This window comes from Rhizobium sp. CF080 (assembly GCF_000282095.2).
Classification (GTDB): Bacteria; Pseudomonadota; Alphaproteobacteria; order Rhizobiales; family Rhizobiaceae; genus Neorhizobium.
Window position 1 is genome coordinate 1,374,549 of sequence record NZ_AKKC02000004.1, and the last position, 57,671, is coordinate 1,432,219.

Annotated in this window: 48 protein-coding genes (2 of these 48 cut by a window edge); 42 read left to right on the top strand and 6 right to left on the bottom strand. The window is 61.7% G+C overall.

Translation table 11 applies throughout. The annotated features are described in order from the left end of the window. The 6 genes in view from PMI07_RS13360 to PMI07_RS13385 are tightly spaced (at most 38 nt apart) and all read left to right on the top strand, a layout consistent with a single transcriptional unit that may run on beyond the window. Window positions 1-1,699, top strand: partial view of a gamma-glutamyltransferase family protein gene (locus PMI07_RS13360; protein WP_024163790.1) — the 3' portion only. 134 nt of this gene lie to the left of the window's left edge; only the last 1,699 of its 1,833 coding nucleotides appear in the window; its start codon lies off the left edge, out of view; it ends in the stop codon at window positions 1,697-1,699. 38 nt (window positions 1,700-1,737) lie between these two features. Continuing rightward, window positions 1,738-3,258 (top strand): ABC transporter substrate-binding protein, encoded by a 1,521-nt coding sequence (locus tag PMI07_RS13365; RefSeq protein WP_007775323.1) that lies wholly within the window; start codon window positions 1,738-1,740, stop codon window positions 3,256-3,258. Window positions 3,259-3,276: 18 nt separating this feature from the next. Then, complete coding sequence (locus PMI07_RS13370) at window positions 3,277-4,317, top strand: ABC transporter ATP-binding protein (RefSeq protein WP_007775319.1); 1,041 nt, start codon at window positions 3,277-3,279, stop codon at window positions 4,315-4,317. Next, window positions 4,314-5,432, top strand: a complete 1,119-nt coding sequence (locus tag PMI07_RS13375; protein WP_007775317.1) for a dipeptide ABC transporter ATP-binding protein — start codon at window positions 4,314-4,316, stop codon at window positions 5,430-5,432. The genes PMI07_RS13370 and PMI07_RS13375 overlap by 4 nt, the downstream gene beginning before the upstream one ends. A gap of 3 nt (window positions 5,433-5,435) precedes the next feature. Then, entirely contained in the window at window positions 5,436-6,377 is a 942-nt protein-coding gene (locus PMI07_RS13380) for an ABC transporter permease (RefSeq protein WP_007775316.1), read from the top strand. 11 nt (window positions 6,378-6,388) lie between these two features. Further along, window positions 6,389-7,261 carry an ABC transporter permease gene (locus PMI07_RS13385; RefSeq protein ID WP_037086785.1) on the top strand — a complete coding sequence of 291 codons (873 nt, stop codon included), beginning with the start codon at window positions 6,389-6,391 and terminating at the stop codon, window positions 7,259-7,261. A 125-nt stretch (window positions 7,262-7,386) separates the two neighbouring features. Here PMI07_RS13385 and PMI07_RS13390 read toward each other — a convergent pair whose 3' ends face one another. Then, a complete protein-coding gene (locus PMI07_RS13390) occupies window positions 7,387-8,295 on the bottom strand; it encodes an AraC family transcriptional regulator (RefSeq protein ID WP_007775310.1) in 909 nt (302 codons plus the stop codon). Window positions 8,296-8,459: 164 nt separating this feature from the next. Here PMI07_RS13390 and PMI07_RS34870 point away from each other — a divergent pair, with 164 nt between their 5' ends. The 8 genes from PMI07_RS34870 to kduI all read left to right on the top strand — a co-directional run bounded on the left by PMI07_RS34870 (window position 8,460) and on the right by kduI (window position 16,364). Next, the gene (locus PMI07_RS34870; RefSeq protein ID WP_007775307.1) at window positions 8,460-8,612 is read left to right on the top strand and encodes a hypothetical protein; all 153 of its coding nucleotides are present in this window, start codon (window positions 8,460-8,462) and stop codon (window positions 8,610-8,612) included. After that, on the top strand, window positions 8,609-9,493 hold the full coding sequence (locus PMI07_RS13395; RefSeq protein ID WP_007775297.1) for a sugar ABC transporter permease: 885 nt from the start codon (window positions 8,609-8,611) through the stop codon (window positions 9,491-9,493). Before PMI07_RS34870 ends, PMI07_RS13395 begins: the two co-directional genes overlap by 4 nt. 71 nt (window positions 9,494-9,564) lie before the next feature. Beyond that, window positions 9,565-10,404 (top strand): carbohydrate ABC transporter permease, encoded by an 840-nt coding sequence (locus tag PMI07_RS13400; RefSeq protein ID WP_155956510.1) that lies wholly within the window; start codon window positions 9,565-9,567, stop codon window positions 10,402-10,404. 4 nt (window positions 10,405-10,408) lie between these two features. Beyond that, the gene (locus PMI07_RS13405; RefSeq protein ID WP_007775290.1) at window positions 10,409-11,521 is read left to right on the top strand and encodes an ABC transporter ATP-binding protein; all 1,113 of its coding nucleotides are present in this window, start codon (window positions 10,409-10,411) and stop codon (window positions 11,519-11,521) included. Window positions 11,522-11,554: 33 nt separating this feature from the next. After that, window positions 11,555-12,811 (top strand): ABC transporter substrate-binding protein, encoded by a 1,257-nt coding sequence (locus PMI07_RS13410; protein WP_007775286.1) that lies wholly within the window; start codon window positions 11,555-11,557, stop codon window positions 12,809-12,811. Between the two features lies 1 nt (window position 12,812). Beyond that, the gene (locus PMI07_RS13415) at window positions 12,813-14,327 is read left to right on the top strand and encodes a glycoside hydrolase family 28 protein (RefSeq protein WP_024163791.1); all 1,515 of its coding nucleotides are present in this window, start codon (window positions 12,813-12,815) and stop codon (window positions 14,325-14,327) included. A gap of 6 nt (window positions 14,328-14,333) precedes the next feature. Continuing rightward, window positions 14,334-15,479: a glycoside hydrolase family 88 protein gene (locus PMI07_RS13420; RefSeq protein WP_024163792.1), complete on the top strand. Its 1,146-nt coding sequence runs from the start codon at window positions 14,334-14,336 to the stop codon at window positions 15,477-15,479. A 36-nt stretch (window positions 15,480-15,515) separates the two neighbouring features. Beyond that, window positions 15,516-16,364 carry a 5-dehydro-4-deoxy-D-glucuronate isomerase gene (gene kduI / locus PMI07_RS13425; RefSeq protein WP_007763603.1) on the top strand — a complete coding sequence of 283 codons (849 nt, stop codon included), beginning with the start codon at window positions 15,516-15,518 and terminating at the stop codon, window positions 16,362-16,364. Between the two features lie 64 nt (window positions 16,365-16,428). On the opposite strand, the gene PMI07_RS13430 is transcribed toward kduI, so the two are convergent. After that, window positions 16,429-17,478, bottom strand: coding sequence for a LacI family DNA-binding transcriptional regulator (locus tag PMI07_RS13430; RefSeq protein WP_007763605.1), 1,050 nt, complete (start codon window positions 17,476-17,478; stop codon window positions 16,429-16,431). Window positions 17,479-17,649: 171 nt separating this feature from the next. On the opposite strand from PMI07_RS13430, the gene PMI07_RS13435 reads away from it, so the two are divergent. The 13 genes from PMI07_RS13435 (at window position 17,650) to PMI07_RS13495 (ending at window position 35,764) form a co-directional block, all read left to right on the top strand. Then, the gene (locus PMI07_RS13435) at window positions 17,650-19,575 is read left to right on the top strand and encodes an ABC transporter substrate-binding protein (RefSeq protein WP_007763607.1); all 1,926 of its coding nucleotides are present in this window, start codon (window positions 17,650-17,652) and stop codon (window positions 19,573-19,575) included. An 88-nt stretch (window positions 19,576-19,663) separates the two neighbouring features. Continuing rightward, window positions 19,664-21,772, top strand: a complete 2,109-nt coding sequence (locus PMI07_RS13440) for an alpha-amylase family protein (RefSeq protein WP_007763610.1) — start codon at window positions 19,664-19,666, stop codon at window positions 21,770-21,772. A gap of 107 nt (window positions 21,773-21,879) precedes the next feature. Then, entirely contained in the window at window positions 21,880-22,866 is a 987-nt protein-coding gene (locus tag PMI07_RS13445) for an ABC transporter permease (protein WP_007763616.1), read from the top strand. Between the two features lie 10 nt (window positions 22,867-22,876). Continuing rightward, entirely contained in the window at window positions 22,877-24,067 is a 1,191-nt protein-coding gene (locus PMI07_RS13450) for an ABC transporter permease (RefSeq protein WP_007763622.1), read from the top strand. Between the two features lie 10 nt (window positions 24,068-24,077). Then, the gene (locus tag PMI07_RS13455; protein WP_024163793.1) at window positions 24,078-25,784 is read left to right on the top strand and encodes an ABC transporter ATP-binding protein; all 1,707 of its coding nucleotides are present in this window, start codon (window positions 24,078-24,080) and stop codon (window positions 25,782-25,784) included. Window positions 25,785-25,795: 11 nt separating this feature from the next. Beyond that, window positions 25,796-26,587 (top strand): 2-oxo-tetronate isomerase, encoded by a 792-nt coding sequence (gene otnI, locus PMI07_RS13460; protein ID WP_007757724.1) that lies wholly within the window; start codon window positions 25,796-25,798, stop codon window positions 26,585-26,587. Between the two features lie 109 nt (window positions 26,588-26,696). Further along, window positions 26,697-28,805, top strand: a complete 2,109-nt coding sequence (locus PMI07_RS13465; protein ID WP_007757722.1) for a beta-galactosidase — start codon at window positions 26,697-26,699, stop codon at window positions 28,803-28,805. Between the two features lie 130 nt (window positions 28,806-28,935). Further along, complete coding sequence (locus tag PMI07_RS13470; protein WP_007757720.1) at window positions 28,936-30,231, top strand: FAD-dependent oxidoreductase; 1,296 nt, start codon at window positions 28,936-28,938, stop codon at window positions 30,229-30,231. 78 nt (window positions 30,232-30,309) lie between these two features. Continuing rightward, window positions 30,310-31,227, top strand: coding sequence for a DMT family transporter (locus tag PMI07_RS13475; protein ID WP_007757718.1), 918 nt, complete (start codon window positions 30,310-30,312; stop codon window positions 31,225-31,227). A gap of 317 nt (window positions 31,228-31,544) precedes the next feature. Beyond that, complete coding sequence (locus tag PMI07_RS13480) at window positions 31,545-32,261, top strand: GntR family transcriptional regulator (protein ID WP_007757716.1); 717 nt, start codon at window positions 31,545-31,547, stop codon at window positions 32,259-32,261. A 38-nt stretch (window positions 32,262-32,299) separates the two neighbouring features. Then, window positions 32,300-33,550 carry an FAD-dependent oxidoreductase gene (locus PMI07_RS13485; RefSeq protein ID WP_024163794.1) on the top strand — a complete coding sequence of 417 codons (1,251 nt, stop codon included), beginning with the start codon at window positions 32,300-32,302 and terminating at the stop codon, window positions 33,548-33,550. Between the two features lie 104 nt (window positions 33,551-33,654). Next, window positions 33,655-34,797: a Xaa-Pro peptidase family protein gene (locus tag PMI07_RS13490; protein ID WP_007767373.1), complete on the top strand. Its 1,143-nt coding sequence runs from the start codon at window positions 33,655-33,657 to the stop codon at window positions 34,795-34,797. A 55-nt stretch (window positions 34,798-34,852) separates the two neighbouring features. Further along, complete coding sequence (locus PMI07_RS13495; protein WP_007767375.1) at window positions 34,853-35,764, top strand: dihydrodipicolinate synthase family protein; 912 nt, start codon at window positions 34,853-34,855, stop codon at window positions 35,762-35,764. Between the two features lie 207 nt (window positions 35,765-35,971). Here the strand turns inward: PMI07_RS13495 and PMI07_RS13500 are convergent, their stop codons facing one another. Continuing rightward, window positions 35,972-37,330 carry an MFS transporter gene (locus PMI07_RS13500; RefSeq protein ID WP_007767380.1) on the bottom strand — a complete coding sequence of 453 codons (1,359 nt, stop codon included), beginning with the start codon at window positions 37,328-37,330 and terminating at the stop codon, window positions 35,972-35,974. Between the two features lie 330 nt (window positions 37,331-37,660). On the opposite strand from PMI07_RS13500, the gene cyoA reads away from it, so the two are divergent. From cyoA to PMI07_RS13530, 6 genes are all read left to right on the top strand, one after another. Continuing rightward, on the top strand, window positions 37,661-38,896 hold the full coding sequence (gene cyoA, locus PMI07_RS13505; RefSeq protein WP_007767382.1) for a ubiquinol oxidase subunit II: 1,236 nt from the start codon (window positions 37,661-37,663) through the stop codon (window positions 38,894-38,896). 20 nt (window positions 38,897-38,916) lie between these two features. After that, complete coding sequence (cyoB, locus tag PMI07_RS13510) at window positions 38,917-40,920, top strand: cytochrome o ubiquinol oxidase subunit I (RefSeq protein WP_024163795.1); 2,004 nt, start codon at window positions 38,917-38,919, stop codon at window positions 40,918-40,920. Between the two features lie 4 nt (window positions 40,921-40,924). Further along, window positions 40,925-41,569 carry a cytochrome o ubiquinol oxidase subunit III gene (cyoC, locus tag PMI07_RS13515; RefSeq protein ID WP_007766014.1) on the top strand — a complete coding sequence of 215 codons (645 nt, stop codon included), beginning with the start codon at window positions 40,925-40,927 and terminating at the stop codon, window positions 41,567-41,569. Further along, complete coding sequence (gene cyoD, locus PMI07_RS13520; RefSeq protein WP_007766011.1) at window positions 41,566-41,973, top strand: cytochrome o ubiquinol oxidase subunit IV; 408 nt, start codon at window positions 41,566-41,568, stop codon at window positions 41,971-41,973. The genes cyoC and cyoD overlap by 4 nt, the downstream gene beginning before the upstream one ends. A gap of 114 nt (window positions 41,974-42,087) precedes the next feature. Beyond that, window positions 42,088-42,759, top strand: coding sequence for an SURF1 family protein (locus tag PMI07_RS13525; RefSeq protein WP_081760796.1), 672 nt, complete (start codon window positions 42,088-42,090; stop codon window positions 42,757-42,759). A 127-nt stretch (window positions 42,760-42,886) separates the two neighbouring features. After that, window positions 42,887-43,342 (top strand): hypothetical protein, encoded by a 456-nt coding sequence (locus PMI07_RS13530; RefSeq protein ID WP_007766006.1) that lies wholly within the window; start codon window positions 42,887-42,889, stop codon window positions 43,340-43,342. A 66-nt stretch (window positions 43,343-43,408) separates the two neighbouring features. Here the strand turns inward: PMI07_RS13530 and katG are convergent, their stop codons facing one another. After that, window positions 43,409-45,592: a catalase/peroxidase HPI gene (katG, locus tag PMI07_RS13535; RefSeq protein WP_007766004.1), complete on the bottom strand. Its 2,184-nt coding sequence runs from the start codon at window positions 45,590-45,592 to the stop codon at window positions 43,409-43,411. Between the two features lie 209 nt (window positions 45,593-45,801). Here katG and PMI07_RS13540 point away from each other — a divergent pair, with 209 nt between their 5' ends. Beyond that, the gene (locus PMI07_RS13540; RefSeq protein WP_007766001.1) at window positions 45,802-46,725 is read left to right on the top strand and encodes a hydrogen peroxide-inducible genes activator; all 924 of its coding nucleotides are present in this window, start codon (window positions 45,802-45,804) and stop codon (window positions 46,723-46,725) included. An 86-nt stretch (window positions 46,726-46,811) separates the two neighbouring features. Here the strand turns inward: PMI07_RS13540 and PMI07_RS13545 are convergent, their stop codons facing one another. Next, window positions 46,812-47,711: a LysR substrate-binding domain-containing protein gene (locus PMI07_RS13545; protein WP_007765998.1), complete on the bottom strand. Its 900-nt coding sequence runs from the start codon at window positions 47,709-47,711 to the stop codon at window positions 46,812-46,814. Window positions 47,712-47,818: 107 nt separating this feature from the next. Between PMI07_RS13545 and PMI07_RS13550 the strand changes: the two genes are divergently transcribed. Genes PMI07_RS13550 through PMI07_RS13570 form a run of 5 tightly spaced genes read left to right on the top strand, consistent with a single transcriptional unit; the run spans window position 47,819 to window position 53,619 of the window. Continuing rightward, window positions 47,819-49,000, top strand: a complete 1,182-nt coding sequence (locus tag PMI07_RS13550) for a PLP-dependent transferase (RefSeq protein WP_007765996.1) — start codon at window positions 47,819-47,821, stop codon at window positions 48,998-49,000. 41 nt (window positions 49,001-49,041) lie between these two features. Beyond that, the gene (locus PMI07_RS13555) at window positions 49,042-50,067 is read left to right on the top strand and encodes an amino acid ABC transporter substrate-binding protein (RefSeq protein WP_007765994.1); all 1,026 of its coding nucleotides are present in this window, start codon (window positions 49,042-49,044) and stop codon (window positions 50,065-50,067) included. Between the two features lie 21 nt (window positions 50,068-50,088). Then, complete coding sequence (locus tag PMI07_RS13560; protein ID WP_007765992.1) at window positions 50,089-51,255, top strand: ABC transporter permease subunit; 1,167 nt, start codon at window positions 50,089-50,091, stop codon at window positions 51,253-51,255. Then, window positions 51,252-52,358 carry an amino acid ABC transporter permease gene (locus tag PMI07_RS13565; RefSeq protein WP_007765990.1) on the top strand — a complete coding sequence of 369 codons (1,107 nt, stop codon included), beginning with the start codon at window positions 51,252-51,254 and terminating at the stop codon, window positions 52,356-52,358. Before PMI07_RS13560 ends, PMI07_RS13565 begins: the two co-directional genes overlap by 4 nt. A 16-nt stretch (window positions 52,359-52,374) precedes the next feature. After that, window positions 52,375-53,619, top strand: coding sequence for an amidohydrolase (locus PMI07_RS13570; RefSeq protein ID WP_007765988.1), 1,245 nt, complete (start codon window positions 52,375-52,377; stop codon window positions 53,617-53,619). A gap of 30 nt (window positions 53,620-53,649) precedes the next feature. On the opposite strand, the gene PMI07_RS13575 is transcribed toward PMI07_RS13570, so the two are convergent. Then, on the bottom strand, window positions 53,650-53,904 hold the full coding sequence (locus PMI07_RS13575) for a hypothetical protein (RefSeq protein WP_007765985.1): 255 nt from the start codon (window positions 53,902-53,904) through the stop codon (window positions 53,650-53,652). Window positions 53,905-54,317: 413 nt separating this feature from the next. Between PMI07_RS13575 and PMI07_RS13580 the strand changes: the two genes are divergently transcribed. The 3 genes from PMI07_RS13580 to PMI07_RS13590 all read left to right on the top strand — a co-directional run. Next, window positions 54,318-55,880, top strand: a complete 1,563-nt coding sequence (locus PMI07_RS13580; RefSeq protein ID WP_051484182.1) for an ABC transporter substrate-binding protein — start codon at window positions 54,318-54,320, stop codon at window positions 55,878-55,880. 79 nt (window positions 55,881-55,959) lie between these two features. Continuing rightward, window positions 55,960-56,913, top strand: coding sequence for an ABC transporter permease (locus PMI07_RS13585; protein WP_007765975.1), 954 nt, complete (start codon window positions 55,960-55,962; stop codon window positions 56,911-56,913). 2 nt (window positions 56,914-56,915) lie between these two features. After that, window positions 56,916-57,671, top strand: partial view of an ABC transporter permease gene (locus PMI07_RS13590; protein ID WP_007765974.1) — the 5' portion only. Its footprint extends 135 nt past the window's final position; only the first 756 of its 891 coding nucleotides appear in the window; the start codon lies at window positions 56,916-56,918; the stop codon falls past the right edge of the window.

The window sequence follows — 57,671 nt, forward strand, 5'->3', positions numbered from 1 at the left end:
TTTCGTCCTCCAGGTCGTCGAGCCGCATCTGAACGGCCCCGCCGGTGAAGTGCCGATCATCGTCACCCCGGCCGGCGCCGAGACGCCGACCGTGATTTCCGGCCAGGGCCCCTCGCCCGCCAAGGCGACGGTCAAGTATTTCAAGGATCTCGGCCTCGACATCATTCCGGGTACCGGCCTGCTGCCGGCATGCATTCCCGGCGCCTTCGGTGCCTGGCTGACACTGCTGCGCGACTACGGCACGGCCGAACTCGAAGACGTGCTGGCGCCGGCGATCTATTATGCCCGCACCGGCCACCCGCTGGTGCCGCGCATCGCCAACACCATCGCTTCCATGCGCGAGCTTTTCGAGACCCACTGGCCGAGTTCGGCGGAAGTCTACCTGCCCGGCGGCGTAGCACCCCAATCCGGCAAGCTGTTCCGCAATCCGCAGATCGCCGATGTCTATCAGCGCATCATCGACCAGACCAAGTCCGCCAGGAACCGTGAAGCGCGCATCGATGCGGCGCTCGATTTCTGGTATCGCGGCCCGATCGCCGAGCGGATCGAAGAGTTTTGCGCGACTGAAAATGTCTGGGACGTTTCGGGCCGCCACCACAAGGGCCTGATCACCGCGCAGGACATGGCCGACTACAAGCCGCTGATCGAAAAGCCGGTCTCGGTCACCTACGGCGACTACGAGGTGTTCAAATGCGGACCGTGGTCGCAGGGCCCGGTGCTCCTGCAGATGCTGCAGATCCTGAAGGGCACCGATATCGCCGATCTCGATCCGATGAGCCCGGATTTCGTCCATCTCATCGTCGAGACGACCAAGCTTGCCATGGCCGATCGCGACAGCTGGTATGGTGACAATCCGGACGTGCCGATGAAGACCCTCCTGTCTTCCGGTTACGCGGATATCCGTCGTGCGCTGATCGGCAGCACGGCCTCGATGGAAATCCGCCCCGGATCGCCCGACGGGCGCAATCCCAATGTGCCGCCGCTTCGCGCCGTTGGCACCATCCCTCAGCCGGGCCTCGGCGGCGGCGAACCGACGGTGGCGCGCGAACCGAAACTGCCGAACGACCGTGAGGGCGAACCGACGCTCACCCGCGAAGGCGCCCAGCGCGGCGACACCGTGCAGGTCAGCGCCGTCGACAAATGGGGCAACATGGTTTCGGCGACGCCTTCCGGCGGCTGGTTCCAGTCGAGCCCGGTCATTCCGGGCCTCGGCTTCAGCCTGACGACCCGCGGCCAGATGTTCTGGCTTGAGGAGGGGTTCAACTCGACGATGATGCCGTCGGTGCGCCCGCGCACGACGCTGACACCGTCGACGGCCTTCCGCAACGGCAAGCCCTACATGGCCTTTGGCACGCCCGGCGGCGACCAGCAGGACCAGTGGCAGCTGATCATGTTCCTGCGCCACGTCCACAAAGGCATGAACCTTCAGGAGGCGATCGACGCGCCCTCCTTCCATACCGACCACCTGCCGAGCTCCTTCTGGCCGCGCGAGATCAGCTTCGGCGCGGTCACGCTCGAAGCGCGCTTTCCGGAAGCCGTGCGCGAGGAACTGGCGGCGCGGGGGCACAAGATCACGATCAGCGACGCCTGGTCGGAAGGCCGGCTTGCCGCGGTCGCACGCGAGATGGACGGCAACACGCAACTGATCAAGGCCGGTTCCAATCCCCGCGGTGTGCAGGGATACGCGGTCGCGCGCTGATCTTCGAATTCGAGTTTAAAACAAGAGAGGGAATGTTGATGAAACCACTTTATCTCGCACTCGCAGCCGGTCTGGCTCTGAGCGGCATGACGGCACTGGCCACCCCTGCCGCTGCCCAGTCCGTCCTCAAGATCGGCCTGCAGGACGATCCCGATACGCTCGACCCGGTTTCCAACTGGAGCTTCGTCGGCCGCCACGTTCTCCAGTCGCTCTGCGACAAGATCGTCGACATCGACACCGAGGGCAAGATCATCCCCATGCTGGCCACCAGCTGGGAATGGAATGCGGACAGCACCGCGCTGACGCTCAAGCTGCGCAACGACGTGGTCTTCCACGACGGCACCAAGATGGATGCCGCGGCGATCAAGTACAATCTTGACCGCGAACTGACCATGAAGATCTCCCGCCGCAAGGCCGAAATCAGCGCCGTCAGCAGCGTCGACGTGGTCGATCCCTATACCGTCAAGATCAACCTCAAGGAACCGTCGGTTCCGCTTCTGGCCGCTCTCAGCGATCGCGCCGGCATGATCATCAGCCCGAAGGCCGGTGAAGCGCTCGGCGAAAAGTTCACCGACGCCCCGGTCTGCTCCGGCCCCTACAAGTTCGTGGAACGCGTCACCCAGGACCGCATCGTGCTGGCCAAGTTCGACAAGTACTACAATGCCGACCAGTACCATTTCGACCAGCTCGTCTATCGCGGCATGCCGGACTCCAACGTCCGCCTGCTCAACCTGCGTTCAGGCCAGCTCGACCTGATCGAACGTCTCGCGGCAACCGACGTCGAAGCCGTCAAGGCAGACAAGGCTCTGGCCGTCGCTCCGGTCGTCGGTCTCGGCTATTATGGCATTACCTTCGACATCACCGGCGAAGGCGCCGACCTCGATGCCGGCAAGAAGGCCGCCATCCGCGAAGCCTTCAGCCTGGCGATCGACCGCGACGCGATCAACAATGTCGTCTTCGAAGGCCAGTTCACCACCGGCAACCAGCCCTTCCCGCCAGCCAGCCCTTATTACGACAAGAACTTCCCGGTTCCTGCCCGTAACCTGGACGCCGCCAAGAAGAAGATGGCCGAAGCCGGCGTGAAGTCGGTCGATCTGGAACTCCTGGTTCCGACCGACGCCGAACGCCAGCAGGTCGCTCAGCTCATCCAGGCCATGGTCGCCGAAATCGGTATCAAGGTTTCCATCAAGCCGACCGAATTGATGACGCTGCTCGACATCGCTCGTCAGGGCAAGTTCGAGTCCCATCTCGTCGGCTGGAGCGGCCGCGTCGACCCGGATCTCAACATCACGCCGATGCTTGCCTGCGGTGCTGCCGGCAACGACGCGCATTACTGCAACAAGGATCTGGACACGATCCTGACCAAGGCACGCGCAATCGGCGATATGGCTGCCCGCAAGGTCGAGTACAGCAAGGCGATCGCCATCCTTCTCAAGGACCTGCCGCTCGTCTATCTCTACCACTCGCAGTGGATCTTCGCGCACAATTCCAACATCACCGGCCTGAAGCCTGCTCCGGACGGCATCATCCGTCTGACCGGCGTCAGCCGTAAGAAATAAGTTGGCAATCGAGCTTCGATGAGCACGTCTCAAGATATCCTCAGCAACCCGTCAGCCCGATCCGTTCGGGCTGACGATGCCGTTACGCCCGTATTGGAAGTCACGGACCTGCGTGTCGCCTTCGAAGGCGACGCGCGGACCGTCACCGCTGTCGACGGCGTCAGTTTCACCGTCAGGAAAGGCCGCACCCTTGCGATCGTCGGCGAGTCCGGTTCCGGCAAGAGCGTCACCTCGCTTGCGGTCATGCGGCTTCTGCCCGAACACTCGGCGCGTATTTCCGGCAAGGTCAATTTCGACGGGCGCCAGCTGCTCGACGAGACCAAGAGCGCGATGCGGTCCTTGCGCGGCAACCGGCTGGCGATGATCTTCCAGGAGCCGATGACCTCGCTCAACCCGTCCTACACGGTCGGCGAGCAGATCAACGAAGTCATCCTGCGCCACCGCCCGATCTCCAAGAAGGAGGCGACCGAACGCGCCATCGCCATGCTGCGGCTGGTGCGCATTCCCTCGCCCGAGACCCGTTATCACCAATATCCGCACAATCTTTCCGGCGGCATGCGCCAGCGCGTGATGATCGCGATGGCGCTCGCCTGCGATCCGGAACTGCTGATCGCCGACGAGCCGACCACGGCGCTGGATGTCACCATCCAGGCGCAGGTGCTCGAACTGATGCGCGAGCTGCAGCAAAAGACCGGAACCGCGATCGTCCTCATCACCCATGATCTCGGCGTCGTCGCCGAAGCCTGCGACGACGTGATCGTCATGTATGCGGGCCAGGTGGTCGAGCAGTGTTCGGTCGAACAGCTCTTCACCTTCCCAGAACACCCCTACACGATCGGCCTGCTCGGCTCGCTGCCGCGTCTCGACGAAAAGCGCGAGAGCCTGGTGGCGATCACTGGCGCCGTGCCCGACATGGCCAATCCGCCCAAGGGCTGTCGTTTCCAGGCCCGCTGTCCCTTCCGCATCGACAAATGCGCCGAAATGCCCGACCTGATGGAAGTGTCTCCGGGACATTTCAGCCGCTGTTGGCGCGCGCCCATGGAGGACCTCGTCCCATGATCAAGCCGGTTTCCTCCTCTCCTCCCGGAACGCCGATCATCGAGGTCCGCGGTCTAGGAAAGAAGTTCGTCGTCAAGCGCACCGTCTTCGGGCGGCCGCTGGCGCAAGTCGGCGCGGTCGACGACGTGACCTTCTCGCTGATGCCGGGCGAGACGCTTGCCGTCGTCGGTGAGTCCGGCTGCGGCAAGTCCACCCTTGGCCGCATGCTGATCCGGCTGATCAAGCCAAGCGCCGGTGAAGTGTTCATCGATGGGCACAACGTCACCAATGTCAGCCATGCCGTGATGCGCGAGCAGCGCCGGCACGTGCAACTGATCTTCCAGGATCCGTATGCCTCGCTCAATCCGCGCATGACGATCGCCCAGACGATTGCCGAGCCACTGATGCTGCACAATATCGTTCCGGCCGGCCAGCGCGCCAAACGCGTCGCGGAACTCCTGGAAATGGTAGGCCTGCGTCCGGAACAGGCGAACCGTTATCCGCACGAGTTTTCCGGCGGTCAGCGCCAGCGTGTGGTGATCGCGCGTGCGCTTGCCTCCGAGCCGAAGGCGATCATCTGCGACGAGGCAGTGTCCGCGCTCGACGTATCGATCCAGGCGCAGGTCCTCAATCTTCTGAAGGATCTGCAGAAGCGCCTCGGCCTCGCCTTCGTGTTCATCAGTCATGATCTCGGCGTGGTGAAGCACATCGCCGACCGCGTCGCGGTCATGTATCTCGGCAAGGTGGTCGAGATCGGCACCGCCGAGATGACCTTCTCGACGCCCCGCCATCCCTATACGCGCGCCCTGCTCTCGGCCATTCCCGTCGCCGCACCACCAAGTCAGCACCGGTCCCGCGCCGCGCGCCTGCACGGCGACCTGCCGAGCCCGATCGCGCCGCCGCAGGGCTGCCGGCTGCACACGCGCTGCCCGCATGCGCGTCCGGAATGCCAGACGGTCAGCATGGCGCTCGATATCGAGCCGAACGGTCACGCCAATGCCTGCGCCTTCTGGCGCGAGCTACCGGCGCAGGATGCCGACCATGTTCGCGAGCCGCGCAACCCGAAACTCGAAAAGCTGTTCGCGGCCTTCGAGGCGATGGCCGCGCGTCCGGCACTGACCGTATCGGAGAGCTAAGCCATGTCCTCGCTTCTCGCCCGCCGCCTGCTGCAGCTCATCCCGACGGTCATTCTGCTGTCGCTGATCATCTTTTCGCTCCAACATCTCCTGCCGGGCGATCCGGCGCTGGTGCTTGCCGGCGACAACCCGGACGAGGCAACGCTTGCCGCCATCCGGGAACAATATCACCTCGATCAGCCGGTCTTCGTCCAATACATCTTCTGGATCAAAGGTGTGCTGACCGGCGATCTCGGCGAATCCATGCGCCACAACCGCCCGGTCCTCGACCTGATCCTCCTCAAGCTGCCGGTGACCCTGCAGCTCGCGGTGATGGGCATCGTCGTGGCGCTGGTGCTGGGCATAACCGGCGGCGTCATCTCGGCGCTTCGCCAGAACACGCCCATCGACTACATGACCAATGTCGTGTCGCTCGCCGGCATTTCGGTGCCGAACTTCTGGCTCGGCATCATGCTGATCATGTTCTTCTCGGTCTATCTCGGCTGGCTGCCCGCATCCGGCTTCGTCAGCCCCTGGGAAGACTGGCGGATGAACCTTTCGACGACGATCATGCCGGCCTTCGTGCTCGGCTCCGCGATCGCCGGCGTCATCATGCGCCATACCCGCAGCGCCATGCTGCAGGCGCTGGAAAGCGATTATGTCCGCACCGCCCGCGCCAAGGGCCTCAGCGAATGGGTCGTGGTCTTCAAACACGCGATGCGCAACGCGCTGACGCCGATCATCACGCTCGGCGCGCTGGAATTCGGCGCCCTCCTCTCCGGCGCGGTGCTGACCGAGCAGATCTTCACGATCCCCGGCTTCGGCAAGCTGATCGTCGATGCGGTCTTCACCCGCGATTATCCCGTGGTGCAGGGCGTTGTGCTGGTCACGTCGATCTTCTACATCATCCTCAACCTCCTGGCTGACATCGGATACATCCTCGTCAACCCCCGACTGAGAAGCTGACCGTGCTGACGATCTCCGAACCCAAGACCTCGATCAATCCCGTCTCGGCCTTCTTCCGGGGACGGCTGTGGCGGCGGCTCTCGAAGCGCAAGAGTGCCCTCGTCGGTCTGGTCGTCGTGCTCATTATGGTGTTCGTGGCGGCCTTCGCACCGTTTCTGGCACCCTATGATCCGGCCGCCCAGAGCTGGACGGCAGTCCGCAAGGCACCGTCCGCCCTCCATTGGATGGGCACCGACGAAGCCGGCCGCGACATGCTCTCGCGCATCATCTGGGGCGCCCGCGCCTCGCTGATGGCGGGTCTCACCTCGGTTGGCATCGCCATGGCGATCGGTGTTCCGCTCGGGCTTGCCGCCGGTTTCCTCGGCGGCCTGATCGACGGACTGATCAGCCGCTTCACCGATGCGATGCTCGCCTGCCCGTTCCTGATCCTCGCCATCGCGTTTGCAGCCTTCCTCGGCCCGAGCCTGACCAACGCGATGCTGGCGATCGGCATCACCGCCATGCCGCTCTTCATCCGCCTGACACGTGGTCAGGTTCTGTCGATCAAAGCGGAGGAATATGTGGAAGCGGCAAGCGCCGTCGGCAATCCGCAATGGCGGATCGCGGTCCGGCATATACTGCCGAACATCCTGCCTCAGCTAATGGTCCAGGCAACTCTGACCATCGCGTCCGCCATCATCGCGGAGGCGAGCATGTCCTTCCTCGGCCTCGGCCTGCAGCCGCCCGCCCCCTCCTGGGGTTCGATGCTCAACTCGGCGCAGCGCTTCCTTACCAACGCACCTTGGATGGCGCTCTGGCCGGGCATGGCGATCTTCATGACGGTGCTGTCCTTCAATCTGCTCGGCGACGGTCTTCGCGACGCTCTTGATCCCCGCTCCCGCTAAGGAACGGGGCAGTCGCCTTCCGAAAGCTCGGGCCTTTCCACTGCCGGTGCGCCGGTTGGCTCGTACGCGAAGCTCTTGGATGAAATTCGGAGACGATTGATCTACGTTGGAGTGATACAGGCCCGTCAGCGCGTCAGCGGGTAGATGAGTTGGCCGTCTTCCTCGCCTCTCGGAAAGGCACCCTCGCGGCTACGCTTTTCGGATTGCTGATAGCCCTGCGGGCTTATGCCTATATACCGCTTGAACATGCGCGAGAAATAATAGGCGTCCGTATAGCCGGATAGTTCGGCGGCCCGCTTCACCGTGCAGCCGCCGGCCATCAGGCCCATGGCTCGCTCCATCCGCTTGAATTCCTGGAACTTGTCCGGCGTCCAGCCGACGCGCTTCCTGAATTCCCGCTTGAAATAATCCGGATTATAGGGCGCCGAATTGATCGTCCTTTCGACGATCTCCTCGTTAAGCGGATCGGCGGCAATCTGGCTTGCGGCCACCATCACCGAAAAGGACAGCGCGTCCGGGTTGTTGACGTTACCAACTGATTGCTCCTTCCAGCCGATATGCGCCTGTTCGATGAATTCGATCAGCAGGAACATGAAGAGATGATGCTGGAGAAGCGTCGTCGAATAGGGCGGCGCGTTGTCGTGATAGTAACGCGTCAGCGGTCCCATCATGTCCCATCGGGCGAGCGTTACTGCGTGTTTCAGGTTCATCTGGGCTATCAGGTCGAGGCGCCCGAAGAGGTCGAGCGTAAAATGCTGGGCGATGCCGGTATAGTCCTCCCGTGACGTCGAACGGCCGGAGAACCACGTATCGGCACGCAATAACATGGCCCTGCCCGGGGCCATCTCGACCGTCTCGCCTTCGACCTCATAACACGCTGAACCCGTCAGACAGATGATCAGGTCATGCACACTGTTCGATTTATCGACGCCCCAGGTGGGCGAATGCTGCATCCTTATGGTTGAACGCGTCAGCGTTAAATACATCGCATTCATCGGAATAGCAGACAGGATGCTACCTTCGATTTTCTCCATCCTTTTCCCCGAATTCGTCGATTTGATCTCACAGGCAAAGTGAGAATATCAGCCTGGGAGCTCAGAACTCAACACGTCTGGGGCAGGAATGGAGGAATTGGCGCTTCTTTTCGAGAGCCTGATGGGGTCAGGTTCGTCCGCAGATCGAAGCGCCAGAGGTTGCGATGCACAATATAGGAAGTGTCTCTTCGTTCAATATTGCCTGTTTCGGTGGCGACTCGCTCAACTGGGCGACGAAACTCATAGGCGATCTTGCCTATGACGAAACCGTCGCCGGGTATGTCCGGCTTTACGCCAGACTGGGGCAGGCAGCATGAGTGGCGATAACAAGTTCCTCGGGCTTTTCTACCTGTCGCCCTTTATCATCGGGCTTTTGGTCTTCACCGCTCTGCCCTTCATGGCGTCGCTCTATCTGAGCTTCACCAATTACAACCTGATGAACGAGCCGGTCTTCACCGGCCTGCAGAACTACATCCGGCTGTTCACCAACGACCGGACGTTCCGCAAATCACTGTGGGTGACGCTCATCTACGTGTTCACGACGGTGCCGCTGAAGCTCGTCTTCGCGCTCTTCATGGCGGTGATCCTCAATTACAAGCTGAAGTTCATCAACGTCTTCAGGACGGCCTATTACGTGCCGTCGATCCTCGGCGGCTCGATCGCCATCGCGGTTCTGTGGCGCTACATCTTCGCCGATGTCGGCCTCGTCAACATGGGCCTGCAGCTCATCGGCTTCGAACCCGTCAACTGGTTCGGCGATCCGACCAACGCGTTGTTCACCATCACGCTCTTGCGCCTGTGGCAATTCGGCTCGGCCATGGTAATTTTCCTCGCCGCCCTCCAGAGCATCGACAAGACGCTTTACGAGGCCGCCTCGATCGACGGCGCCGGCAAGTGGACGAGCTTCGTCTACATCACCCTGCCCCTGATCACGCCTGTCATTTTCTTCAACCTGATCATGCAGATGGTCCAGGCCTTCCAGGAGTTCAACGGCCCCTACATCATCACCCAGGGTGGCCCGCTGAAATCCACCTATCTCCTGCCGATCTACATCTATGACGAGGCCTTCAAGCGGTTCGACATGGGGTATGCCTCGGCGATCGCCTGGGTCCTGTTCATCATTATCATGGCCCTCACCCTCATCGCCTTCTGGTCTTCGCGCCATTGGGTCTATTACGCCGGCGACAAGAGGAGCTGACCATGACCGATCACATCCTCTCCCAGAATTCCCCGGCCGCCCGCGATATCGACGTTATCCGAATCCGCGAAATGCGCCGCTACCGCCTCAATGCCGTGCTGCGTTATGCTCTGCTCGGCGGTGTCGGACTCCTGATGCTCTATCCGCTGATCTGGCTGGTCGGCGCATCGTTCAAGACCAACTCGGAAATCTTCTCCAATCCCGGCTTCTGGCCGGAAAACCCGACGCTCGACGGCTATATCAAGGGTTGGAAGACCTCGACGCCCTATTCCTTCGGCACGTTCTTCCTGAACACCTTGTGGATCGTCATTCCGAAGGTGATCGGCACGGCGATCTCCTGCACCGCGGTCGCCTACGGCTTCGCCCGTTTCGAATTCCCAGGCAAGAAGGTCCTGTTCGCCGCGCTGATCGCGACGCTGCTTCTGCCGAATGTCGTTACCCGCATTCCGCAATACCTGATCTTCCGCGATCTCGGATGGCTCGACAGCTACCTGCCGCTCTGGGTGCCTTCGGCGCTCGCGGGCGATGCGTTCTTCGTCTTCATGCTGGTGCAGTTCCTGCGCGCAATTCCGCGCGACATGGAAGAAGCTGCCCGCGTCGATGGAGCCAGTACCATCCAGACGCTGATTTTCATCGTCGTGCCGCTGCTGATGCCGGCGCTGATCTCGGTCTGCCTGTTCCAGTTCATGTGGACGATGAACGACTTCCTCGGCCCACTGATCTACATCTCCTCGGTCGACAAATACCCGATCTCGCTCGCGCTGAAACTGTCGATCGACACGACCGAGGCCTTCGAGTGGAACCGGGTTCTGGCCATGTCGGTACTGTCGCTGGCGCCGGCGCTGGCGGTCTTCTTCCTCGCCCAGAAATATTTCATCGACGGCATCTCGTCCGGCGGGATCAAAGGATAGTCACATGGCGCGTCTGCAGCTGAGAAACCTCGAAAAGGACTACGGTTCCTTCCGCGCCGTGCATGGCATCAATCTCGATGTCGAGGATGGCGAATTCATGGTGCTCGTCGGCCCGTCCGGCTGCGCCAAGTCGACAACGCTTCGGATGATCGCCGGGCTGGAACGGGTCACCGGCGGCGAGATCCGCATCGGCGGCGAACTGGTCAACGACAAGACGCCAGGCGACCGTGGCATTTCCATGGTCTTCCAGAATTACGCGCTCTATCCGCATATGAAGGTGCGTAAGAACCTCTCCTTCAGCATGCGGCTGAAGCGCCGCCCCGGCGCCGAGATCGAACAGGCGACGAACCACGTCGCCGGTCTGCTGGAGATCGACCCGCTGCTCGACCGGCTTCCAAAACAGCTGTCCGGCGGCCAGGCGCAGCGCGTCGCGGTGGGCCGGGCGCTGATCAAGAAACCGCAAGTCTTCCTGTTCGACGAGCCACTCTCCAACCTCGATGCCAAGCTGCGCGCCTCGATGCGGGTGCGCATCACCGACCTGCACAAGCGGCTGAAGGCGGAAAACCAGCAGGCGACCGTCATCTACGTCACCCACGACCAGACCGAAGCCATGACCATGGGCGACCGGATCTGCGTCATGAGGGACGGCCGCATCATGCAGGTCGCCGATCCGGTGACGCTTTACAGCCGCCCGGCCAACACTTTCGTCGCCGGCTTCATCGGCAGTCCGGAAATGAATTTCCTCGATGGCACGTTCGAAGGGGAGGAGAGTATCCGGGCCGCGGACCAGACGATTTCGCTTGGCGGAGACTTCGCGCGCCGCCTCTCCGGCGAACCGAGCGGCGAGGTGACGCTCGGCATCCGGCCGCAGCATCTGCGCATCGCTGCGGCCGAAGCGCCCGGCACCCTGAAGGGCAAGCTTACACACATCGAGTTCATGGGCCACGAAGTCTACCTCTATGTGGACATCGGCCCGAAACGCCTCATCGCCGTGGTGCCGTCCGCGTCCTACGACCGCAGCGCTCTTCGCGACGACTGGGTCTGGCTCTCCGCCGACCCGAAAGGCGTCCATCTGTTCGATCGCCAGTCCGGGGAAAACATCAGTCTGGCGCTTTGAAAACTTCATCGTTCCAACTTGGGAGGAGCCAAAATGAGAACCATGATCATGACGGCGGCTTTGTTTGCCGCCACCAGCCTTTCGACCGCATTCGCCTCGGATCTGCGCATGTCCTGGTGGGGCAGCGACGACCGCCATATCGCCACCCAGGAGGCCCTGAAGATCTGCGGTGCCAAGTTCGGCCACACGATCGCGCCTGAATTCACTGGTTTCCAGGGACATCAGGAAAAGATCGCCACCCAGCTCGCCGGCCGCACAGAAGCCGACATCATGCAGGTGAACTGGCCGTGGCTGCCGCTGTTCACCAAGAACGGCGACGGTTTTGCCGACCTCAACCAGTACAAGGACATCATCGACCTCAGCCAGTGGCCGAAGTCGGATCTCGATAGCGGCACCGTCAAGGGAAAGTTGAACGGCATTTCCGTCTCCACCACCGGCCGCGTCTTCATGTTCAACAAGACGACCTTCGACAAGGCCGGCATCCCGATCCCAAAGACCTGGGAAGAGCTGATCGCCGCTGCACCGAAGATGAAGGAAAAGCTCGGCAAGGACTATTTCCCGTTCGAAGGCGCCGCCCTCGACGCACGCCTGATGGTCATCCTCCGCACGACCCAGAAAACCGGCAAGGACCTGATCGACCCCGCCACCAACAAGGTCGCCTGGACCGAGGCCGAGCTTGCCGAAGGCCTGCAATTCTACCAGACCCTGGTCGACAAGGGCGTGATCGAGAGCTGGAAAACGGTTGCCGCCGGCGGCAACAAGCCGCTGCACGAAAACCAGAAATGGGCCAAGGGCCAGATCGCCGGCACCTACCAGTGGGACAGCACTTACGGCAAGATCGCAACGCCGATGGAAAAGGGCCAGGAACTGGTTCCCGTCAAGCTCTTGACCATCGAGGGCGCCAAGACAGACGGCGTCTATCGCAAGCCCTCGATGCTGTTCTCGATCTCCAGGAACAGCAAGGACCCGAAGGCGGCGGCGCAGGTGCTGAACTGCCTGCTCAACGATCCGGAAGCGGTCAAGATCATGGGCGCGACGCGCGGCATTCCGTCCAGCAAGGTGGCGCTCGACACGCTGTCCAAGGAAGGCAAGATCAAGCCGGTGCAGATCGAAGCCTACAAGCGGGTGATGGAGCCGACCAGTCCCGGCGTCTCACCGCTCAACGAGCATCCGCGCGTCACCGAAGTCTTCGACACCAATTTCGAGGCCTTCGCCTATGGCCAGCAGTCCGCCAAGGACACCGCGACCGAGATCATCGCCGGCATCAACCAGGCACTGACGGGGATTTGACGTGACGGACGTCGCCATCGAACTCCTGATCGCCGGACCCCGCAGCGCGACCTTCAGCGTCGATGCCGAAAGGCATCTCCACGCATGCGATGAAGCGCTTGCCTGGCAGGTCTGGGGGCCCGATGGCGCGATGGTGGCCGAGGGGGCGATACGCAACGTCGTCTTCACGGTCACCTCCCTCGAGCCGGGCGCGACCTATCATCTCCATGGAGGGAGTGCCCGGCTCGAATTCACCACACGGCAGGAAACCGCCCTGCTCGACATCCGCGATTTCGGCGCCTCCCCCGAGGCCTCGAACAACGCGCCGGCGATCCAGCGCACCATCGCAGCGCTCCCGCCCGGAGGCACGCTGAGAATACCGGCCGGCCGCTGGCTGAGCGGTCCGATCTTCCTCAAAAGCCATATGGCTCTGCTCGTCGAAGACGGCGGGGAACTCGCGGCAATTGCGAGCAGAGAAAACTTTCCCATCCTGCCGGCGCGCCATGCGGACGGCCGCATCCTCGGCACCTGGGAAGGCGTGGCGGAGGCCTGTTATGCCAGCCTGATCAACGCGATAGATTGCCGGGGGGTGCATCTTGCCGGCGCCGGCATCATCGACGGCGGCGGCGATCGCGGCGACTGGTGGTCATGGCCGAAGGAGACGCGCCAGGGCGCGCGGCGCGCCCGCACCGTCTTCCTGTCGGCTTGCGAGGACGTTACGCTTTCCGGCCTCACTATCCGCAACTCGCCATCCTGGACGGTCCATCCGGTCCTCTGCAAAGGGCTGATAGCCGCCGACCTCACCATAGAGAACGATCCGGATTCCCCGAATACCGATGGGTTCAATCCCGAAAGCAGCTCCGATATCCGCCTTGTCGGCCTGCACATCTCGGTTGGCGACGATTGCATCGCGCTGAAGGCAGGCAAACGCAGCCCGCTCGGCGGACCGGACCGTCCCACCGAGCATGTGCGGATCGAAAACTGCCTGATGGAGCGCGGCCATGGCGCGGTGGTGATCGGCAGCGAGATGAGCGCGGGCATAAGCGACATCGCCATCCGAAACTGCCACTTCAAGGGAACGGACCGCGGGCTGCGCATCAAGACGCGCAGGGGACGCGGCGGTTTGGTCGCCGATATACGGCTCTCAGACAGCCTGATGGAGGACGTGGCCACGCCGGTTGCCGTCAATTCCTTCTATTTCTGCGATGCGGACGGCCAGTCGAACTATGTCCAGTCCCGCTCCCCGCTGCCGGTCTCCGTGGAAACACCCAGCATAAGGTCGATTACCGTCGAGAATGTCACCGTTTCCGGCGCGCGAACGGCAGCCGCCGTCTTCTACGGCCTGCCGGAATCGGTGATCCGCGACATTGCCTTTGAAAACTACACGGTTTCCTTCGCGTCGGATGCCGAGGCCGAGGTGCCGGAGATGGCCTCTCTTCTCCCGCCGCTCCGGCATGCCGGAATCGTTGCGGAAAACACCGTCTTTAGCCGCCTCGCGAGGCTCTCCCCCGTCTCCATTCATCCAGCCCAAGACTGAAATCCGATGCTTCAGGACTATTTCGAGACCTACATACGCGACTATGAATATTATAAAGGCGGCGCCTGGTGCTACGAAGACGGCTGCCTGTATCGCGGCCTGATCGCGCTTTACGAGGCGACCGGCGGGCGCCAGTGGCTGGATCATCTCATCCGGCTGGTGAGCGGCCAGATCGACGCACAGGGGCGGCTGGTCGGCTACGAGATCGACGAGTTCAACATCGACAACATCCTGCCCGGCCGTGCCCTGGTGTTTCTCTACCGGCATACGGGCGAAAGCCGCTGGCTCGATGCTGCCGCTCCGTTGGCGACGCAGCTCGAAACGCATCCGCGCACCGACAGCGACGTCTATTGGCATAAGCTGCGTTACCCGCATCAGATCTGGCTGGACGGGCTCTACATGGCGCTGCCCTTCAAGGTCGAATATGCCCGCGCGGTTTCAAGGCCTCAGGCTGTCGAGGAGGCGCTCCGGCAATTCACCACGGCGCTGGACCTGACTTACGACCAAGAGGCCGACCTTTACCGTCACGGCTACGACGAAGCCCGTCAGCAGTCCTGGGCGGACGTGGAAAGCGGCCTTTCGCCGGCGCATTGGGCGAGGTCGATCGGCTGGCTGGCAATGGCCTTCGTCGACATCATCGAAAACCTGCCGACCGGTACGGCGAGGCGGGAGCTGACCGGTCGCGCCGAAGCACTGGCATCCCGGCTCATCGCTCTTCGCACCATCGATCACCGTTGGCTGCAGGTGATCGACCAGCCAGACGAGGCGTTGAACTATCCGGAAAGCTCCGCCACGGCGATGTTCTCCTATTTTCTCCAGAAGCTTGCACGGCTCGGCGGCCCTGCCTCCGTTTCCGAGGCCGGTCGGACGAGCCTGCAATCGCTGACCGGGCAGGAGCTACGGCGGGATGCGGATGGCAGGCTGAGGCTCCACAACATCTGCTGCGTCGCCGGCCTCGGAGGCTTCAACGGCCGCTACCGCGACGGAACGGTCGGTTATTATCTCTCCGAGGAAATCCGCCCCGACGACATCAAGGGTGTCGGACCGCTGATGATGGCCTATGCGGAAACGCTGCTGGACACGCAATCGGTGATGCCCCAGTCTGCGCGGCCAGGGGGCCGGGTCGAGCTCAGCGCTGCCGTCAAGCGGTAGCAACGCACCCGCCGATAAACAGGAGGAAACCAGACCATGACGATCGATGTCCGGACGCGCCATGCCGTTCACTACACCCAGTCGGAGCGCATGACGAGCGCGGACTTACGCGAAAATTTCGTGATCGAGGATCTCTTTGTCGCGGGAACCCTGCAGGCGGTGTACACCCACTACGACCGGATGCTGGTGGCCGGTGCGGCGCCGACGCAGGCAAGCCTCGGTGTCGGCAGCGAACTGGCGAAGATTGTCGGCGCCGACTACCTGTTGGAGCGCCGCGAGCTCGGCCTCATCAATATCGGTGGACCGGGCCGCGTCACCGCCGACGGTAAGGCTTACGAGCTCCAGTCCATGGACGGGCTTTACCTCGGAATGGGAACGAAGGAGATCTTCTTCGAGAGCAATGACCCGTCGGCGCCAGCGAAATTCTATATCAACAGCGCGCCGGCGCACACCACCCTGCCCTCACGGATCGTCAGCAGCGCAGAGGCGATCGAGAACAATCTCGGTGACGGCGCAACGTCGAACAAACGCAAGCTCTACCAATACCTTCATCCGAAAGTGCTGCCGACCTGCCAGTTGCTGATGGGGCTTACCCGGCTGGAAACCGGCAGTGTCTGGAACACCATGCCAGCGCATCTGCACGACCGGCGAATGGAGGCCTACCTCTATTTCGAGATCCCGGAAAACGCCTTCGTCGTCCACCTTATGGGCCGGCCGGCGGCCACGAACCATCTGATCGTCCGCAATGAGCAGGCCGTGCTCTCACCACCCTGGTCCATCCACTGCGGCGCCGGCACCGGCGCCTACGCCTTCATCTGGAGCATGGCTGGTGACAACCAGTCCTTCACCGACATGGACATTGTGGATATGAAGAGCCTCAAATAGGCCGTCGAAGCCATCCGCCGCCAAAGCGCAGAGCTGCCAGGACCGGCGACAGCGGGGGGGACCATCAGACGGAGATTATCCGAGGTTCTTGCCTAGATACCGCCTGATCGCTCGGATGGGCGCCGCCCTTGCATGGACCGCTGGATCGACGTTCGACGATCCTCGATGCGACATAAACCCTGCGGGCCGGCGTACCCGGCTGGCGCGGGTTCTCGATCCGCTCAAGCAGGAGCCGCAGACCGACGGCCCCGCATTCCTGTCCTTCCATGCGCACCGTCGTCAGAGGCGGCGAAATCTGCTTTGCCGGCGAGAAATCGCCGAAACCGACCACCGAGACATCATCGGGGATGCGGTAGCCTTGGCCTAGGAGTTCGGAAACAACGGTGAGCGCCAGGCCGTCATGAGCGCAGAAGAAGGCGGTCGGTCGATCGCCCTTGTCTTTCAGCGCCCGATAGGCGTCGGCAAAACCGTTCTGCTCCTCGAACTGCAGGACATGCAGCACAACGTTCGGGTAGCGCTCGGCAATTTCTCGCGCGCCATAAAAACGCTCGCGGCGGCCGCGATAGCCGGGGGTACCATAGACATAGGCGATGGAGCGGTGGCCGAGATCGACCAGATATTGTATCACGGCCTGCCCCGCCTCGTGATCGGTTCCGGAGACCTGATCGGAATCCTCGAGCGGATCGACCCAGCCGAAACGGATGATCGGAGTGCCGGTCGCCATCGCGGCGCGGATCGCCTCGCGGTCATGCGGCCCGACGAGCAGCAGCCCCGCGCAGGTGTGGGCCAGTTCTTGGAGCTGGCCTTGGCTGTGCGTCCATAACATTCTGAGGGCCATGCCTAGCCGGTGCGCCTCTGCCTGCACGCCGTTCTGGATCTGCATGTATAGCTCGCTATTGACGGGATCGAGGTCGTGAAAGACCACCGCGATATCGCCTGACGCGACCTGGTTGGCAGGTTTGCTATAGCCGAGACGCTGAGCCGCCTCACGAATGCGCTCGCGGGTTTCATCGCTGACACCGCTCTTGCCTGACAACGATCTGGAGACCGCATATTTCGAGAGGCCGACCTCGCGCGCGATCGTTTGTAAGGTGACCCGTCCTCTGCTCTTCATTCTACACCCCTCCGCAGCCACCGCCCGATTAAGCTGCTGCGCTGCAAAACGCAATTTTCCCAAACAACATTACATAACACTTTACCTAACAGTATTCTAATGCAAACTTTTCGTTATCCACGCCCAAGGGAAATAATAGGTAACGGCGGGGACTGTGTGGAGGAGACACTCATGATCAAGCTGAAACGTCGTGCGTTTCTGGCCGGGAGTTCGGCCGTTTTGATTTTGCCGGCCCTGCCGGCCTTAGCCGTCGACTACAAGGAAGCAGGCCTTTTGAAGGACAAGGTCGCAAGCGGCGCCCTTCCTCCGGCCAAGGATCGGCTGCCTGCCAACCCCCTTGTCATCAAACCTGTTGAAAGCGTTGGGAAATACGGCGGCGACTGGAAGCTGGCGCTGGTCGGCGGCGGTTCACTTTCCATGCTGTTCCGCTACCAGGCCTATGAGCCCCTGTTGCGGTATACGCCGGATTGGTCGGGCGTGACGCTCAATGTCGCGGAAGCCTTCGAAGGAAACGCCGACTCCACCGTCTACACCATCCGCCTGCGCAAGGGTATGAAATGGTCCGACGGACATCCCTACACCACCGCCGACGTCAAGTTCTGGTATGACACCATCCTCACCGACAAGCGCGTCGCCGTCACCAGCCAGGGCCACTGGAAGACTTCCGGCAAGCCTGCAAAGCTCGAAGTGGTCGACGAGCAGACCTTCAAGGTCATCTTCGAGAAGCCTAACGTTATGTTCCCGCTGCAGGTTGCATGGTCCAACTGGGATCACACCACCCGCTGCCCCAAGCATTATCTCGAGCAGTTCCACATCGATTACAATCCCAAGGCGGACGAACTGGCCAAGCAGCGCGGTTTCCAGAGCTGGATCGCCGCATTTCAGTCGGCCTCCGGTTTCCAGGACGACAATGCCTTCTTCCTCAACTCATCGAAGAAGCCGTGTCTCAATGCCTGGATGTTCACGATCGCGCCGGGCGAAAATACCGAGCGGGTGGTGGCCGAGCGCAACCCCTACTACTGGAAGGTCGATACCGCGGGCAACCAGCTGCCCTATATGGATCGCATCGTCTATCAAATGGTCGCCGATCCGCAGGTGCTGCTCTTGAAATGCATGCAGGGCGAAATCGACCTGATGGACCAATATATCGCGACACCGAACAACAAGTCGGTTCTCTACGACGCGCGCAAGCAGGGCGACTACGATTTCTACACGCTGACCTCGACCGAGGCCAACGTCATGAACTTCATCTTCAACCTGAACCATAACGACGAGACGAAGCGAAAGCTCTTCCGAAACAAGAAGTTCCGCGCAGCTCTTTCGACGGCACTTGACCGCCAGACGCTGATCGACGCGGTGCTCGTCGGCCAGGGCGCGCCCGCCCAGCCGTCGATCAAGGAAGGCGATCCGCTCTATAATGAGGTGCTTGCCAAGCAGTTCACGGAGTACAGCGTTGACAAGGCGAATGCCATGCTCGACGAACTGATCCCGAAGCGCGACGGGCAGAATTTCCGTCTCGACGAGAAGGGCCGGCGGCTGACGATCATCTTCGAGATCGACCAGGCACGCCCGATCTTCCTCGATCTCTTCCAGTTGGTCATCCCGATGTTCCAGGCGGTCGGTATCGATGCGCAGATGCGCACCATGGACCGTTCCCTCTGGGAGACCCGCGTTCGCCAGGGTCGCGATTTCGACGCGACCGCGCACCAGTTCGGCGCCAATGGCGGCGTCGCGGCGATGCTCGATCCCCGCTACTACGTGCCGACCGACAGCAATGCGATGTATGCCCCGGCCTGGCAGCTCTGGTATCTCGACCCCAAGAACGCCAATGCCGAGGAACCGCCTGAGGATACCAAGAAACTGCTCGCACTCTACGACAAGCTGAAGGCGACCTCGGATCAGGCCGGCCAGCGCGAGATCATGAAACAGATTCTGCAGGGTGCTGCGGAAACCTTCTATGTCTTCGGCATTTCGCAGCCGCCGGATGGCTACGGCATCGTCAAGAACAACATGAAGAACATCACCAAGACCATGCCGAATTCTTTCGGCTGGCCGACCCCTGCCCCGACCATGCCGGAGCAGTTCTACAAGGTCTGATGGCCTCGCAATTTCCGATGTTTTCCGGGCGCCGGCTTCAGTCGGCCGGCGCCGAGGGCGCCCCTTTTTCTGATGATTGGATGCTATCATGCTTGAGGCGAGACGACAGAACACCGACACCTTGCGGACCCCGGACTGGTTCAGGACCGCGACGCGCTGGACACAGCTGACCTTCGTCGAGGACGATCCGGACAAATACGACCCCGCCTTCTGGATCGATGTCTTCAAGCGCACGAAATCCAACGCCGTTTGCCTCAGCGCCGGCGGTTACATCGCCTACTATCCAAGCAAGGTATCCTACCACTACGTCAGCCAATATCTGGGCGATAAGGATATTTTCGGCGCGCTTGTCGGTGCGGCCCGCAAGCTCGACATGCATGTCATGGCCCGCGTCGATCCGCATGCCATCCATGACGATGCGGCCAAGGCCCATCCGGAATGGGTGATGATCAATGCCGACGGCACGCCGCGCCGCCACTGGGCCTACCCGGATGTATGGGTCACCAATGCCTATGGCGACTACAACTCCGTATTCATGCCGGAGGTGGTGAAGGAGATCGTCCGCGAATACGATATCGACGCGATCTTCGCCAATCGCTGGCAGGGCCACGGCGTCGATTATAGCGAAAACAGCGCCCGCCGTTTCAAGGACATGTCCGGCTACGCCCTGCCCAAGAAGGCGGATGCCGAAGACCCGGCCTGGCAAGCCTGGCTGCAATGGCGCCGCCGCGTGCTGACCGACATGATCGCCCAGTGGGACGACGCGGTCAAAGCCATCCGGCCGCATGCAAGCTTCATCCCGAATATGAGCGGCGCGTCGCTGATGGAGTTCGATCTCTCCGTCATCACCAAACATTGCCCCTTCCTCGTCGTCGACCACCAGGGCCGCAAGGGGCTGGAGCTCGGCTGGTCGGCCGGGCGCAACGGCAAGCGCATCCGCGCCACCTTTGCCGATCGCCCCGTGGTGCTGATCACCTCGATCGGCCCGGAGGAGGAATACCGCTGGAAGGATGCCGTGACCTCGGGCGAGGAAATGCAGCTGTGGATCAACAACGGCACGGCCCACGGGCTTTTCGCCTGGTTCACGAAATTCAACGGCGTGGTGCCCGACAAGCGATGGGTGGATCCGGTCGCCGAGGCTTTCGTGCTGCAGTCGGCCGTCGAGCCGGTTATCGAAAGCATGAGGCCGACAGCGGAAATCGCCGTGATCGACCCGTCGACCACCTTGCGCCACTGGGCGCCGGAAGAACGCCATGCCGCGGAAAAACACGATCTCGGCGTCTACCACGCCCTGGTCGAGGCACGCCTGCCTTTCGAGCTTCTGTCCGATCAGGTGCTGACCAAGGACAATCTCGATCGCTTCAAGGTCATCATCCTCGCCAACGCCTCCTGCCTTTCGGATGCGCAGAACGAGGCCATCCGCGCCTATGTTGGGCGCGGCGGCAGTGTCGTCGCCTCCTATGAAACGTCGCTCCGTGACGAATTCGGCAAGACGCGCCCCGAATTCGGCCTCTCGGACGTGCTCGGGGCAAAATTCGTCTCCGGCCCGCGCGGCATCGTCAAGAACACCTATGTGGCGCTGTCCGGTGACCACCCGGTCAACAAGGGCTTTGACGGCGCCGAGCGGATCATGGGCGGCACAAGGCTGATCCATGTTGAGACGGCGGACGGCGCCGAGACGCCTTTCCTCTACGTTCCCGATTTCCCGGACCTTCCCATGGAGGAGGTGTATCCGCGCAAGGCGCCGGAAGGGGCAGCGGTCGTCGCCCGCGAAACCGGCAAGGGCGGCCGCACGGTCTATATTCCCTGGAACATCGGCGAAATCTTCTGGGAAGTCTTTGCCGTCGACCACGGCCGACTGCTCTCCAACGCTGTCCATTGGGCGCTCGGCAAGACCCCGCAGGTCACCGTGAACGGCCCGGGCGTCATTGACCTGGCGTTCAGGGAAAACGCCGAGGGTATCGCCCTCAGCCTTTTCAACCTCACCAACCCGATGATGATGAAAGGGCCGATACGCGAAAATTATCCACTGGCGGCCCAGACCGTTTCGGTGGAAGTTCCAAACGGCAAGTCGGTGGCGAAAGCCTGGCTCGTCGTCGCGGACCGGGCGGCAAGCTTCAGCGTGAAGGATGGACGCGCGGAAGTGGAGGTGCCGGGAATAGAGCGGCTGGAGGTGCTGCATCTCACCTGGAAATAGGGTGGGAGACGAATGGAGGAGCGTTTCCGGCCTGGAGGGGCCGGGAGCGGATGGAGATCCGAAGGTGGCGCCTGCGCGGCGTCTTCAACGGGAGGAGAACTATTCCGATGCTTGGCTACATCTTCAAGCGCGTGCTCTACATGATCCCGACGCTGTTCGGCATGTCGCTGATATCGTTTCTGATCATCCAGCTGCCGCCGGGTGACTACCTGACGTCGATGATCGCCACGATGAGCGACAGCGGCCAGGCAGTCGATCCGGCCCAGATAGAGCGGCTGAAGGAAATCTATGGCTTCGACGATCCCTTCTACATCCAGTATCTCAAATGGATCTGGGGTATCGTCAGCCGTGGCGATTTCGGCCACTCGTTCGAGTGGAACCAGCCCGTCTCGGGCCTGATCTGGGGCCGGATGGGTTCGACCCTGGTCATCTCGCTCTTAAGCCTGCTGTTCGTGTGGATCGTCGCGCTGCCGATCGGCATCTATTCCGCCGTACGCCGTCATTCGATCAGCGACCACGTCTTCACCTTCTTCGGCTTCATCGGGCTTGCCGTGCCGAACTTCATCCTGGCGCTGGTGCTGATGTATGTCGCCTACCGCTATCTCGGCCAGAGCGTCGGTGGCCTCAATTCTCCCGAATTCGCCGAGGCTCCCTGGAGCCTTGCCAAGGTCGGCGATTTCCTCGCCCATCTGTGGATTCCGATCATCATCATCGGGGCCTCGGGAACGGCGGCGCTGATCCGCGTCCTGCGCGCCAACCTGACCGACGAGCTGCACAAACCCTATGTGATCACCGCCCGCGCCAAGGGTCTGCCGGAATACAAGGTCATTCTCAAATATCCGGTGCGCATCGCCCTCAACCCGTTCGTCTCGGCAATCGGCTGGGTGCTGCCGCATCTGGTGTCCGGTGTGACGATCACGGCCATCGTGCTCAACCTGCCAACCGCCGGCCCGCTGCTGTTTCGGGCGCTGGTGTCGCAGGACATGTATCTCGCCGGCAGTTTTATCCTGCTTTTGAGTGCCCTCACCCTTGTCGGCATGCTGCTCTCGGATCTGCTGCTCGCGCTGCTCGATCCGCGCATCCGGTTCAATTGAGGGAGGCCGCATGAGCGCGCACGAGACATTCGGAACCTATTCCGGCCCAGTACATACCGTCACCGACGGCCCCTCGATCAGTCCGCTGAAGGCCGGCAAGACCGTTTCGACCGCAACCGTCGGCCCCTGGAAGCTGATCGCCGGCAAGCTGGTCCGCCAGAAGGTGGCGATGTTCGCCGGCATGGTCATCCTGATCCTTTATCTGATCGGCCTGTTTGCCGAATTCCTGGCGCCCAGCCTGCCTTCGACCTCCCGGCCGCAATATACCTATGCGCCACCACAGGGCTTGAGCTTCTTCGTCACCAAGCCGGATGGCAGTTCGGAGTTCAATTTCCATGTGAAGGGCTACAAGGTCGAGATTGAGAAGGTGGCGCTGCGTCGTACCTTCGTAGTTGACGACACCAAGGTCGTGCCGATCGGCCTGTTCGTCAAAGGGCCGCGCTATGAACTCTGGGGCCTGATCCCGATGGACCGCCACCTGATCGGCCCGATCAATCCGAACGATCCGATGTACCTGCTCGGCGCCGATCGGCTGGGCCGCGACGTCTTCTCGCGGCTGGTCTACGGCACCCGGATTTCCATGTCGATCGGCCTCGTCGGCGTCGTCATGTCGCTCGTTCTCGGCGTCGTGCTCGGCTCGATATCAGGTTTTTACGGCGGCTGGATCGATACAGTGATCCAGCGCGTCATCGAGGTCGTCAGCGCCATGCCGACCATCCCGCTCTGGCTTGGCCTTGCGGCAGCGATCCCGCTGACATGGTCGCCGGTCAACGTCTATTTCGTCATCACCATCATCGTCTCGCTGCTCGGCTGGACCAGTCTCGCGCGCGAGGTGCGCGGCCGCTTCCTCGCCCTTCGCAGCGAAGACTTCGTCACCGCCGCGGTCCTCGACGGATCGAGCGAGAAGCGGCTGATCTTCCGCCATATCCTGCCGTCCCTGACGAGCCATATTCTCGCCGTCGTGACGCTTGCGGTGCCTACCATGATCGTTGCCGAGACTTCCCTTTCCTTCCTCGGCATCGGCCTGAAACCGCCGGTCGTCAGCTGGGGCGTGCTGCTGCAGGACGCCCAGAACATCCGCACGGTGGCGACGGCGCCATGGCTGCTGATCTGGCCTTCGCTCGCGGTGATCGTCGCCGTGCTGTCCTTCAATTTCTTCGGCGACGGCCTTCGCGATGCCGCCGACCCCTATGACAATTGAGGAGGAAACCATGACCGATCCTGCCGAAGACGTCGTCCTCTCCGTCGAGAACCTCTCGATCGATTTCCGGTTGAGAACGCATATCCTGCATGCCGTCGAGAATGTCAGTTTCGACCTCAAGCGCGGCCAGACGCTCTGTCTCGTCGGCGAAAGCGGCTCGGGCAAGAGCGTCACCGCCCGTTCCCTGCTGCAGATCGTCGACAGGCCCGGCAGCATCGTCGGCGGGCGCATCCTTTTGCGCAACGGTGGCGCGGTTACCGACATCGCCAGGCTCGATCCGGATGGCCAGGCCATGCGCGCCATTCGCGGCCGGAGGATCGGTTTGATCTTCCAGGAACCGATGAGTTCGCTGTCGCCGGTCCATACGATCGGCTCGCAGATCATCGAAGCCGTCCGCCTGCACAGCGATCTCGACAAGCGCGCGGCGCGGGCGAAAACGGTCGAATTGCTGCGCCAGGTGGAAATCCCCAATCCGGACCAGATGGCCGACCGATACACGTTCGAATTCTCCGGCGGCATGCGGCAGCGGGCGATGATCGCCATGGCGCTCGCCGGCAATCCCGACATCCTGATCGCCGACGAACCGACGACGGCGCTCGACGTCACCACCCAGGCCGAAATCCTCGACCTGATCAAGCGGCTGCAGGTGGAGCGCGGCATGGCGATGCTGCTGATCACCCACGACATGGGCATCGTCGCCGAGGTGGCGGACGACGTCGCCGTCATGCGCTTCGGCCGTATCGTCGAGCGAGGCCCGGTCGATGCGATCTACCATGATGCCCAGCATCCCTATACGCGCCAGCTTCTCGCCTCGACGGTGAAGCTCACCCGCCATGTCGAAGGCAGGCTGCCGGCGGTGGCCGTGGCATCGCAGCCACTGCGGCCGATCCTTTCGGTCCGCAATCTCGGCAAGACCTTCGGCTGGCACGGCAAGACCAATTCGCTGCGGGCGGTCGATGACGCCAATTTCGATCTCTATCCCGGCGAAAACCTCGGCATCGTCGGTGAAAGTGGCTCGGGCAAGACGACGCTCGGACGGCTGATCCTGCGCACCGTCGAGCCGACCACGGGTAGCGTCATTTACCACAACAAGGATAGCAGCGAGGTCGAGGTCACCAGCCTGACCAAGAAGGAGCTGCGCGGCTTCCACCGGGAAGTCCGCCTCGTCTTCCAGGATCCGTTCGCCTCGCTCAATCCGCGCATGACCGTCAAGGAAGTGATCGGCGACCCGCTGGTCGTCAACGGCCTCGCCAAGGGCAAGGTGCTCGAAGAACGCGTCGCCGAACTGATGCGCCTCGTCGGGCTGGATCCGATGGGCATGGAACGTTATCCGCACGCCTTTTCCGGCGGCCAGCGCCAGCGCATCGGCATTGCCCGCGCGCTGGCGCTCGATCCGCGCATCATCATCGCCGACGAGGCGACCTCGGCGCTCGACGTGTCGATCCGCAGCCAGATTCTCGACCTGCTGCTGGATATCCGCCAGCGGCTGAACCTCAGTTTCATCTTCATCTCGCACGACATTTCGGTGGTGCGCTATTTCTGCGACCGCGTCGCCGTCATGCATCGCGGCAAGATCGTCGAGCTTGGCGAGGCCGAGCAGATCTGCACCGCGCCGCAGGAGGCCTATACCAAGAGCCTGATTTCCGCCGTTCCCAATCCCGACCCCCGCGACAAGCGCATGCTGCACCGGCACCGCTTCGTCGCACCCGTTCTCTAAGGACAGTGCCAGTGCCGAAATTCTCCGCCAATCTCTCCTTCCTCTACCAGAACCTGCCCTTCGTTGATCGTTTCGCCGCCGCTGCGAAAGACGGTTTCGGCGGGCTCGAGTATCTCGGCCCCTATGCCGAGCCGAAAGAGAAGGTCGTCGATGCATTGAAAGCGAGTAGCCTCGTCCAGACACTCTTCAACGTGCCCTCGGGCGACTGGGCCAGCGGTGAACGCGGCATCGCCTGCCTGCCTGACCGTATCCGGGAATTCCGCGATGGCGTCGCCCTCGCGCTCGACTATGCCAAGGCGCTCGATTGCCGCCAGGTCAATGTCATCTCCGGCCTCGTGGCGAAGGGTGCCGATATCGACGCTCTGGAAAAGGTGCTTGTCGACAACCTGAAATACGCCGCGCCGCGTTGCGCCGACGCCGGCGTCAAGCTGCTGATCGAGCCGATCAACCTGCGCGACATTCCCGGTTTCTTCCTGTCGACGACCGATCATGCGGAACGCGTCCTCGACAAGGTCGGCTCCGACAATCTCTATATCCAGTACGATTTCTACCACATGCAGATCATGCAGGGCGATCTCATCCCCACCTTCACCCGCCTGAAGGAGCGGATCGCCCATGTGCAGATCGCCGACAATCCCGGCCGCAACGAGCCGGGTACCGGTGAGATCAACTACGATTTCATACTCCGCGAACTCGACCGCCTCGGTTACGACGGCTGGGTCGGCTGCGAATACAGGCCGAAGGCCGGCACCAGCGAAGGCCTTGGGTGGATGAAGCCCCATCTCGCCGGAGGGCCACGCTAAGATCAACGCTTTTCCGACCTAACCGGACACCATCTTTGCCGCTTCCAGACCGGAGCCTTTTTCCGGAGGGCGGAGCCATGTCCGAACATCGATGCAGAAGGACAGGACCATGCTCAAGAACGATATCCAATTCCCCTACGGCGCCGTCTATTTCCGCAAGTCCAATCCGCCCCGCGAGGACTGGGAGCGCGATTACACGACGGCGGGCGAGGACGGCCTCAACATCTTCCGTCACTGGTTCATGTGGAGCGCGATCGAAACCGCGCCCGGCGTCTACGACTGGGAAGAATACGACCGGCAGCTCGATCTCGCCGCAAAGAACGGCATCAAGACGGTCATCGCCGAACTCATCCACGCTGTGCCCGACTGGGCGGTTCGCAAATATGCCGATGCGCTGCAGGTCAATGCCGACGGCACCAAGCTCGGCTCCTATATGGGTGTTTCCGCTGCGACCGGCGGCTTTTCCAACAATGGCGGCGGTGCTGGCGCGCTGACGCTCAACAGCCCCGAAGTGAAGGAGGCGGCCGGCAGGTTCCTGACCGCGCTCGCCACCCGCTACAAGGACCATCCGGCGATCTATGGCTACGACGTCTGGAACGAGTGCAATTATTCCGCCGATGTCGATTACAGCAGCTATGCGAAGTCCGCCTTCCGCACCTGGCTTGAGAAGAAATACGGCACGCTGAAAGTGCTCGCCAAGGCCTGGCATCGCTACAGCTATGCCGAATGGGAGGATGTCGAACCGCCGGTCCACATGGCGCCCTATCCGGAATGCATCGACTGGCTGCAGTTCAAGCGCGACAATTTCTACGACCAGATGCAATGGCGCATCGACACCATCCGCGCCGTCGATCCGAAGAACACCATTGCCGCCCACGGCATATCAGGCGCGATCCCCAATATGGCGGCGAACGGCTGCGACGATTGGCTGGCCGCCTCCAAGGTCGAGGTCTACGGCTTTACCTGGATCCAGGCCCGCAAGGGGGCGGAGGCCTGGAAGAACTGGTACGGCGTCGACATCAACCGCGCCGCCGCCCGCGGCAAACCCTTCTGGCATGCCGAACGCCAGGGCGGGCCGCTCTGGCTTCAGCCGCAGGTGATCGGCCGCGACAAGGACGACGGCCGCGTCGCCGAACCGGAAGATATCCGCCTGTGGAGCATGACCTCGTTTGCCGGCGGCGCCCGCGGCGTGCTGAACCTGCGCTGGCGGCCGCTGCTCGACGGCCCGCTCTTCGGTGCCTTCGGCGCCTATGGCATGGACGGCGCCCGCACGCCGCGCTCGAAGATGCAGAGCGACATGGCGAAATGGGCCAACGACCCGGCACAGGCCGCTCTCTGGGAGGCAAAGCCGGTGCGGGGCGAGATCGGCATCCTGGTCGTTCCCGAGACCCAGGAATGGGATTACCTCCTGAACTACGACCGCAAGGAAAAGCCGTATCCGGAAGCCATGTGGGGCGCCTATCGCGCCTTCCTCGAAAACGGCGTCCAGCCGGACTGGGTGCATATCGACGATATCGATGCCTATGATCGCCTCTATTTCCCCTATCCGATCATGTTCACCGCCGAGCAGGCAAAACGCATTACCGCCTGGGTGGAAAAAGGCGGCACGCTGATGGCCGAAGCCTGCCCCGGTTATTTCGGCGACCGCGGCCATGTCGGCCAGGTGCAGCCGAACATGGGCCTCGACAAGGTTTTTGGCGCTCGCGAAGATCAGGTCGAGTTCATGCCGGATATCGGCGACCGCATCCATTTCAAGCTGGATGGAGCAGCGGTCGATGGCGGCGGTTTCCTGCAGTCCTATGTGCTGGCTGGCGGCACCGCGCGCGGCAATTTCGACGACGGACGGCTGGCCGTGGTCGAGCACACTTACGGCAAGGGCCGCACGCTGCTGATCGGCACCAATCCCTCGGTCGCCTATTACAAGTCCCAGGGCAAGGCGAACGGTGCCTTCTTTGCCGAATTGCTGCGCTGGAGCGGCTGCACGCCCCATGCGACCCTGTCGAACAAGGCGCTGTTCGCGCGTATCCACAAGAGCGAGAAAGGCAGCTTCCTCTGGCTCGTCAACCCAACCCGCTCGGCGCAGGTAACCGACGTCAAGCTTGCCGAGGGACATGGCCGGCTCGCTACTGGAAAGGCGGTTTGGCCGGTCGGAAACGCCCATGACGGCGGCAAGATCGAAGTGCCGGCCCGTGACGTGCTGATCCTGCCGCTCGCGTAATCTTAGCCATCCGCAGCCCCAGGCATGGTGCCTGGGGCCTCACGGATTCCGATCGCTCGCCTCCCAGCCTCGTAGACGTGTCCAAGCGCTTGCGGTAATGGCAAAGTCAGGAAGACAGTCGGAGAAAAGAATGCCTGTGCGGGATGCCATCGTCGTCGGCGCTGGGTTTACTGGCCTGAGCGCCGCGCTGGAGCTCATTGGTGCAGGGCTCGACGTGCTGCTACTCGAAGCGCGCGACAGGGTCGGCGGCAAGGTCGAGTCCGAGACGCTATCGGACGGTACCCGTGTCGATACAGGCGGGCAATTTTTCTGCCGCGACATGGCCGAGCTGATGGCGCTCATCCATGAGAACGGCAAGACGCCGGTCATGACCCATTACGACGGCGAGATGATCTACCGGCCAGCGGTCCCGCCGCAGCAGGGCTTCGCGCGCTGGCAGGGGGTCGATGCGCTCCGCGATCGGATGATCGCCACCGATCCGGACGACCCGGATCTCGCGAAACTGACGGTAGCCGATTGGGTGGCCCGGCAGGATGACGTGCCGGCCGACGTGCGAAAAAGTTTCCTGCGGCTGATCAAGGGCCTCTGGTGCCGCGCGCCGGAAGAGGTCGCCTTCACCTGGCTCGCCTCGAACGACCGGCGCATCACCAATACCTATTCGGAAATGGAAATGTTCCTGCCCGGCACGCTGCATGCGCTGGCCGACCAACTCGCGGCCGGGCTTGGCGACCGGCTCCGTCTTGGCACAGCAGTGGCGGGCATCGAATATTCCGATACCGGCGTCACCGTCATCGCTGGTGCTGAACGGTTCTCGGCGAAACGCCTCATCCTGGCATTGCCGCCAGTGATGATCCGCCGGCTTCCGTTTTCGCCCTCTTTGCCCGAGCGGCTGCAGAAGGCGCTTTCGGCTTGGGCGCCCGGCCTTTCGATCAAGCTGCAGGTCACTTACGACAAGCCATTCTGGCGGGAACAGGGGCTTTCCGGTGCCGTCATGTGGCACGAACCCCAGGGGCTCTACGCCTGTGATGCCAGCCACGACGATTATGCCGGCCTCATCGTTTTCGTCGGCGGGCCGGAGGCTCAGCAGTGGCACGGGCGGCCGCGAGAGGAACTCACCGCCTTCATCCGCGAGCAGTTGACCGAAGCCTTCGGCCCCGAAGGCGACAATCCGCGTGACATCCATGTCCGCGACTGGGTCGACGATCCCTGGAGCGGCGGCGCCTATAGCGACGTCGTGATCGATCTCGATGCCCGTTATGCGGAAGACATCATCAACGTAGGCGTGCCCCCGGTCCATTTCGCGTCGTCGGAACTCTCCCCATCCTATCCGGGCTATGTCGAAGGCGCGATCGTTGCGGGCAGGCTGGCGGCGGCACGGGTCATCGACGCATTGCAGGGTAGCCACTCCAAGGTCAGCGGTGCCTGACGCTTCGATCAGCATTTCTCATCCATCGCTCACGCTTTTTCATTGGCATGAATCGGCGCCGCCCGACATGATCGGCCGATGATACGAAAACGGTCCCTCGACGCATTCGCCGTCACCGCCATGGTCGTGCTCTGCAGCCTCTGGGCGCTGCAGCAGATTTCCATCAAGGCGATCATTCCGGAAGTGCCGCCCTTCTGGCAGTCGGCCATTCGCTCCATTGGCGCTACCATCGTGATCGCCGGCTGGTTCCGCTATTCGGGCCTGAAATGGACGCCCGGCCTGTTCTGGCCCGGCTTGCTGACCGGTACGCTCTTTTCGGTGGAATTCGGACTGCTCTATGTTTCGCTCGGGTTCACCGATGCGGCAAGGGCGGCGCTGCTCCTCTACACGGCGCCGTTCGTGGTGGCGATCGGCGCGCATTTTCTGATGCCGGGAGAGCGGCTGTCGCTCGCGGGCTGGATCGGCGTCGTCATCGCCTTCGCTGGCACCGGCCTTGTGCTGCAGGCCTCGATTGCGGTCGCTAGTGGCAAGTTCCTCGGCGACGCCTGTGCGCTCGCGGCCGGCATCCTCTGGGGGCTGACGACACTTGCCATCCGCCGCAGCGGCCTTGCACAGGCGCCCGCTTCGCAGACGCTGCTCTACCAGCTCGCGGTGTCGGGCGTGCTGCTGACGGCTGCCGCCATTGTCTTCGAAGGAACGCTCCCCGTTCCACATTCTCTGCTGGCCTGGTCCTCGCTTGCCTATCAGACGGTGATCGTCGCAGCCCTTTCGTTTCTCGCCTGGTTCGCGCTGATCGCCCGCTATTCGGCGACGAAACTGTCGGTGTTCACCTTCCTGACGCCGCTGCTCGCAGCGCTTGCCGGCATCCTGCTGCTCGGCGAGCGGATCGACGCCCATCACGTGCTTGCGCTCGTCTGCATCGTGGCCGGGATCATCATCGTCAATATCTACGGCCACCGTCGCGTATCTGCCGAAAATTCCTCAAAAATCGTCTGAACGACCCGAAAAGGTGCAGCACGGATCGATGTCAAAATGGCAGGTTTCGATATAGCAGCATCCGTCGGCCTCGCCGTCGTAACGGGCTTCCCTCGAGCAACTGCTGGCGCAAACCGATCTGGCACTCTATAATGCCAAGGCAGCAGGCCCGCCGACGGCACCACGTCCCGAGGACGCGACTGATGGTGCCGACCTTCAGGCATTGACCCGATAAAAGTGCGCTGTATCCGTTCTTGCTATCGGACAGGCTATTTCCTGTCGACAATATGTGTGCAATTGTTCCGCCCTATTGGCTTGCTACGCAGATAGGGTGAACGATGGCGAAGAGCGAACCTGCAGAAACCGATATCCCCCGCACCCGCGGCTCCGGAACGCAGAGCGTCTATACGGTTCTGCGCCGGGAAATCCTCGCCATGACTCTTGGCCCCGGCAGCCCACTGGACGAGGTCCGGCTGTCCGAGCGTTTCGGCATGTCGCGCACGCCGATCCGTGAGGCGCTGCTGCGGCTTTCCGCCGATGGCCTCGTCACGACGCTGCCGAACCGCAACACCATCGTCGCGACGATCGATTTCGCCTCGCTACCTCCCTATTTCGATGCGCTGACGCTAATGTACCGTGTCACCACCCGTGGTGCCGCCATGCGCGGGACGCCGCAGGCGATGGGCGAGATCCGCAAGCGGCAGGCCGAGTTTGCCGCAGCCGTCGAGGCCCATGACGCCTTCGCGATGATCGAGGCGAACCGGGAATTCCACGTGGCGATTGCCGAACTCGCCGGCAATGCCTATTACACCGCCTTCTTCGCCCGGCTGCTCGATGAAGGCCGGCGCATCCTGCGTCTCTACTACCGCACGTTCGACGACCGGCTGCCGCGCCAATATGTCGACGAGCACGAGGAAATGATCGCTGCGATCGAGGCGCGCGACGTCGAGCGCTCCGACAAGCTCGCCCTCAAGCACGCGGAACAGATCGTCCGGCAGATCCAGGACTATCTCGCCAGCGATCTCGGCCAGCCGATCGATCTTGCCACTCCCTGACCCGCCACCTCCCGCATTCGTTTCACAGGACAGAAATCATGAATTCCACTTCGGTCGACGCCGTCGTCATCGGCTCGGGCATAATCGGCGCGATGTCGGCCCAGTACCTGCTGGAGGATGGCCGCTCGGTGTTGATGATCGAACGCGGCGAGGTGGCGCGGGGTGCCAGCAGCGGCAACGCGGGCATTCTCGCCTTTCCCGAGATCATTCCGATCGCCGCACCCGGCATGATGTGGAAGGCGCCGAAATGGCTGCTCGATCCGCTCGGCCCGCTCAGCCTGCCGCCCTCTTATGCTCTCAACATGGTGCCCTGGCTGTGGCGGCTCTGGCGGGCCAGCGCCCGGCCGGCCTACGAGCGCACTGTCGGCGTGCATGCCAGGATGATGCCTATGGCGCGCAGCGAAATGCTTAGGACCGTCGAACGCACCGGCCTTCGGGCCATGGTGAAGCAGACCGGCACGCTCGACCTCTACGACAGCGAGGTGAGCCTCAATGCGGCCGGCGACGATTGGCAGGCGAAACGCAAGGCCGGTTTCGAATTCCAGAAGGTCGGCCGCGACGAGATCGACTCCCTGCAGCCCGGTCTTGCGCCGCAGTTTCGACACGGCATCTTCACGCCGTCCGGCCTGCAGGTTTCCGATCCGCTGGAATTCACCCAGGCCCTCTTCAGTAACGCCATGTCCCGCGGCGCATCGCTCAGGATCGGTGAAGTCGTCCGCATCGAACCGCTGACCGATGGCGCCAGGGTTATCCTTGCGGATGGTGCCGCCTTTGACGCGAAGACCGTTGTCCTGGCCGGCGGCGCCTGGTCGAAGAAGATCGTCACCGGCCTCGGCGATCATGCTCCGCTGGAAACCGAGCGCGGCTACAACACGACGCTGCCAGAAGGCGCCTTTCCGCTTCACCGCCAGATTTATTTCAACGACCATGGCTTCGTCGTCACGCCGCTCTCCTCTGGTATCCGCGTCGGCGGCGCGGTCGAACTCGGTGGACTGACACTGGCGCCGAACTACAAGCGCTCGGAAGCGATGCTGAAAAAGGCGAAGAGCTTCCTGCCCGACCTGAAGATCGAGGGGGGCCGTCAATGGATGGGTTTTCGCCCGTCCATGCCGGATTGCCTGCCGGTGATCGGACCCTCGAGCGCGACGCCGGCAATCATCTATGCCTTCGGCCACGGACATCTTGGCCTCACCCAGTCAGCCGCAACCGGCCGGCTGGTGGCCGATATCGCGGCACGCAGAACGCCTACTCTCGACATCGAACCCTACAGCATCGGCCGTTTCCGCTGACGCTGCCGACGGCGGAATGCGGGCCGCCGATCTGCGCCAAATATCTCTGTCGACAAACTGACTACAAAGCGATATAACCGCAGTGAAATTGAAAGGAACCGGACATGGCCTGGTCTCACCCCGTCCCGAAGATCACCGACGACGAGCGGCGGCAGCGTCTTTCGCGCCTGCAAGCGTCGCTGGACGAAAAGGGGCTGGGCGGCATCCTGCTTGGCGCCAGCGAGAGCCTGCGCTATTTCACCGGCCTCGTCTGGCATCAGAGCGAACGCCTGCTCGGTGCACTGGTGACGCCGAAATCGGTGACCTATATCGTGCCGGGGTTCGAACAGAGTCGCGTCGAGAGCCTATCCCATCTTCCGGGCGAGATCGTCGTCTGGCAGGAGGATGAAGCGAGTGCCGCGCTGGTCGCTTCGCTTCTGCCTTCCGATGTGAAAGTCGCCCTCGACGACGCGCTGCCGCTGTTCGTCTACCACCAGCTCGCCGGTGTCCTCGGCGCCGACCGGTTCGTCGATGGCGGCCGGATGATCCGCGATCTCAGGCTCCGGAAGTCGAAGGCCGAGATCGATCTCATCCAGTATGCGATGAACCTGACGCTCGAAGTGCATCGCCGGGCGCATGCCTTCATCAAGCCGGGCGTGCTTGCCTCCGATGTGGTGCGCCATATCGACGAACAGCATCGCGTGCTGGGTGCCGAAGGTGGTTCGAGCTTCTGCATCGTCTCCTTCGGGGTCGCGACCTCGCTTCCCCACGGCGCCGACGGCGAGCAGGCCTATGCGCCCGGCGACGTCGTGCTGGTCGATACCGGCTGCCGGCTCGACGGTTATCATTCGGATCTCACCCGCACCTACGTGCTGGAGGAGCCGACGACGGAATTCGCCGCCGCCTGGGCGATCGAGCGCGAGGCGGAACAGGCCGTCTTCGAGGCCGCCCGCCTCGGCGCCACCTGCGGCAGCCTCGACGACGCGGCGCGCAAGGTTTTGGCAAAGCATGGACTCGGCCCGGACTACGTCCTCCCCGGCCTGCCGCATCGCGCCGGCCACGGGCTCGGCCTCGAAATCCACGAGGAACCCTATCTGGTGCGCGGCAATGCGACCGTATTGGAACCGGGCATGTGTTTCTCCAACGAACCGATGATCGTTTTCCCGGATCGTTTCGGCATCCGTCTCGAAGACCATATCCACATGACCGAAACCGGGCCGCAATGGTTCACCCAGCCGGCAAAAGGTCCGGCCGAACCCTTCGCGTGACAAATATCGGCGCGACCGCGCATAGTATGACCCATCAACCAGAGGAGTGCTTTTTATGACCACAGGCTGGAGCGGCGTTTTCCCCGCGGTGACAACACAATTCAACGAAGACTTCTCGATCGACCTCAAGGCGACGCAAGGCGTGCAGGACGCGCTCGTCAATGACGGCGTCAACGGCCTCATCGTCATGGGCACCTGCGGCGAGAACAACTCGCTCGATCCGGAAGAAAAACGCACCATTCTCAAGGCCGCCGTCGAGGTGGTGAACGGCCGCGTGCCGGTCGTCACCGGCGTTTCCGAATTCGACACCCGCCGCGCCGTCGCCTATGCCCGCGATGCCGAAGAGCTCGGCGCCGACGGCCTGATGCTGCTGCCGGCCATGGTCTATGTGCCGAAGCCGGAAGAACTCGTCGCCCATTTCAAGACGGTCGCCGCCGCCACTTCGCTGCCGATCATGCTCTATAACAACCCGCCGGCCTACCGCGTCAACATCGGTACTGACGTGCTGCGCCAGCTCGAAGACGTGCCGAACATCAAGGCCGTCAAGGAAAGCGCCCCGGATCCGCGCCGCTTCACCGACCTGATCAACGCCTTCGGCGATCGTTTCGACATCTTCGCAGGTCTCGACGACGTGGCACTCGAAGGCCTGATGCTCGGCGCCAAGGGCTGGGTCTCCGGCCTCACCAGCGCCTTCCCGCAGGAATCCGTCGCCCTCGTGGCCGCCGCCGCCCGCGGCGACTGGGTCGAAGCCCGCGCCATCTATCGCTGGTTCATGCCATTGTTGCATCTCGATGCCGAGCACGACCTCGTCCAGTCGATCAAGCTCGCCGAGCAGATCATGGGTCGCGGCTCCGAGCGCGTCCGCATGCCGCGCATGCTGTTGACGGGTGCGCGCCGTGCTGAAGTGACGGCGATGGTCGAAAAGGCTGCTGCGACGCGGCCGACCTTGAGCAAGAAGGCGGCTTGATAGCGGCTTGCCAATCTCCCCCCTTGCGGGGGAGATGCCCGGCAGGGCAGAGGGGGGTGGTTCTACATCCTCCTCGTTTGTTGAGCTCGCGGCGCCACCCCCTCTGTCATCTCCGATGACATCTCCCCCGCAAGGGGGGAGATGGAGTGCGCGGCCCCGCCGCCTCACAAACTGCTAATGCATTCAGTAACGGTAGGTAGCAGCGCTTTACCGCTGTCCGCCCGGCTCGCCGCTCTGGTCAAGAACCCGGCTGAGGCTGAGCGCCGCGATGGTGCAGATCGCGCCGGAAATCAGGTATCCGCCGATGAAGATGATGCCGAAGCTGCTGGCGAGGCCGAGCGCGACCAGCGGTGCGAAACCGGCACCGACCAGCCAGGCGAGGTCAGAGGTAAGTGCCGCGCCGGTATAACGATAATATTGCCCGAAGCGCGACGAGACGGCACCGGAGGCCTGGCCGAAGGAAAGGCCAAGAATCCCGAAGCCGATGATGATGAAGGCATCCTGCCCCTTGCCGCCGGCATCGAGCAGGAAGGGGGCCGAGAACGAAAAGATCGCGATGATCACCGCGCCGATCATCAGCTGGCTGCGGCGGCCGATGCGGTCGGCGATCAGGCCCGACAGAATGATGCCGACGATACCAACGGCAGCGCCGATCACCTGAACGAACAGGAATTCCGCCGCCGACTGCCCGCCATAGAGCGTCACCCAGCTCAACGGGAAGATTGTCACCAGATGAAACATGGCGAAGCTGGCCAGCGGCACAAATGCGCCGAGCACGACGTCATGGGCATGCTTGCTCAGCATTTCGAAGATCGGCCGGGCCTGCAGCTCGTTGGCTTCGAGCGCAGAGCCGAACTCCTTGCTGGCGACGATGCGCAGGCGCGCAAACAGCGCCACTACATTGATCGCGAAGGCGACGAAGAACGGATAACGCCATCCCCAGGAAATGAAATCCGCTTCGGAGAGATTGGCGACAAAATAACCGAACAGGATGCTTGCCAGCGCAAAGCCGATCGGTGCGCCGAGCTGCGGGATCATCGCATACCAGCCGCGCCGGTTAGGCGGCGCATTGAGGTTCAAGAGGGAGGCGAGACCGTCCCAGGCGCCGCCGAGCGCAAAACCTTGTCCCATGCGGAACAGCGCCAGCAACGCCACGGCCCAATAGCCGATCGTGTCATACCCCGGCAAGAAGGCGATCGATGCCGTCGATCCGCCGAGCAGGAAGAGTGCGATCGTCAGCTTGGTGCCGCGCCCATAGTTGCGGTCGACCCACATGAAGACAAACGAACCAACCGGCCGCGCCATGAAAGCGAGCGGGAAGATCGCGAAGGACATCAAGGTTGCGGCAACCGGCGTCGGCGCAAACGGAAAAATCAGCTTCGGGAAGACAAGGACGGAGCCCAGTCCATAGACGAAGAAATCAAAGAATTCCGACATGCGACCGATGATCACACCGAGCGCGATGCTGCCCGGGGAGATCGGCTTGTCGTCATGAATGCGGCGGGCGTCCTTTTCCATCCCGGACGATGTGGGGCCCGTTGACGCGGGATTGACGACCGTGGTCATGAATTCCTCCTGGCGATAGTTCGCCTTGCCCCAGAAATGTTGATCAACATGCTGTCGAGATCAAGGAACAAGGCCAAAAAAACTTGATCTTGCGGCGGTCCGTACCGTCTTCTCATCCACCCCCTCTGGTCAGCCCGTCGGGTTGTCCTAGATTTGCCGGTTGGCGGATGTGGAGCCGAGCATGCCGGTCGTGCAGCAAAACGGTTTCGAAGGCCATGCGGTTTTTTGCTGCACCGCGACATATTGCTGCACTGCGACGAACGACCTCATTTAAGCCGATGCCGGAACACGGTTACTCCCCACTGGACAAAACGCAAACTTGAGCCCGAGATGACCCCTCAGTTGAAAATCGTCGCACGGTTGTTCGCTCTTCTGACCCTTGCAGGGCTTTCAGGGTGCAACCTGGTCGTCATGTCGCCTTCCGGCGATATCGCCAGACAGCAGGCCGACCTGATCGTCGTTGCCACGGTGCTGATGCTGATCATCATCGTGCCCGTCATCTTCCTCACGCTGTTCTTCGCCTGGCGCTATCGCGGCTCGAACACCAGCGCACCCTATGACCCCGAATGGCACCATTCGACGCGGCTGGAAGTCATCATCTGGTCCGCACCGCTCGCCATCATCATCGCACTCGGCGCCGTCACCTGGATCAGCACCCACAAGCTCGACCCCTATAGGCCCCTCGACCGGCTCGATGCCACGCGCGCCCTGCCGGCAGAGACAAAACCGATCACGGTCGAGGTCGTGGCACTCGATTGGAAATGGCTGTTCTTCTACCCGGAATACGGCATTGCGACCGTCAACGAGATGGCCGCGCCGGTGGACGTGCCGATCAACTTCAAGATCACCGCCTCGTCGGTGATGAATTCCTTCTATGTGCCGGCGCTGGCGGGCATGATCTATGCCATGCCCGGCATGGAGACGAAGCTGCATGCCGTCATCAACACGCCGGGCGAATTCGAAGGCTTGTCCGCGAACTATAGCGGCGACGGTTTTTCGCATATGCGCTTCAAGTTCCATGGTGTCGATCGAGCCGGCTTCGACCAGTGGATCGCCCGGGTGAAGCAGAACGGCACCGCGCTCAACCGCGACGCCTACCTGAAGCTCGAAAAGCCGAGCACCAAGGAACCGGTCCGCTACTATGCAAACGTCGAGGACGGGCTCTACCGCGCCGTGCTCAACATGTGCGCCATGCCCGGCAAGATGTGCATGGACGAGATGATGCATGTCGACCTGATGGGTGGCGGCGGAACCGAGAGCCATGAAAACCGTGCGCGTCTGGAGCATGACAACCGCCATGCGGGCGAAGCGGTGCATGGCACGGCTGCACCTGGCGCCACCTTCCCGGCCACCGGCAATCCTGCCCGCAGCGACCAACCGGCGGAAGGCGTCAACGAAAATCAGGGCCAGCCGCAATCCCAGACGCAGCCCCCGATGAACCAAGGCGCGCACGGCGCGCCAGACATGCACAACATGCAGGGCAATATGCCCGGAAGTGCCCCAGGAACCTCCGGGGGCGGTGCCGCACCGGCGCAGCTCAACACCGACGTTCCGGCAAAGCCCTGAAAGAGATCTGGTAGAAACCCATGTTCGGCAACACCACCCTGACCCAATTCCTTTTCGGGCGGCTGACCTTCGAAGCCATCCCCTATCACGAGCCGATTCTCGTGGTGACCTTTATCGCGGTGGCGCTCGGCGGCATCGCCATCCTGGCGCTGATCACCAAATACAAGCTCTGGGGTTATCTGTGGAGCGAGTGGTTCACCAGCGTCGATCACAAGAAGATCGGTATCATGTATGTGGTGCTGGCGATCGTCATGCTGCTGCGCGGTTTTGCCGACGCGATCATGATGCGCCTCCAGCAGGCGCTCGCCTTCAACGGCAGCGAGGGGTACCTGACGCCGCACCATTACGACCAGGTCTTCACCGCCCATGGCGTCATCATGATCTTCTTCATGGCCATGCCTTTCGTCACCGGGCTGATGAACTACGTCGTGCCGCTGCAGATCGGTGCCCGCGACGTCTCCTTCCCGTTCCTCAACAACTTCTCGTTCTGGATGACGACGGCGGGCGCCGTCATCATCATGATGTCGCTGTTCGTCGGTGAATTCGCCCGCACCGGCTGGCTCGCCTACCCGCCGCTCTCGGGCGCCGATTACAGTCCGGGCGTCGGGGTCGATTATTACATCTGGGGCTTGCAGGTGGCCGGCATCGGAACGACCCTATCGGGCATCAACCTGATCGCCACGATCGTCAAGATGCGCGCCCCAGGCATGACCTTCATGAAGATGCCGATCTTCACCTGGACCTCGCTCTGCACCAACGTGCTGATCGTCGCCTCCTTCCCGATCCTCACCGCCACCCTCGTTCTGCTGTCGCTCGACCGCTATGCCGGCACGAACTTCTTCACCAACGATCTCGGCGGCAACCCGATGATGTACGTGAACCTCATCTGGATCTGGGGCCATCCGGAGGTCTACATCCTCGTCCTGCCGGCGTTCGGCATCTTTTCGGAAGTGGTCGCCACCTTCTGCGGCAAGCGGCTCTTCGGTTACGCCTCGATGGTCTACGCCACCTGCGTGATCATGATCCTCTCCTATATCGTCTGGCTGCACCATTTCTTCACGATGGGGTCCGGTGCCTCGGTCAACGCCTTCTTCGGCATCACTACGATGATCATCTCGATCCCGACCGGGGCCAAGATGTTCAACTGGCTGTTCACCATGTATCGCGGCCGCATCCGTTACGAACTGCCGATGATGTGGACGGTCGGCTTCATGGTCACCTTCGTCATCGGCGGCATGACCGGCGTCATGCTGGCGGTTCCCCCGGCCGATTTTGTGCTCCACAATTCGCTGTTCCTCATCGCCCATTTCCACAACGTCATCATCGGCGGCGTGGTGTTCGGGCTGATGGCCGGCGTCGTCTACTGGTGGCCGAAGGCATTCGGTTACAAGCTCGATACGTTCTGGGGCAAGATCAGTTTCTGGTGCTGGCTGATCGGCTTCTATGTCGCGTTCATGCCGCTCTATGTGCTCGGCCTGATGGGTGTCACCCGCCGTGTTTCCCAGTTCGAGGACCCGTCGCTGCAGATCTGGTTCATCATTGCCGCATTCGGCGCGGTGATCATCGCATGCGGCATCGGCGCCTTCATCATCCAGATCGTCGTCAGCTACCTGAAGCGCGACCAGCTACGCGAGACTTCCGGTGATCCCTGGGATGGCCGCACGCTCGAATGGTCGACCTCCTCACCACCGCCGGACTACAACTTCGCCTTCACGCCGGTCGTGCACGATCACGACAGCTGGTACGACATGAAGAGCCGCGGCTACGAGCGCCCGCTCGGCGGTTTCAAGCCGATCCACATGCCGAAGAACACGGGCACCGGCGTCATCCTCGCCGCCATCAGTGTCGTCTTCGCCTTCGCGATGATCTGGTACATCTGGTGGCTGGCGATCGTCGCCTTCGTCACCATGATCGCCGTCGCGATCGGCCATACCTTCAACTACAACCGGGATTTCTACATTCCAGCCGACACCGTGACCGCAACAGAGGACGCGCGCTCGAAGCTGCTCGCGGAACGGACCTGAGACGATGAGCCAGACGCAAGTTCAAACCCACGGCCCCTCCGGCACACATGAAACCGACAAGCCGCAGTTCTACGTCACGGAAGAGCACCATCCGGAAGGCAGCACCATGCTGGGCTTCTGGCTCTACCTGATGAGCGACTGCCTGATCTTCGCCGTGCTCTTTGCCACTCACGGCGTGCTCGGCCGCAATTATGCTGCAGGCCCCTCGCCCGCAGACCTGTTCGATCTGCCAATCGTCGCCCTCAACACCGCAATGCTGCTCTTCTCGTCGATCACTTACGGCTTCGCGATGTTGCAGATGGAGCGGGGCGCCAAGCCGGAGACGCTGTTCTGGCTCGGCGTGACGGGCGTGTTCGGCGCGACCTTCCTCGGCCTTGAACTCTACGAGTTCAACCACCTCATCCAGGAGGGCGCCGGCCCGACCCGCTCGGCCTTCCTCTCCTCCTTCTTCACGCTGGTGGGTACCCACGGCCTGCACGTCACCTTCGGCATCGTCTGGCTGATCACGCTGATGGTCCAGGTCGGCAAACACGGGCTGATCGAGGAGAACAAGCGCCGCCTGATGTGCCTGTCGATGTTCTGGCACTTCCTCGACGTCGTCTGGATCGGCGTCTTTTCCTTCGTCTATCTCATGGGAGTCCTCGGATGAGCGCGCACGGCCAAGCCCCCCTGCACGAAGATGCCGCACAGGCCCATCATGGCCACAGCAACGGCCACCAGGCCGGCCACGGCACGCTGAAAGGTTATCTGATCGGCTTTGCCCTGTCGGTAATCCTGACTGCCATTCCCTTCTGGCTCGTCATGGGCGGCGTCTTCGACAGCAAGCTCCTGACTGCTTTTCTGATCATGGGGCTCGGCGTCGTGCAGATCATCGTCCACATGGTCTATTTCCTGCACATGAATCCGCGCTCGGAAGGCGGCTGGACGATGATGGCGCTGCTCTTTACACTGGTACTGGTCGGCATCACGCTTGTCGGCTCGCTCTGGGTCATGCATCATCTGAACAGCAACATGATGTCGATGTCGCCGGAGATGATGAAGAACATGCCGTGATCCCCCGAAGGGGATGAGCCTGGGAAGGATAGATGCGTGGCTCTAGACCATCCTTTGACGGGAGAAACAGCGGATGCGGGGTCAAACCGCTCCCAGTTCCTCTTCGCGGGCGCCATGCTTTTTCTGACGCTGATCTTCCTCGGGCTGGGCACCTGGCAGGTACAGCGGCTCTTCTGGAAACTCGACCTGATCGCGCGCGTCGACGCCCGGGTCAGCGCGACCCCCGTGCAGGCCCCCTCCTCGCAAGCCTGGCCTGGGATCAACGCCGAAGATGACGAATACCGGCGGGTAACCGCGACCGGCATTTTCCGCCATGACGAGGAAACGCCGGCGCAGGCCGTCACGGACCTCGGACCAGGCTTCTGGATTCTGACCCCGCTGGAGCAGGCGGACGGAACCTCGGTCCTGATCAATCGGGGCTTCGTGCCAGCCGACCGCCGCGACCCGGCCGCCCGCGCAGATGGTGAGATCGAAGGTCCCGTCAAGATCACCGGCCTCATCCGCATGAGCGAGCCGAAGGGTGCTTTCCTGCGCTCCAACGACCCCGCCAACGGTCGCTGGTATTCACGTGACGTCGCCGCGATCGCTGCAACAAAAGGCCTCGAAAAGGTGGCTCCCTATTTCATCGATGCCGATGCGACGCCCATTCCCGGCGGCCTGCCCGTCGGTGGGCTGACGGTGATCCGCTTCCGCAACAGCCACCTCGTCTACGCCGTCACCTGGTATCTGCTGGCGGTGATGAGCGCCGCTGCGGCTTACGCGATCCAGCGCAGGCGTCTTGCCTGAAACTTGGGGCGTGGATTTCCACTGAATAGCAGGTCTGCAACCTGTTCATCGCGCGCCGAATTTCCCATACTTGATAAACGGCATTTGCCAGCGCCGCAGGCGGGCCGGCTAAGAGCGGATTGATAGCATGCGCCAGTTTTTCAACTCGAAATACAAGATCATCTTCGCGGCAACGCTGTTCATCCTGACATCGATCTTCATGTCGATTTCCGCGACGGGCCATGTCAGCGGCAATTACATCGCCATCGTCCTGATCGCGTTCCTCTTCACGATCCTGTCGCTCTATTCCACCGCGAGATCGCAACACGCCGAATATCTGATCATCGGCAGCCTGCTCTTGTCCCTGTCGACCCTGGTCGGGATTACCGAAGTGCTGACCAAGAAGATCTCCAACATGCAATACGGGGTCTATTTCTTCGCCTTCCTCGGCTGCGTCGGCCTGCTTTCGCTTGGCCTGATCGCAAGGTATCTCACCAGCGAGGGATGGAGCGTCAGCTCGGAGAAGACGCGCGAGGCCTTGTCCGTGTGTGCGACAATCCTGGGATTCGTGCTGGCCATCGCCTCGGCCTTCGTGCCGACCTGAGGCGGATTCAAACTTCCTGAAGATGCCCGGACGTAGCTAAGGCTACGTCCGGGCTATTTTTGTCGATCAGACGAGATCGAAACGATCGGCGTTCATGACCTTGGTCCAGGCGGCGACAAAGTCCTTCACGAACTTCTGCTTGGCGTCGGACTGGGCATAGACTTCGGCGATCGCACGAAGCTGCGAGTGCGAACCGAAGATGAGGTCGACGCGGGTGCCGGTCCACTTCGGTGCCTTGGTCTTGCGGTCGCGGCCTTCGTAAACGCCGCTCTTGCCGGCAACAGGCGACCATTCCGTGCCCATGTCGAGCAGGTTGACGAAGAAGTCGTTCGTCAACGTCTCGGGCTTGTCCGTGAAGACGCCATGTTCGGGCTGTCCGGCCTTCAGCACGCGCAGGCCGCCGAGGAGGACGGTCATTTCCGGCGCGGTCAGCGTCAACAGCTGGGCACGGTCCACGAGGGCCTCTTCAGCCTGCATGAACTGCGTCCTGCTGTTGTTGACATAGTTGCGGAAAGCGTCGGCACGGGGTTCCAGCGGGGCGAAGGACACGGCATCCGTCTGTTCCTGCGAGGCGTCCATGCGGCCCGGCGTGAACGGTACGGAAATGTCCTGACCTGCTGCCTTCGCAGCCTTCTCGACGCCTGCTGCGCCGCCAAGGACGATCAGGTCGGCCAGCGAGATCTTCTTGCTCCCGGTATGGGAGGCGGAGAAATCCTTCTGGATGCCTTCGAGAACGCCCAAGACCTTCGCGAGCTGTGCCGGCTGGTTGGCTTCCCAGTCCTTCTGCGGTGCAAGCCGGATGCGTGCGCCATTGGCACCGCCGCGCTTGTCGGAACCGCGGAAGGTCGAGGCGGAGGCCCAGGCGGTCGAGACCAGTTCCTGCACCGTGAGACCGGATGCCAGGATTCTGGACTTCAGGTCGGCGAGATCATGGTCGTCGACCAGATCATGATTGACCGGCGGGATCACGTCCTGCCAGATCAGGTCTTCGGCCGGCACTTCCGGACCGAGGTAGCGAACCTTCGGCCCCATGTCACGGTGGGTCAGCTTGAACCAGGCGCGGGCAAAGGCGTCGGCGAACTCAGCGGGGTTTTCGAGGAAGCGACGCGAGATCTTCTCGTAGGCCGGGTCGAAACGCAGTGCCAGGTCGCTGGTCAGCATGGTCGGGAGCTGCTTCCTCGAGGGATCGAAGGCGTCCGGAATGGATGCTTCGGCGTTCTTCGCAACCCACTGCTTGGCGCCGGCCGGGCTTGTGGTCAGCTCCCATTCGAAGCCGAACAGGTTTTCGAAGAAGTAATTGCTCCACTGAGTGGGCGTTTGGGTCCAGGTCACTTCCAGGCCGCTACCGATGGCATCGCGACCAACGCCGGTGTTGAACTTGCTCGCCCAGCCGAGGCCCTGGGCTTCGAGCTCGCCGCCTTCCGGGTCAATGCCGACAAACGACGGATCGCCAGCGCCATGGGTCTTGCCGAAGGTGTGCCCGCCGGCGATCAGCGCCACGGTCTCTTCATCGTTCATCGCCATGCGGGCGAAGGTATCGCGGATGTCGCGGGCGGATGCGAGCGGATCGGGAGTGCCGTTCGGGCCTTCCGGATTGACGTAGATGAGGCCCATCTGCACGGCGCCGAGCGGTTCTGCGAGTTCGCGCTCGCCGCTGTAGCGTTCGTCGCCGAGCCAGGTTCCCTCCGGACCCCAGTAGAGCTCCTCCGGCTCCCAAACGTCGGCGCGGCCGCCGGCGAAACCGAAGGTCTTGAAGCCCATCGATTCGAGCGCGACATTGCCCGTGAGGATCATCAGGTCGGCCCAGGAGATCTTGTTGCCGTATTTCTGCTTGATCGGCCAAAGCAGGCGACGTGCCTTGTCGAGGTTGACGTTATCCGGCCAGCTGTTGAGCGGGGCAAACCGCTGCTGACCCTGACCTGCGCCGCCGCGGCCGTCGGTGATGCGATAGGTACCGGCGCTGTGCCAGGCCATGCGGATGAACAGGCCACCGTAATGACCGAAGTCGGCCGGCCACCAGTCCTGCGAATCGGTCATCAGGGCATGAAGGTCTTTCTTCAAGGCGTCGAGATCGAGCGTCTTGAATTCTTCGGCATAATTGAACGCCTCGCCCATCGGGTCCGAGCGGACGGAGTGCCCATGAAGAATCTGGACGTTCAGCTGGTTGGGCCACCACTCGCGGTTCGATCTGCCGCGAGGCGTGTGGGCGACCGGACATTTGCCGGCGTTTTCGCTAGATTTCGCATCCATGACACTATCTCCTTGATTGCTTGAATTATCTGTCGTGCAAAAGAGGGTATTTCTCCCGAACCGTCCGGCTCGGCCGCGCTATTTCAGACTGTAATCCCCACCCTTCGAGCCAGGGCCATAGCCACGCGCACCCTCCTTGGATCCCTTCTTAACGGAAGCGCCTCATAAATTTAAGTTGGATTTACTGATCGCTGCGATAAGTTGAGATTATGAAAAATCTTACCCTGAAACAGCTCCGCTATTTCGAAGCCTTGGCGCGGGATGGCCGTTTCCGCCGCGCGGCCGACGCCTGCGCGATCTCCCAGCCAGCCTTGTCGATGCAGATCAAGGAACTCGAACAGGAAGTGGGGGGCGATCTCTTCGAGCGGAATGCGCGCGAAGTGAAGCTGACCGCCTTCGGTCAAACATTCGCACTGCGGGTCCGCGATATCCTTCGTGCCGTGGATGAACTTGCAGACCTCGCCCGGGCTTCGCGCGATCCGTTTCTGGCACGCCTGCGCATCGGCATCATCCCGACGGTCGCGCCCTATCTGCTGCCGGCCATCATCAACGATCTGAACAGGACGTTCGACGGAATCGAGATACAGGTGCGCGAGACGCAGACGGCAAAGCTGGTCCAGGAGCTGGCACAGGGCGAGCTTGATCTGGCAATCGTTGCCCTGCCTGTCTCGGAGCCGTTCCTGACCGAGCTCAAATTGTTCGAAGAAGAGTTCGTCCTGGTCCGGCGACGCGAGGACGAGGGCAAGCCGGTACCCGAACGCGAGGCGCTGCGCGAAATGCGCCTGCTTCTTCTGGAGGAAGGGCACTGCTTCCGCGATCAGGCTCTGTCCTTCTGCAAGATAGGAACAGCCCGCCCTCGGGAGGTCATGGAAGGCAGTTCTCTGTCCACCCTGGTGCAGATGGTCAGTGCCGGCATCGGCGTAACCCTGATCCCGGAAATGGCCGTGCCGGTCGAAACGCGCTCGGCGCGGGTCTCGATCTCCCGCTTCCAGGCGCCCCGGCCATCCCGCACGATCGGAATGATCTGGCGCCATTCAACGCCTCTGGTCACTCAGCTCCTGCAGATTTCCGAGGTGGTGCGCCGCTCGGCCGATACCGTGCGCGAACAGCACGATGATTCGACCTTCGTCTGACTTTGGACGATTGGGCGGATCACCCGCCAGCGGCATTGCTCCTGGGGAACCGGAAGCTTCAGCGCATCTATCGCCTGCTCCACCTCCTATAGCCGTGATGACGGACGAGTATTCCTTACCTCAAACAGGGATGAAACAAATGCGCGCACGAGCCGCGCCTTCTGCATATCCGGCCGAAACAAAAGATAGCTCTTGAAATAAACAGCCGGTTCGAACGGCCGGAACACCACGCCTCGTTGCGCGAAGCCGTCGATCGCGAGCGGGTTGACGATGCCCACACCAACGCCCTCCAGGATCAGGGCGCAGGCAGTGATCGCGTAAGGAGTTTCGATGACGAGATTTGGTTTTGCCCCGGCCTCTTCGCAAAGGCGATCAAATTGCAATCTGGCGCGATCCTCGGGGGACAAGGCGACATAGTCGACACCATCGAAGTCTTCCGGACGTATGGTCTGCTTGGCAGCAAAGGGATGGCCAGCGGGAAAGGCACAGAGCGCAGGAAAACTACCGAAGACCTGATGCTCGACACCGGAAAGATCGACTTCGTCGGCGGCGAGCCCCAGATCGTACTCTCCGTCGACGATATGGTTCCGCACGGAAGCCGACGTCATGATACTGAGGGTCACGATCGCGGATGGAAAACTCTCTCGGAATTTGCGCACGGCCCTGGGGACAATGGTCGTGCCGGCCGCTGCAAGGCTTGCGACGCGGATATGGCCCGACCCGAAGTCGCGAATGCGGGCCGCAGACGAGCGCAGCTTGTCGAGCCCCCTGAAACTCTGATCCACGTCACGGTAAAAAGCCTGGCCTTCCGGTGTGGGGATCAAGCGGCCCTTTACGCGGTCGAACAGCGCAAAGCCCACAGCCTCTTCCAATTCGCCGACCAGACGGCTGACATTTGGTTGGGTAACCCCCATCAGTTCCGCCGCCCGGGAGACCGTACCGCTGAGGATTACGGCACGAAAGGCTTCAATCTGCCGGAAGTTCAAGCGCCGCCTCCTATAAGCTTTTCGCATAGAGTTAGATGCGCTGGTCAATTGTTTGTCTAGATCTGGCCCGTCAATATCGCGGGAAATCTTGCATTGAAGGACATACCATGCGTGACAAGACGCTTTGCGTAAAACGCCCCCAGGTCTCCCATGAGGGCTTTGCAAGCCTCGCAACGCCGACCTATCGCGCTTCGACGATCGTATTCGACAGCGCCGAGGCTTATGCTAAGCGTAGCCAGCGCGGTCCGGACGGCTATACCTACGGCCTGCATGGAACACCGACCTCACGGACGCTGGAAGCCTCGATTACGGCTCTGGAACAGGGTGAACGCACCGTCCTCGTTCCCTCTGGCCAAGCAGCGATCACGGTCGTCTTTCTTTCCATACTGCTGCCGGGCGACAGCGTGCTCATTCCCGACACCGCCTATCCCCCGGTGGCTGGCTTCTGTGAGAACTATCTGAAGCCGCGCGGAATCGGCTACCGCATCTATGATCCAATGATCGGCGGCGCTATTGCTGAACTGATCGACGAAAGCGTCAAGCTGATCTGGACTGAATCCCCTGGCTCCACCACGATGGAAATTCAGGATATTCCAGCGATTGTCTCAGCGGCCAAGGCGCGCGGCGTGCTAACGGGCTGCGACAACACCTGGGCGACGCCGCTTTATTTCAAGCCCCTCGCCCATGGTCTGGATTTCTCCTCGATGGCGCTGACGAAATATGTCGGCGGGCATTCGGATCTCCTGATGGGATCGATTGCCGTAAAGGATACCGACCTGCATCGCCGCCTCAAGGATACGATGCGGATGATCGGCATTGGCGTCTCGCCAGACGACTGCGCCCTTGCACTGCGCGGAATGGAAACGATGGGCGTGCGGCTTGCGCATTCGGGGCAAGTCGCGACAAGTTTCGCCAGACGGATGGCCGGACTTGTCCCCTCGGGTCTGGTCCTGCATCCGGCGCTGCCCGATTGCGCCGGGCACGAATTCTGGAAAAGGGATTTTACGGGTTCGAGCGGTGTCTTCAGCATTGTCATCCCGCCGCATGCGGAGGATACGATTCCCGACCTGCTGACCGCGGCAAAAATCTTCTCAATCGGTGCGTCCTGGGGCGGAACGCATAGCCTCCTGGCACCGATGACGATCACCCGAAAAGCTTCGGACGACGCCCATCCCGGCACCATTCTTCGCATCAGCATCGGGCTTGAGGACGAGAACGACCTCTGGGCCGACCTTCATCCCATCGTTGCATCGATCGCAGCCAGGGAGCCGATCGTCCGCACTGCCTGACGACATTGCCCATACTCAAACAATAAAAAGGGAACAAGCGCATGCACCTATCAGCCTGGAAAACTGGCATTCTGGCCATCTCCACCCTCGCCGTCATGACCGGTGTAGTCGAAGCCAAATCAACGCTCGAAACCGTCAAGGAGCGCGGCTACGTGACCTGCGGTGCGGGGGACTCCACGATGGGTTTCTATACGCCCGGGAATGATGGCAAGTGGGAAGGGATGGAGATCGACACCTGCCGGGCGCTGGCGGTGGCGATCTTCAATGATAAAGAAAAGGCCCGCTTCGTGCCCCTGAGCGGCGCCAAGCGGATGGCCGCATTGCAGTCCGGAGAGGTCGATTATCTCCCCCGAACGACGATCGGAACGCTCCAGCGCGATGCGAACGGCGTCAACTTCATTCCTCCGAACTTCTACGGCTATGATGGCTTCATGGTCCGAAAGGATCTTGGCGTTACCCAGATCAAGGACATGACCGGCGCCTCGGTCTGCGTACAGAGCGGATCAACGACCGAGGTCACGGCATCAGACGTCTCGCGCGCCAATAACCTGGATCTCAAGCTGACAACGTTTGAAAATCCAGTCGCCGCCCGCGAAGCCTTTTTCGCCCAGCGTTGCGATGCGCTCATCACCGGAAACGCCTTTCTGGCCTCCGTCCGCGCAACGCAGGCCAAAAAACCGGACGACTACATCATCTTCAAGGCAAACGATATCATCAACGCCTCGGCTCCGGCTGTAAGGCATGGCGATGACCAATGGTTCGATCTCGCCAAGTGGAGTTTTCTGGCGCTCATCCGCGCAGAGGAGCTTGGCATCACCCAAGCAAATGTCGACGAGATGCTGAAATCCGCGAACCCGGATATCCGGCGCTTTCTGGGTGTCGAGCCGGGGAATGGAGCGGCGCTCGGCCTGGACGAGAAGTTCGCCTACAACATCGTCAAACAACTCGGCAACTACGGTGAACTCTGGGACAAAAACCTCGGCACGAAGAGCCCGATGAAGCTGGAAAGGGAATATAATGCACTGGTGCGCGACGGCGGGCTGATGCATAGCGATCCGTTCAACTGATTGATCGGCGAGGCAATTTCCATGCGCAGCCTTCGCACACTCTGGTACGATACCCGCATCCGCGCGGGTGTTCTCCAGCTGGTTCTTGCCGGACTGGTCGTCGGGACCATCTGGTGGCTGATCAACAATACGATCACCAATCTTGCCGCACGCGGCATGAATGTCAGCTTCGCGTTCTTCTCGCAGGCTGCGCGGTTCCCAATCTCGGAACACGTGCTCGACTACAATCCATCCGACAGTTTCGCCTGGGCTTTCGTGATCGGCCTGATCAACACTCTGCTTGTGTCAGCTGTGGTGATCGTTCTTTCAACGATTGCCGGATTCCTTCTCGCCCTTGCGCGACGCTCGCGCCATCCTTTGCTGACGGGTGCCGCCAAGACCTATATCGAAGTCATCCGCAACACGCCGCTCGTGGTGCACCTGCTCTTCTGGTACCTTCTGCTGATTACGGCGCTCCCGAACACGCGCCACGCTTTCCAGCCGCTTCCACATCTTTTTCTGTCTACCCGCGGAGTATTTCTGCCCGCGTTCACGATCGAGGGTCAGGCCGGGTGGTGGCTGCTGTCTGCGTTATTCGCCGCCGCGCTTTGCGTGCTCGCTACGATCATACCCGCATATCGGAACAGGATCGCTCGCCATGCGGGGCCGGTCGGACCGTTCGCTGTCATTGCCGCCGCCGCTACGCTCTTCTTCGGGGCATGGCTTGCGGAAGGTCTATCGCTCTCGCCTGATTTGCCGGAACTGCGCGGCCTCAACTATCGAGGCGGTATCCAGCTGACGCCGGAATTCTCGGCGCTCATTCTGGGCCTTGTCGTCTACAAGACTGCGTTCATCGCGGAAATCTTCCGAGGCGGCCTGAATGCGGTTGGCCACGGGCAATGGGAAGCCGGGCGCGCCATCGGCCTCAAGGACCGCGACACGCTCCGCCTCATCATCCTGCCGCAGGCGCTGCGCGTCATCGTTCCTCCAATGGCGAGCCAGTATCTTACCGCTGTCAAGAACACGACTGTGGCGCTTGCCGTCGGTTATCCCGATCTCTCAGGCATCGTCGGGACGGTGATTAACCAGTCCGGGCGCGCGCTGGAAGGCTTCAGCGTGATGATCGTGATTTACCTCGTCATCAGCCTGTCGGTCGCCGGCTTCATGAACTGGTACAACGGGCACGTGGCCCTGAAGGGTGGACGATGAGCGCCGTGATATCTTCTTCGCCGATCGCGTCTGGACTTCGTTCGAGCATCCTGCCACCGCCAGCAAAGACGCCCGGCATCCGGGGGATTTTCTTCGGCACCCTCGTCAGTTCATTCTTTACCATCCTCGGTATCGCCGTGATCCTTACGCTATTGCCGAGGGTCCTCGATTGGGCGGTGTTCGACGCCGTCTGGCGGGTCGACAACGGCATGGCCTGCCGCGAAGCCGGCGCCTGTTGGGCGTTTATCGCCGCCAAGAGCCGGCTCATCCTGTTCGGTATCTATCCCCTTGAGGAGCAATGGCGTCCGCAGATCGTCATCACTATCTTTCTCGTCATGGCTCTCGCAAGCCTGCCGCCCAGGTTGTGGGGACGGCGATTGGTTGTCGCCTGGGCGATCACTTTCCTCGTCGTGATCGTGTTGATGGGTGGCGGCCTGTTCGGACTTTCAGCGGTGCCGACATCGGCGTGGGGAGGCCTTCCGGTTACGCTGCTTCTGGCATCCCTGTCACTGGTGCTTGCTTTTCCAATGTCGATTGCGCTTGCGGTCGGACGGCGCAGCAACCTTCCTATCGCCCGCTACCTGTCGATCGGTCTGATCGAGATCATCCGTGGCACGCCTCTTCTTAGCCTCCTGTTCGTCGCCTCGATCCTCATGCCGCTTTTCCTGCCGGACGGCTGGTCGCCCGACAAGCTGATGCGGGCGCTCGTGGCACTCACCATCTTCTCCGCGGCCTATCTTGCCGAGGTCGTTCGTGGCGGTCTGCAGGACGTATCGGACGGTCAGAGCGAAGCGGCACGAGCGCTTGGCATTTCGTGGTTCACGACGATGCGCAAGATCGTCATCCCGCAGGCGCTCCGTAAGGTCATCCCGCCGCTGACGAATACCCTGATCGTGATGATCAAGAACACCAGCCTCGTTTTCGTCGTCGGCCTGTTCGACCTTCTGAGTTCGACCCGTGCAGCACTTGCGGACCCCAACTGGCCAAGCCCCTTTGCCGAAGCCTATCTGTTCATCGGCTTCATCTACTTCGCACTGTGCTTTTCCACCTCGCTCTATTCGGCCTGGCTGGAGAAATATCTCGGCACGCCCTTTTCTCGCTAATTTCAGAAAGCTTGCCATGCAGATGCACGACCAGACCTTTGCCGCCCAGCTCACCGAATGGCGCCGATACCTGCATGCCCATCCCGAACTCTCGTTCGAGGAGGCTGAGACGGCCCGTTTCATTGCAGCGCGCCTGACCGAAATGGGCATCCCATTCGAAAGTGGAATTGGCGGGCACGGCATTGTGGCGACGATTGCGCGGCCCGGCTCCAACCGATCCGTCGGCCTGCGGGCAGACATGGACGCCCTGCCGATCGAAGAAGCCAATGACGTAGCCTACCGCTCCACGAAACCCGGCGTGATGCATGCTTGCGGACATGACGGTCACACCACCGCGCTGCTCGGCGCAGCTAAGCTACTCGCCGACGATCCCGATTGGTCCGGGGCAGTCCACCTGATCTTCCAGCCTGCAGAAGAAAAGGGCGGCGGCGCGAAGGCGATGCTGGCGGACGGCCTTCTGGAGCGGTTTTCGATGGACCGGGTTTTTGCGCTTCACAACTGGCCGGGCCTTCCTGCCGGCGAAATCGCCGTTCACAGCGGGCCGGTCTTCGCGGCGGGCGGCCCGTTCTACATTACGCTCCACGGCGTTGCCGGCCATGCGGCGGCACCACATCTCACCAAGGACACGATCGTTGCCGCAGGTCATCTGCTCGTCGCGCTGCAGACCGTTGTGTCCCGCAACGTCAACCCGCTTAACCCGGCGGTTGTCACAGTCGGTAAGATCAGTGGCGGCACCGTAACCAACCAGATACCGGAAAGGGTAGAAATCGCCGGCACTATCCGCACCTATGATCTCACTGTTCGGCGAGAGATCGCGGACGCGATCCACAGGGTTTCCGACGGTATTGCCGCGACCTACGGCATTCGTGCCGAAGTCAACGTGTCTCCCGGCGGGCAGGTCAGCATCAATGCACCGGGCGAAACCGAGATTGCAGCGAGCGCGGCAGCTGCAATCGGTGCCGTCGTGCATCGGGATATTCCGCCTACGATGGGCGGCGATGACATGGGATACATCCTGGCAAAACGGCCTGGTGCTTACATCTGGATTGGCAATGGACCTGCGTTGCGGGACGGCGAACTTCACAATCCGCGGTATGATTTCAACGACGAGATATTACCGACAGCAACCCACTGGTTCGCCGAAGTCGCCAAGCGATCGCTTGATGCCGAAGATTTAGGCCCGACCAGCTACCTGAGGCCGTCGAGCGATGATCGTCTTGTGCTGGAACAACAAACCCCGTTGGGATGCCAGGAAGATTAGGGAGCTTGGTGAAGCGCCTGGCCGGCAAGACTACGGAAATCGGTCCGTGAGGTTAAATGAGGCACAATCTTTCGATACAAAGGAACCAAGAACGATCCTGCGTCGATCAAGACTGAGGGCTGTGGCCTGAAATGCAGCCTGCAGGACCGACGCCTTGGCATGGACCAGACCCTCAAAGCGACTCTGGTCGCCTTCCCGGAATTCCGCGACCGAGTATTCCACCCGGCCCAGTGGAATAGATCCGTTCAAAAGCTCGCCTTTGATACCTTCATAGACCGTCATCATTCTGCCGATCTCCTCGCGTCAGGCAAGCGTATCTGTTGCGCTGCAAAATGGCCAGCACCGAATTGTGCCATGCGACAAAAATATGACAGCCTGCCGAGACGCCCTGATCGATCGCGGCATTATTTTTTGGCAGAGGTCGCTCATTGTCGCCTCACAATTCGGCACGACCTATCCCCGTCTTGAGGCCGATCTCAACCACATTTTATATTATCTAATTGTAAAAGAACATGAAACTACAGTTTCACAAAAATTGGCATGAAATCTGCTTTACCTCCCACGACTGGGCAAAAGTCCAGCAGTTCATAAAAAGAGGGAACGGTATGACCAACACATCATCGAAAATCTGGCGCAGCACTGGTTTTCTCAACACGTTTCGGGTGACGACGATACTCGGCGCGACGGCAGCCTGCGTGATGGCCGCAGCGGTAAACCCCGCACTTGCAGCCGGAACCCTGCGGATCGGCATGACGGCGTCCGATATCCCACTGACCACAGGCCAGACCGACCAGGGTGGCGAAGGCCAGCGCTTTATGGGCTACACCGTCTACAATTCGTTGATCGAGTGGGACCTTTCGAGCGCGGACAAGCCGTCCGCTCTGATCCCGAGTCTCGCGACCTCCTGGCAGGTCGATGCAACCGACAAGACCAAGTGGATCTTCAAGCTGCGCGACGGCGTCAAGTTCCATGATGGCAGCGCCTTCAATGCCGATGCCGTGGTCTGGAACCTCGACAAGCTCCTGAAGACCGATGCAGCACAATTCGACAAACGCCAGGCGGCCCAGGGCAAGTCGCGCATTCCGGCGGTCGCCTCCTACAAGGTCGTGGATCCGCTGACTGTCGAGATCGTCACCAACGGGCCTGATGCAACGCTTCCCTACCAGCTGAGCTGGATTCTGATCTCCTCGCCTGCGAACTGGGAAAAGCAGGGCAAGAGCTGGGACGCCGTTGCCCAGAAACCGTCCGGTACCGGCCCCTGGAAGATGGAGAGTGGTTTTACGCCGCGCGAGCGGGCCGAATTGACGCCCAACAAGGATTATTGGGACAAGGCACGCATTCCGAAGCTCGACAAGCTAGTCCTCATCCCGCTGCCGGAGCCGAATACCCGCGTCGCTGCCCTTCGTTCAGGTCAGGTCGACTGGGTCGAGGCCCCTGCCCCGGATTCGGTGAAGTCGCTGAAGGAAGCGGGCTTCAAGATCATCACCAATTCCTATCCGCATAACTGGACCTGGCACCTGTCGCGTGTCGAAGGCTCGCCGTGGAACGATATCCGGGTTCGCAAGGCCGCAAACCTCGCGGTCGACCGCGCCGGCTTGAACGAGCTTCTCGGCGGACTCTCCGTTCCCGCACAGGGCTACATGCCCCCCGGTCATCAGTGGTTCGGCAAGCCGACCTTCAAGGTGGAATACAATGTCGAGGAAGCCAAGAAACTGATGAAGGAAGCGGGCTACGGCCCCGACAAGCCCTTGAAGACCAAAGTCATCATCTCCTCGTCCGGCTCCGGCCAGATGCTGCCCCTGCAGATGAACGAATATATCCAGCAGACGCTCGCCGAAGTCGGTATCAATGTCGAATACGAGGTGATGGACTGGAACACGGTCATCAACGTCTGGCGTGCCGGCGCCAAGGATGCGAGCGCCAAGGGCGCGACGGCGGTCAACTACAGCTACTTCATCCAGGACCCCTTCACCGCGATGATCCGCCAGTCCCAGTGCAATCTCGCACCGCCGACCGGTACCAATTGGGGCTATTATTGCGATAAGGAGATGGACGCCCTGTTCGACAAGGTGCGCAACACCTTCGATCCCAAGGAGCAGGACAAGGTGATGCAGCAGGTGCACGAGAAATACGTGAACGATGCGCTGTTCCTGATGGTAACGCATGACGTCAACCCGCGCGCCATGACCGCCAAGGTTAAGGGCTTCGTCCAGGCGCAGAACTGGTTCCAAGACTTCTCCACGATCACCGTCGATCCCTGATCTCCTGCGTGCGACGCGCCAGGCTGACTGGCGCGTCACTTTTCATGATGCCCGATCAACCTGTTTTGGTGAGGACACCATGCTGCTCTATGCCCTGAAACGGCTGCTGCACGTCATTCCCGTCACGATCGGCGTGAGCATCGTTTGCTTCATGCTGATCCATATCGCGCCGGGCGATCCGCTCGCCGCCATCCTGCCCTCGGATGCTTCTGCGGACATGCAGGCGCAGATGCGCAGCTTCTACGGCCTCGACCGGCCATTGCCGGTGCAATACGTACTTTGGGCCTGGCACGCCCTGCATGGCGATCTCGGCACGTCCATCGCCAGCGGTCGCCCGGTGCTGCGCGAGATCATGGATGCTTCGATCAACTCGATCATTCTCGCACTTGCAGCCGCCGTCATCGGCTTCCTCGTTGGTTCGACGCTCGGTTTTCTGGCTGGCGTCTTCCGTGGAAGCTGGGTGGATCGCGCCGCATCGGCGGTTTCGATGCTCGGCGTCAGCGTGCCGCATTACTGGCTGGGCATGGTGCTGGTGATCGCCTTCTCGGTGACATTGGGCTGGCTTCCGGCTATGGGCGGCGGACCGGGAGGCTCCTCGGGTCGAAGCCTGAGCTGGGCCTATCTGCAATTCCTGATCCTGCCGGCAGTCACCATGTCGGTCATCCCGATGGGCATCATCGCACGCACCATCCGTTCTCTGGTCGCCGACATTCTCTCGCAGGACTTCACCCAGGCGCTTGCCGCCAAGGGCCTGATGAGCCGGCAGATCCTGCGGCATGTCATGCGCAATGCCGCCCCGACCGCACTCTCCGTCATGGGCCTGCAGCTCGGTTACCTGCTGGGCGGCTCGATCCTGATCGAGACGGTTTTTTCCTGGCCCGGAACCGGTTTTCTCCTGAACGGCGCGATCTTCACCCGCGACCTGCCGATCCTGCAGGGCACGATCCTGATACTCGCCATGTTCTTCGTCTTCCTGAACCTCCTGGTCGACGTGCTGCAGAGCGCGATCGATCCCCGCATCCAGAGGAGCTGACCATGGCCGTCATCACAGCAGACATCGCCGCTCCTTCCCAGGGGATCGCCAAATCTCCCGGCTTCTGGAGCAGTGTGCTTCGCCGGCTCTGTCGAGACCCGGTCGCGATGACGGCACTCGCGATCCTGATTATCCTGGTGCTGATCGCGATCTTCGCGCCCTATATCGCGCCCTACGACCCGTCCAAGGGCAGCGTCATCCGTCGCCTGAAGCCGATCGGCACGCCAGGCTTTATTCTCGGCACCGACGAACTCGGCCGGGACATGGTCTCCCGCCTTATCTACGGCGCGCGCCTTTCGCTCATCATGGGCGTCATACCGGTGCCCATAGCGTTCGTGATCGGTTCAGCGATCGGTATCATAGCTGGCTATGCGGGTGGTATCGTTAACACGCTGATCATGCGTACGATCGACGTCTTTTATGCCTTCCCCTCCGTGCTTCTCGCCGTGGCGCTTTCCGGCGCGCTCGGATCGGGACTGACCAATGCGCTTGTCTCGCTGACGGTGGTTTTCATTCCCCAAATCGCCCGCGTCGCGGAGAGCGTCACCACGCAGGTCCGCAAGCTCGACTATGTCGATGCCGCCAGAGCCTCGGGCGCACCGCCGACCACCATCATCCGGGTGCATATCCTCGGCAACGTGCTCGGCCCGATCTTTGTCTTTTCGACCAGCCTGATCTCGGTTTCGATGATCCTTGCCTCCGGCCTTTCCTTCCTCGGCCTCGGCGTTCGCCCACCGGATGCGGAATGGGGGCTGATG

Coding starts and splice junctions, on each gene's coding strand:
- PMI07_RS13365 (WP_007775323.1), top strand. CDS start 1,738: ATGAAACCACTTTATCTCGCACTCGCAGCCGGTCTGGCTCTGAGCGGC.
- PMI07_RS13370 (WP_007775319.1), top strand. CDS start 3,277: ATGAGCACGTCTCAAGATATCCTCAGCAACCCGTCAGCCCGATCCGTT.
- PMI07_RS13375 (WP_007775317.1), top strand. CDS start 4,314: ATGATCAAGCCGGTTTCCTCCTCTCCTCCCGGAACGCCGATCATCGAG.
- PMI07_RS13380 (WP_007775316.1), top strand. CDS start 5,436: ATGTCCTCGCTTCTCGCCCGCCGCCTGCTGCAGCTCATCCCGACGGTC.
- PMI07_RS13390 (WP_007775310.1), bottom strand. CDS start 8,295: ATGGAGAAAATCGAAGGTAGCATCCTGTCTGCTATTCCGATGAATGCG.
- PMI07_RS34870 (WP_007775307.1), top strand. CDS start 8,460: ATGCACAATATAGGAAGTGTCTCTTCGTTCAATATTGCCTGTTTCGGT.
- PMI07_RS13395 (WP_007775297.1), top strand. CDS start 8,609: ATGAGTGGCGATAACAAGTTCCTCGGGCTTTTCTACCTGTCGCCCTTT.
- PMI07_RS13400 (WP_155956510.1), top strand. CDS start 9,565: ATGCGCCGCTACCGCCTCAATGCCGTGCTGCGTTATGCTCTGCTCGGC.
- PMI07_RS13405 (WP_007775290.1), top strand. CDS start 10,409: ATGGCGCGTCTGCAGCTGAGAAACCTCGAAAAGGACTACGGTTCCTTC.
- PMI07_RS13410 (WP_007775286.1), top strand. CDS start 11,555: ATGAGAACCATGATCATGACGGCGGCTTTGTTTGCCGCCACCAGCCTT.
- PMI07_RS13420 (WP_024163792.1), top strand. CDS start 14,334: ATGCTTCAGGACTATTTCGAGACCTACATACGCGACTATGAATATTAT.
- kduI (WP_007763603.1), top strand. CDS start 15,516: ATGACGATCGATGTCCGGACGCGCCATGCCGTTCACTACACCCAGTCG.
- PMI07_RS13430 (WP_007763605.1), bottom strand. CDS start 17,478: ATGAAGAGCAGAGGACGGGTCACCTTACAAACGATCGCGCGCGAGGTC.
- PMI07_RS13435 (WP_007763607.1), top strand. CDS start 17,650: ATGATCAAGCTGAAACGTCGTGCGTTTCTGGCCGGGAGTTCGGCCGTT.
- PMI07_RS13440 (WP_007763610.1), top strand. CDS start 19,664: ATGCTTGAGGCGAGACGACAGAACACCGACACCTTGCGGACCCCGGAC.
- PMI07_RS13445 (WP_007763616.1), top strand. CDS start 21,880: ATGCTTGGCTACATCTTCAAGCGCGTGCTCTACATGATCCCGACGCTG.
- PMI07_RS13450 (WP_007763622.1), top strand. CDS start 22,877: ATGAGCGCGCACGAGACATTCGGAACCTATTCCGGCCCAGTACATACC.
- PMI07_RS13455 (WP_024163793.1), top strand. CDS start 24,078: ATGACCGATCCTGCCGAAGACGTCGTCCTCTCCGTCGAGAACCTCTCG.
- PMI07_RS13465 (WP_007757722.1), top strand. CDS start 26,697: ATGCTCAAGAACGATATCCAATTCCCCTACGGCGCCGTCTATTTCCGC.
- PMI07_RS13470 (WP_007757720.1), top strand. CDS start 28,936: ATGCCTGTGCGGGATGCCATCGTCGTCGGCGCTGGGTTTACTGGCCTG.
- PMI07_RS13475 (WP_007757718.1), top strand. CDS start 30,310: ATGATACGAAAACGGTCCCTCGACGCATTCGCCGTCACCGCCATGGTC.
- PMI07_RS13480 (WP_007757716.1), top strand. CDS start 31,545: ATGGCGAAGAGCGAACCTGCAGAAACCGATATCCCCCGCACCCGCGGC.
- PMI07_RS13485 (WP_024163794.1), top strand. CDS start 32,300: ATGAATTCCACTTCGGTCGACGCCGTCGTCATCGGCTCGGGCATAATC.
- PMI07_RS13490 (WP_007767373.1), top strand. CDS start 33,655: ATGGCCTGGTCTCACCCCGTCCCGAAGATCACCGACGACGAGCGGCGG.
- PMI07_RS13495 (WP_007767375.1), top strand. CDS start 34,853: ATGACCACAGGCTGGAGCGGCGTTTTCCCCGCGGTGACAACACAATTC.
- PMI07_RS13500 (WP_007767380.1), bottom strand. CDS start 37,330: ATGACCACGGTCGTCAATCCCGCGTCAACGGGCCCCACATCGTCCGGG.
- cyoA (WP_007767382.1), top strand. CDS start 37,661: ATGACCCCTCAGTTGAAAATCGTCGCACGGTTGTTCGCTCTTCTGACC.
- cyoB (WP_024163795.1), top strand. CDS start 38,917: ATGTTCGGCAACACCACCCTGACCCAATTCCTTTTCGGGCGGCTGACC.
- cyoC (WP_007766014.1), top strand. CDS start 40,925: ATGAGCCAGACGCAAGTTCAAACCCACGGCCCCTCCGGCACACATGAA.
- cyoD (WP_007766011.1), top strand. CDS start 41,566: ATGAGCGCGCACGGCCAAGCCCCCCTGCACGAAGATGCCGCACAGGCC.
- PMI07_RS13525 (WP_081760796.1), top strand. CDS start 42,088: ATGCTTTTTCTGACGCTGATCTTCCTCGGGCTGGGCACCTGGCAGGTA.
- PMI07_RS13530 (WP_007766006.1), top strand. CDS start 42,887: ATGCGCCAGTTTTTCAACTCGAAATACAAGATCATCTTCGCGGCAACG.
- katG (WP_007766004.1), bottom strand. CDS start 45,592: ATGGATGCGAAATCTAGCGAAAACGCCGGCAAATGTCCGGTCGCCCAC.
- PMI07_RS13540 (WP_007766001.1), top strand. CDS start 45,802: ATGAAAAATCTTACCCTGAAACAGCTCCGCTATTTCGAAGCCTTGGCG.
- PMI07_RS13550 (WP_007765996.1), top strand. CDS start 47,819: ATGCGTGACAAGACGCTTTGCGTAAAACGCCCCCAGGTCTCCCATGAG.
- PMI07_RS13555 (WP_007765994.1), top strand. CDS start 49,042: ATGCACCTATCAGCCTGGAAAACTGGCATTCTGGCCATCTCCACCCTC.
- PMI07_RS13560 (WP_007765992.1), top strand. CDS start 50,089: ATGCGCAGCCTTCGCACACTCTGGTACGATACCCGCATCCGCGCGGGT.
- PMI07_RS13565 (WP_007765990.1), top strand. CDS start 51,252: ATGAGCGCCGTGATATCTTCTTCGCCGATCGCGTCTGGACTTCGTTCG.
- PMI07_RS13570 (WP_007765988.1), top strand. CDS start 52,375: ATGCAGATGCACGACCAGACCTTTGCCGCCCAGCTCACCGAATGGCGC.
- PMI07_RS13575 (WP_007765985.1), bottom strand. CDS start 53,904: ATGATGACGGTCTATGAAGGTATCAAAGGCGAGCTTTTGAACGGATCT.
- PMI07_RS13580 (WP_051484182.1), top strand. CDS start 54,318: ATGGCCGCAGCGGTAAACCCCGCACTTGCAGCCGGAACCCTGCGGATC.
- PMI07_RS13585 (WP_007765975.1), top strand. CDS start 55,960: ATGCTGCTCTATGCCCTGAAACGGCTGCTGCACGTCATTCCCGTCACG.